Origin of the sequence: Microbacterium sp. 2RAF4 (genome assembly GCF_052115285.1) — a bacterium.
Taxonomy (GTDB): Bacteria; Actinomycetota; Actinomycetes; order Actinomycetales; family Microbacteriaceae; genus Microbacterium; species Microbacterium oxydans.
Map to the genome: position 1 here is coordinate 168,694 of NZ_JBFRGI010000004.1, position 54,735 is coordinate 223,428.

58 protein-coding genes and 1 pseudogene (2 of these 59 cut by a window edge) are annotated in these 54,735 nt (G+C 68.5%); 32 read left to right on the plus strand and 27 right to left on the minus strand.

Features of this window, described 5'->3' with window-relative positions; all coding sequences use genetic code 11:
* The 6 genes in view from AB4070_RS16390 to AB4070_RS16415 are tightly spaced (at most 42 nt apart) and all read left to right on the plus strand, a layout consistent with a single transcriptional unit that may run on beyond the window.
* Positions 1-1,023 carry the 3' portion of a purine-cytosine permease family protein gene (locus AB4070_RS16390; protein WP_441981037.1) on the plus strand. Its footprint begins 315 nt before the window's first position, so the window shows 1,023 of its 1,338 coding nt (coding positions 316-1,338); the start codon falls outside the window, past its left edge; it ends in the stop codon at positions 1,021-1,023.
* Between the two features lie 42 nt (positions 1,024-1,065).
* Positions 1,066-2,613, plus strand: coding sequence for a hydantoinase/oxoprolinase N-terminal domain-containing protein (locus tag AB4070_RS16395; protein ID WP_441981038.1), 1,548 nt, complete (start codon positions 1,066-1,068; stop codon positions 2,611-2,613).
* Between the two features lies 1 nt (position 2,614).
* Positions 2,615-3,715, plus strand: a complete 1,101-nt coding sequence (locus tag AB4070_RS16400) for a DUF917 domain-containing protein (RefSeq protein WP_441981039.1) — start codon at positions 2,615-2,617, stop codon at positions 3,713-3,715.
* Positions 3,712-4,830: a DUF917 domain-containing protein gene (locus AB4070_RS16405; protein WP_441981040.1), complete on the plus strand. Its 1,119-nt coding sequence runs from the start codon at positions 3,712-3,714 to the stop codon at positions 4,828-4,830. The genes AB4070_RS16400 and AB4070_RS16405 overlap by 4 nt, the downstream gene beginning before the upstream one ends.
* Positions 4,831-4,840: 10 nt before the next feature.
* On the plus strand, positions 4,841-5,869 hold the full coding sequence (locus AB4070_RS16410) for an S-methyl thiohydantoin desulfurase domain-containing protein (RefSeq protein WP_441981041.1): 1,029 nt from the start codon (positions 4,841-4,843) through the stop codon (positions 5,867-5,869).
* Entirely contained in the window at positions 5,866-7,380 is a 1,515-nt protein-coding gene (locus AB4070_RS16415) for a PucR family transcriptional regulator (protein WP_441981042.1), read from the plus strand. Before AB4070_RS16410 ends, AB4070_RS16415 begins: the two co-directional genes overlap by 4 nt.
* 12 nt (positions 7,381-7,392) lie before the next feature.
* On the opposite strand, the gene AB4070_RS16420 is transcribed toward AB4070_RS16415, so the two are convergent.
* The 3 genes from AB4070_RS16420 to AB4070_RS16430 form a co-directional block, all read right to left on the minus strand.
* A complete protein-coding gene (locus AB4070_RS16420) occupies positions 7,393-7,806 on the minus strand; it encodes a VOC family protein (protein WP_441981043.1) in 414 nt (137 codons plus the stop codon).
* 85 nt (positions 7,807-7,891) lie between these two features.
* Entirely contained in the window at positions 7,892-8,158 is a 267-nt protein-coding gene (locus AB4070_RS16425) for a thioredoxin family protein (protein WP_441981044.1), read from the minus strand.
* An 86-nt stretch (positions 8,159-8,244) separates the two neighbouring features.
* Positions 8,245-8,985, minus strand: a complete 741-nt coding sequence (locus AB4070_RS16430) for an SDR family oxidoreductase (RefSeq protein WP_441981045.1) — start codon at positions 8,983-8,985, stop codon at positions 8,245-8,247.
* A gap of 103 nt (positions 8,986-9,088) precedes the next feature.
* On the opposite strand from AB4070_RS16430, the gene AB4070_RS16435 reads away from it, so the two are divergent.
* Together AB4070_RS16435 and AB4070_RS16440 are read left to right on the plus strand one after the other, a co-directional pair.
* A complete protein-coding gene (locus AB4070_RS16435; protein ID WP_441981046.1) occupies positions 9,089-10,444 on the plus strand; it encodes a M20/M25/M40 family metallo-hydrolase in 1,356 nt (451 codons plus the stop codon).
* A gap of 55 nt (positions 10,445-10,499) precedes the next feature.
* Positions 10,500-11,960, plus strand: coding sequence for an MFS transporter (locus tag AB4070_RS16440; RefSeq protein WP_441981047.1), 1,461 nt, complete (start codon positions 10,500-10,502; stop codon positions 11,958-11,960).
* 3 nt (positions 11,961-11,963) lie between these two features.
* Here the strand turns inward: AB4070_RS16440 and AB4070_RS16445 are convergent, their stop codons facing one another.
* From AB4070_RS16445 to AB4070_RS16465, 5 genes are all read right to left on the minus strand, one after another.
* Complete coding sequence (locus AB4070_RS16445; protein WP_441981048.1) at positions 11,964-12,788, minus strand: acyl-CoA thioester hydrolase/BAAT C-terminal domain-containing protein; 825 nt, start codon at positions 12,786-12,788, stop codon at positions 11,964-11,966.
* The gene (locus AB4070_RS16450; protein WP_441981049.1) at positions 12,785-13,072 is read right to left on the minus strand and encodes a hypothetical protein; all 288 of its coding nucleotides are present in this window, start codon (positions 13,070-13,072) and stop codon (positions 12,785-12,787) included. Before AB4070_RS16450 ends, AB4070_RS16445 begins: the two co-directional genes overlap by 4 nt.
* Before the next feature lie 141 nt (positions 13,073-13,213).
* On the minus strand, positions 13,214-14,383 hold the full coding sequence (locus AB4070_RS16455; RefSeq protein ID WP_441981050.1) for an RtcB family protein: 1,170 nt from the start codon (positions 14,381-14,383) through the stop codon (positions 13,214-13,216).
* A gap of 275 nt (positions 14,384-14,658) precedes the next feature.
* A complete protein-coding gene (locus AB4070_RS16460) occupies positions 14,659-15,063 on the minus strand; it encodes a VOC family protein (RefSeq protein ID WP_441981051.1) in 405 nt (134 codons plus the stop codon).
* Between the two features lie 33 nt (positions 15,064-15,096).
* Positions 15,097-15,864, minus strand: a complete 768-nt coding sequence (locus tag AB4070_RS16465; RefSeq protein ID WP_441981052.1) for a siderophore-interacting protein — start codon at positions 15,862-15,864, stop codon at positions 15,097-15,099.
* Between the two features lie 99 nt (positions 15,865-15,963).
* Here AB4070_RS16465 and AB4070_RS16470 point away from each other — a divergent pair, with 99 nt between their 5' ends.
* Genes AB4070_RS16470 through AB4070_RS16485 form a run of 4 tightly spaced genes read left to right on the plus strand, consistent with a single transcriptional unit; the run spans position 15,964 to position 19,794 of the window.
* Positions 15,964-16,959 carry a siderophore ABC transporter substrate-binding protein gene (locus AB4070_RS16470; protein ID WP_441981053.1) on the plus strand — a complete coding sequence of 332 codons (996 nt, stop codon included), beginning with the start codon at positions 15,964-15,966 and terminating at the stop codon, positions 16,957-16,959.
* A gap of 48 nt (positions 16,960-17,007) precedes the next feature.
* Positions 17,008-17,994 carry an ABC transporter permease gene (locus tag AB4070_RS16475; RefSeq protein ID WP_441981054.1) on the plus strand — a complete coding sequence of 329 codons (987 nt, stop codon included), beginning with the start codon at positions 17,008-17,010 and terminating at the stop codon, positions 17,992-17,994.
* A gap of 19 nt (positions 17,995-18,013) precedes the next feature.
* Complete coding sequence (locus AB4070_RS16480; protein WP_441981055.1) at positions 18,014-19,042, plus strand: iron chelate uptake ABC transporter family permease subunit; 1,029 nt, start codon at positions 18,014-18,016, stop codon at positions 19,040-19,042.
* Positions 19,039-19,794, plus strand: a complete 756-nt coding sequence (locus AB4070_RS16485) for an iron ABC transporter ATP-binding protein (protein WP_441981056.1) — start codon at positions 19,039-19,041, stop codon at positions 19,792-19,794. The genes AB4070_RS16480 and AB4070_RS16485 overlap by 4 nt, the downstream gene beginning before the upstream one ends.
* Positions 19,795-19,887: 93 nt before the next feature.
* Here the strand turns inward: AB4070_RS16485 and AB4070_RS16490 are convergent, their stop codons facing one another.
* The 3 genes from AB4070_RS16490 to AB4070_RS16500 are packed head-to-tail and all read right to left on the minus strand — an operon-like array spanning position 19,888 to position 21,812.
* On the minus strand, positions 19,888-20,085 hold the full coding sequence (locus AB4070_RS16490) for a hypothetical protein (protein WP_021198082.1): 198 nt from the start codon (positions 20,083-20,085) through the stop codon (positions 19,888-19,890).
* 22 nt (positions 20,086-20,107) lie between these two features.
* Positions 20,108-21,067, minus strand: coding sequence for a DNA-3-methyladenine glycosylase family protein (locus AB4070_RS16495; protein ID WP_441981057.1), 960 nt, complete (start codon positions 21,065-21,067; stop codon positions 20,108-20,110).
* A gap of 43 nt (positions 21,068-21,110) precedes the next feature.
* On the minus strand, positions 21,111-21,812 hold the full coding sequence (locus AB4070_RS16500; RefSeq protein WP_441981058.1) for a winged helix-turn-helix domain-containing protein: 702 nt from the start codon (positions 21,810-21,812) through the stop codon (positions 21,111-21,113).
* A 333-nt stretch (positions 21,813-22,145) separates the two neighbouring features.
* Between AB4070_RS16500 and AB4070_RS16505 the strand changes: the two genes are divergently transcribed.
* The 4 genes from AB4070_RS16505 to AB4070_RS16520 all read left to right on the plus strand — a co-directional run bounded on the left by AB4070_RS16505 (position 22,146) and on the right by AB4070_RS16520 (position 27,399).
* Entirely contained in the window at positions 22,146-22,454 is a 309-nt protein-coding gene (locus tag AB4070_RS16505; protein WP_058630449.1) for a GNAT family N-acetyltransferase, read from the plus strand.
* 52 nt (positions 22,455-22,506) lie between these two features.
* Positions 22,507-22,989, plus strand: coding sequence for a DIP1984 family protein (locus AB4070_RS16510; protein WP_378875695.1), 483 nt, complete (start codon positions 22,507-22,509; stop codon positions 22,987-22,989).
* A gap of 255 nt (positions 22,990-23,244) precedes the next feature.
* Complete coding sequence (locus AB4070_RS16515) at positions 23,245-24,414, plus strand: exonuclease SbcCD subunit D (protein ID WP_441981059.1); 1,170 nt, start codon at positions 23,245-23,247, stop codon at positions 24,412-24,414.
* Entirely contained in the window at positions 24,415-27,399 is a 2,985-nt protein-coding gene (locus AB4070_RS16520; protein ID WP_441981060.1) for an AAA family ATPase, read from the plus strand.
* A gap of 30 nt (positions 27,400-27,429) precedes the next feature.
* Here AB4070_RS16520 and AB4070_RS16525 read toward each other — a convergent pair whose 3' ends face one another.
* Positions 27,430-27,987, minus strand: a complete 558-nt coding sequence (locus AB4070_RS16525; protein WP_441981061.1) for a phosphorylase family protein — start codon at positions 27,985-27,987, stop codon at positions 27,430-27,432.
* Between the two features lie 107 nt (positions 27,988-28,094).
* Between AB4070_RS16525 and nadE the strand changes: the two genes are divergently transcribed.
* The 3 genes from nadE (at position 28,095) to AB4070_RS16540 (ending at position 33,237) form a co-directional block, all read left to right on the plus strand.
* Positions 28,095-28,913, plus strand: coding sequence for an ammonia-dependent NAD(+) synthetase (gene nadE / locus AB4070_RS16530; protein ID WP_441981062.1), 819 nt, complete (start codon positions 28,095-28,097; stop codon positions 28,911-28,913).
* An 83-nt stretch (positions 28,914-28,996) separates the two neighbouring features.
* Entirely contained in the window at positions 28,997-32,467 is a 3,471-nt protein-coding gene (locus AB4070_RS16535; protein ID WP_441981063.1) for a TM0106 family RecB-like putative nuclease, read from the plus strand.
* A complete protein-coding gene (locus AB4070_RS16540; RefSeq protein WP_441981064.1) occupies positions 32,464-33,237 on the plus strand; it encodes a GNAT family N-acetyltransferase in 774 nt (257 codons plus the stop codon). The genes AB4070_RS16535 and AB4070_RS16540 overlap by 4 nt, the downstream gene beginning before the upstream one ends.
* A 39-nt stretch (positions 33,238-33,276) precedes the next feature.
* On the opposite strand, the gene upp is transcribed toward AB4070_RS16540, so the two are convergent.
* Positions 33,277-33,909 carry a uracil phosphoribosyltransferase gene (gene upp, locus AB4070_RS16545; protein ID WP_441981065.1) on the minus strand — a complete coding sequence of 211 codons (633 nt, stop codon included), beginning with the start codon at positions 33,907-33,909 and terminating at the stop codon, positions 33,277-33,279.
* A gap of 80 nt (positions 33,910-33,989) precedes the next feature.
* On the opposite strand from upp, the gene tadA reads away from it, so the two are divergent.
* Entirely contained in the window at positions 33,990-34,445 is a 456-nt protein-coding gene (gene tadA / locus AB4070_RS16550; protein WP_441981066.1) for a tRNA adenosine(34) deaminase TadA, read from the plus strand.
* A gap of 13 nt (positions 34,446-34,458) precedes the next feature.
* Here tadA and AB4070_RS16555 read toward each other — a convergent pair whose 3' ends face one another.
* Positions 34,459-35,430, minus strand: coding sequence for a cation diffusion facilitator family transporter (locus AB4070_RS16555; protein WP_441981067.1), 972 nt, complete (start codon positions 35,428-35,430; stop codon positions 34,459-34,461).
* A 59-nt stretch (positions 35,431-35,489) separates the two neighbouring features.
* Here AB4070_RS16555 and proC point away from each other — a divergent pair, with 59 nt between their 5' ends.
* Both proC and AB4070_RS16565 read left to right on the plus strand, forming a co-directional pair.
* The gene (gene proC, locus AB4070_RS16560) at positions 35,490-36,329 is read left to right on the plus strand and encodes a pyrroline-5-carboxylate reductase (RefSeq protein ID WP_441981068.1); all 840 of its coding nucleotides are present in this window, start codon (positions 35,490-35,492) and stop codon (positions 36,327-36,329) included.
* 3 nt (positions 36,330-36,332) lie between these two features.
* Positions 36,333-36,620: a DUF1905 domain-containing protein gene (locus tag AB4070_RS16565; protein ID WP_441981069.1), complete on the plus strand. Its 288-nt coding sequence runs from the start codon at positions 36,333-36,335 to the stop codon at positions 36,618-36,620.
* Positions 36,621-36,689: 69 nt separating this feature from the next.
* On the opposite strand, the gene AB4070_RS16570 is transcribed toward AB4070_RS16565, so the two are convergent.
* The 4 genes from AB4070_RS16570 to AB4070_RS16585 form a co-directional block, all read right to left on the minus strand.
* Positions 36,690-38,282, minus strand: a complete 1,593-nt coding sequence (locus tag AB4070_RS16570) for a hypothetical protein (protein ID WP_441981070.1) — start codon at positions 38,280-38,282, stop codon at positions 36,690-36,692.
* On the minus strand, positions 38,264-39,040 hold the full coding sequence (locus tag AB4070_RS16575) for an ABC transporter ATP-binding protein (protein ID WP_441981071.1): 777 nt from the start codon (positions 39,038-39,040) through the stop codon (positions 38,264-38,266). The genes AB4070_RS16570 and AB4070_RS16575 overlap by 19 nt, the downstream gene beginning before the upstream one ends.
* 76 nt (positions 39,041-39,116) lie before the next feature.
* Positions 39,117-39,788, minus strand: coding sequence for a potassium channel family protein (locus AB4070_RS16580; protein WP_021198064.1), 672 nt, complete (start codon positions 39,786-39,788; stop codon positions 39,117-39,119).
* Positions 39,781-41,211 carry a TrkH family potassium uptake protein gene (locus AB4070_RS16585; protein WP_058630461.1) on the minus strand — a complete coding sequence of 477 codons (1,431 nt, stop codon included), beginning with the start codon at positions 41,209-41,211 and terminating at the stop codon, positions 39,781-39,783. The genes AB4070_RS16580 and AB4070_RS16585 overlap by 8 nt, the downstream gene beginning before the upstream one ends.
* 107 nt (positions 41,212-41,318) lie before the next feature.
* On the opposite strand from AB4070_RS16585, the gene AB4070_RS16590 reads away from it, so the two are divergent.
* The gene (locus AB4070_RS16590; protein WP_441981072.1) at positions 41,319-41,735 is read left to right on the plus strand and encodes an ArsR/SmtB family transcription factor; all 417 of its coding nucleotides are present in this window, start codon (positions 41,319-41,321) and stop codon (positions 41,733-41,735) included.
* Between the two features lie 198 nt (positions 41,736-41,933).
* On the opposite strand, the gene AB4070_RS16595 is transcribed toward AB4070_RS16590, so the two are convergent.
* Entirely contained in the window at positions 41,934-42,761 is an 828-nt protein-coding gene (locus tag AB4070_RS16595) for an ABC transporter permease (RefSeq protein ID WP_441981073.1), read from the minus strand.
* The gene (locus AB4070_RS16600) at positions 42,758-43,666 is read right to left on the minus strand and encodes an ATP-binding cassette domain-containing protein (RefSeq protein ID WP_441981074.1); all 909 of its coding nucleotides are present in this window, start codon (positions 43,664-43,666) and stop codon (positions 42,758-42,760) included. Before AB4070_RS16600 ends, AB4070_RS16595 begins: the two co-directional genes overlap by 4 nt.
* Before the next feature lie 162 nt (positions 43,667-43,828).
* Here AB4070_RS16600 and AB4070_RS16605 point away from each other — a divergent pair, with 162 nt between their 5' ends.
* From AB4070_RS16605 to AB4070_RS16645, 9 genes are all read left to right on the plus strand, one after another.
* Positions 43,829-44,761 (plus strand): TetR/AcrR family transcriptional regulator, encoded by a 933-nt coding sequence (locus AB4070_RS16605; protein ID WP_441981075.1) that lies wholly within the window; start codon positions 43,829-43,831, stop codon positions 44,759-44,761.
* Between the two features lie 105 nt (positions 44,762-44,866).
* Positions 44,867-45,058 carry a helix-turn-helix domain-containing protein gene (locus tag AB4070_RS16610; protein ID WP_017204627.1) on the plus strand — a complete coding sequence of 64 codons (192 nt, stop codon included), beginning with the start codon at positions 44,867-44,869 and terminating at the stop codon, positions 45,056-45,058.
* Between the two features lie 156 nt (positions 45,059-45,214).
* Positions 45,215-45,313 carry a 30S ribosomal protein bS22 gene (locus tag AB4070_RS16615; protein ID WP_003792170.1) on the plus strand — a complete coding sequence of 33 codons (99 nt, stop codon included), beginning with the start codon at positions 45,215-45,217 and terminating at the stop codon, positions 45,311-45,313.
* A gap of 78 nt (positions 45,314-45,391) precedes the next feature.
* Positions 45,392-45,694, plus strand: a complete 303-nt coding sequence (locus AB4070_RS16620) for a rhodanese-like domain-containing protein (RefSeq protein WP_441981076.1) — start codon at positions 45,392-45,394, stop codon at positions 45,692-45,694.
* On the plus strand, positions 45,691-45,990 hold the full coding sequence (locus tag AB4070_RS16625) for a glutaredoxin family protein (protein WP_046747303.1): 300 nt from the start codon (positions 45,691-45,693) through the stop codon (positions 45,988-45,990). The genes AB4070_RS16620 and AB4070_RS16625 overlap by 4 nt, the downstream gene beginning before the upstream one ends.
* The gene (locus tag AB4070_RS16630) at positions 45,987-46,289 is read left to right on the plus strand and encodes a Dabb family protein (RefSeq protein ID WP_441981077.1); all 303 of its coding nucleotides are present in this window, start codon (positions 45,987-45,989) and stop codon (positions 46,287-46,289) included. Before AB4070_RS16625 ends, AB4070_RS16630 begins: the two co-directional genes overlap by 4 nt.
* Positions 46,290-46,461: 172 nt before the next feature.
* Positions 46,462-47,280: a basic amino acid ABC transporter substrate-binding protein gene (locus AB4070_RS16635; protein WP_441981078.1), complete on the plus strand. Its 819-nt coding sequence runs from the start codon at positions 46,462-46,464 to the stop codon at positions 47,278-47,280.
* Between the two features lie 34 nt (positions 47,281-47,314).
* Positions 47,315-48,112, plus strand: coding sequence for an amino acid ABC transporter permease (locus AB4070_RS16640; RefSeq protein ID WP_046747306.1), 798 nt, complete (start codon positions 47,315-47,317; stop codon positions 48,110-48,112).
* Positions 48,109-48,864 (plus strand): amino acid ABC transporter ATP-binding protein, encoded by a 756-nt coding sequence (locus AB4070_RS16645; RefSeq protein ID WP_046747307.1) that lies wholly within the window; start codon positions 48,109-48,111, stop codon positions 48,862-48,864. Before AB4070_RS16640 ends, AB4070_RS16645 begins: the two co-directional genes overlap by 4 nt.
* A gap of 98 nt (positions 48,865-48,962) precedes the next feature.
* On the opposite strand, the gene AB4070_RS16650 is transcribed toward AB4070_RS16645, so the two are convergent.
* The 7 genes and pseudogenes from AB4070_RS16650 to AB4070_RS16680 all read right to left on the minus strand — a co-directional run.
* Positions 48,963-49,142: a YegP family protein gene (locus AB4070_RS16650; protein WP_021198051.1), complete on the minus strand. Its 180-nt coding sequence runs from the start codon at positions 49,140-49,142 to the stop codon at positions 48,963-48,965.
* 88 nt (positions 49,143-49,230) lie between these two features.
* A complete protein-coding gene (locus AB4070_RS16655) occupies positions 49,231-50,322 on the minus strand; it encodes an ABC transporter ATP-binding protein (protein ID WP_441981079.1) in 1,092 nt (363 codons plus the stop codon).
* Positions 50,319-51,113, minus strand: coding sequence for an ABC transporter permease (locus AB4070_RS16660; protein ID WP_046747309.1), 795 nt, complete (start codon positions 51,111-51,113; stop codon positions 50,319-50,321). The genes AB4070_RS16655 and AB4070_RS16660 overlap by 4 nt, the downstream gene beginning before the upstream one ends.
* Positions 51,110-52,048, minus strand: coding sequence for an ABC transporter permease (locus AB4070_RS16665; RefSeq protein WP_441981080.1), 939 nt, complete (start codon positions 52,046-52,048; stop codon positions 51,110-51,112). The genes AB4070_RS16660 and AB4070_RS16665 overlap by 4 nt, the downstream gene beginning before the upstream one ends.
* Entirely contained in the window at positions 52,045-53,184 is a 1,140-nt protein-coding gene (locus AB4070_RS16670) for an ABC transporter substrate-binding protein (RefSeq protein WP_378875714.1), read from the minus strand. The genes AB4070_RS16665 and AB4070_RS16670 overlap by 4 nt, the downstream gene beginning before the upstream one ends.
* Positions 53,185-53,340: 156 nt before the next feature.
* Positions 53,341-53,532: pseudogene (locus tag AB4070_RS16675) on the minus strand (GNAT family N-acetyltransferase); the annotation flags it as partial.
* A 985-nt stretch (positions 53,533-54,517) separates the two neighbouring features.
* A protein-coding gene (locus AB4070_RS16680; RefSeq protein ID WP_441981081.1) for a GNAT family N-acetyltransferase crosses the window boundary here: on the minus strand, positions 54,518-54,735 show its 3' end. Its footprint extends 298 nt past the window's final position; the window shows 218 of its 516 coding nt (coding positions 299-516); its start codon lies beyond the right edge, outside the window — the gene reads right to left on this strand; its stop codon occupies positions 54,518-54,520.

Consider the following 54,735-nt stretch of genomic DNA (forward strand, 5'->3'; position numbering starts at 1 on the left):
GGCATCAGCCTGATCGGCTGGTTCGGCATCCAGTCGGCCATCTCGGCCCAGTCCCTCGACGCCCTGATGCCCGGCGCCCTGCCGGTATGGGCCTGGAGCCTCATCTTCGGTCTCGCCGTCACGGCGATCGTGGCCTTCGGGTTCGTCGGGATGCAGTGGCTCGCGAACATCACCGTGCCCCTGTTCCTCATCCTGGTCGGCTGGTCGGTCATCTCCGAGCTCACCCGCCACGACATCGGCGAGCTGCTCACCGGTCCTGCCCCCGGCCCGACCATGAGCGTCTGGGCCGGGACCGGCATCGTCGCCGGTGGTCTCATCGTCGGCGCGATCATCACGGGTGATATGACCCGCTTCAACCGGTCGCGCGCCGACGTCATCAAGCAGACCGTGGTCGGCGTCTCGCTCGGCGAGTTCGTGATCGGCCTCGCCGGCGTGCTGCTCGCCCACGCGGCCGCCAGCGGCGACATCGTCGCGATCGTGACCTCGTCGGTCGGATTCATCGGTCTGTTCATCGTGCTCACCGGCACCCTGAAGATCAACGACTGGAACCTGTACTCCTCCACGCTGGGACTGGTGAACTTCATCTCCACCGCATTCGGCAAGAACCTCCACCGCGTCACGACGACCATCGTGCTGGGCGTCGTCGGATCGATCCTCGCCGCGGTCGGCATCCTCGGCCAGTTCACCGAGTTCCTGATCGTGCTCAGCGTCGCATTCCCGCCGATCGCCGGGATCATGGTCGCCGAGTACTACATCGTGCGTCGCTGGCGCCCCGAGCTCGACGCCACCCGAGAAGCCGGCACACTGCCGGCGACGGCACCGCGCATCGTTCCCGCGACCATCGTCGTCTGGCTCGTCTCCGCGTTGGTCGGATACTTCGTCACGTGGGGCATCCCGTCCCTGCTCAGTCTCTTCCTCTCGATGGTGCTGTACATCGTGGCGGGCAAGCTCGGCTGGGTGCGCGGGGTCGGAGTCGCCACGACGCGACAGGCGGCCCCGATCGAAGAAGCAGCAGCGGCCTGACCGGCCCCGAGACACACATCCCCTCACCGGAAAGCGAGAATCATGCACATCGGCATCGACGTCGGCGGCACCAACACCGATGCCGTCCTCATGGACGGCACCCGCACCCTGGCCGGGGTGAAGCACTCGACAACACCCGATGTGACGAGCGGCATCATCCAGGCGATCGAGGACCTGCGGGCCGGACACGCCTTCGCCGGCGCGGACATCGACGCCGTGATGATCGGCACGACGCACTTCATCAACGCCCTGGTGCAGGCCAGCCGTCTCGCGCCCGTCGCCGCCCTGCGCCTCGGGCTGCCGGCGACGCGTGCACTGCCGCCGCTGGTCGACTGGCCGGAGGTGCTGGTCGAGGCGACCCAGGCCCGCAGCTACCTCGCGCACGGTGGCTACGAGTTCGACGGCAGGCCGATCTCGCCGCTCGACCCCGAGGAGATCCGCGCCCACGCCGAGGACATGAAGGCTCACGGCATCCGGTCGGTCGCCATCTCCTCGGTCTTCAGCCCGGTCAACCACGACCTCGAAGTGCGGGCCGCCGAGATCGTCGCGTCGGTGCTGGGGGATGACGCCGCCATCTCGCTGTCGCACGAGATCGGACGCATCGGACTGCTGGAGCGCGAGAACGCGACGATCATCAACGCGGCGTTGCGCGAACTCGCCTCCGAGATCGTCGATGGACTCACTTCTGCCGTGCGCGCCCAGGGAATCGAGGCGCCGATCTTCCTCAGCCAGAACGACGGCACGCTCATGGACGAGGAGTATGTGCGCCGCTACCCGGTCGCCACCTTCGCCTCCGGACCGACGAACTCGATGCGTGGAGCAGCGGCCACCAGCGGTCTCGACGACTGTGCCGTGATCGATGTCGGGGGCACGACCGCCGACATCGGCTTGCTGATCAACGGCTTCCCTCGGGAGACGGCGAACGAGGTGAAGGTCGCCGGCATCCGCACCAACTTCCGGATGCCGGACGTGCTCTCCCTCGGCATCGGCGGTGGCAGCATCGTCGATGAGGAGACCGCGGAGGTCGGACCGGCATCGGTGGGGTACAGGCTGACCACCGAGGCCCTGGTCTTCGGCGGGTCCACACTCACAGCCACGGACATCGCGGTGGCGGCGGGTCGCGCCCAGGTGGGCGATGCGAGCAAGGTCGCACACCTCGACCCCGCGTTCGTGCAGCGAGTGCTCGCCCGCATCGCCGAGCGCGTGTCCGAAGCAGTCGACCGCATGCGCACCTCGCCGGAGCCCATCGCCGTGGTGGCCGTCGGCGGCGGATCCATCCTGCTCCCCGACGAGCTGCCCTTGTTCGGCACCGTGCACCGACCGGAGAACTACGCGGTCGCGAACGCCATCGGCGCATCGATCGCCCAGGTCGGCGGCGAGATCGACAAGGTCTATGCGATCGAGCCCGGTCGTCGCGATGAGACGATCGCCGAGGTCCGCGCCGAGGCCGTCGACAAGGCGATCGCGGCGGGTGCGAAGCCCTCGACCGTGTCGATCATCGACTTCGACGAGGTGCCGATCCCGTACCTTCCCGGCAACGCCACGCGCATCCGCGTGAAGGCCGTCGGCGACCTCGACATGGGGGCATGACATGAGCTGGACCATCACGTCTGCGCACATCGACGGACTCGCCCGCGGTGCTGCCGTCCTCGGCACGGGTGGGGGAGGAGACCCCTACATCGGAGCACTCCTCGCCCGTCAGGCGCTGGCCTCCGGCGATGTCACGGTCGTGGGCCTCGACGAGGTACCGGACGACGCCCTCGTGCTGTTCGTCGCGATGATGGGCGCACCGACCGTCATGGTGGAGAAGCTGCCGAGTCTCGCCGAGGTCGTCGAGCCGGTCAAGGCGCTCAGTGTGCACCTCGGCCGCCCGATCACGCACATCGCGTGCGCCGAGGTCGGCGGTGTCAATTCGACCATCCCGATCGCGGCCGCCGCAGCGCTCGGTCTGCCGCTCGTCGACGCCGACGGCATGGGGCGTGCATTCCCCGAACTGCAGATGGTGCTCCCGACGCTCTACGGGGTGACCGCCTCTCCCCTCGCATTCAGCGATGAGAAGGGCAACACCGGCGTGCTGCAGACGGTCGACAACTCCTGGACGGAGCGCATCGCCCGCGTGGCCTGCGTGGAGATGGGCTGCTCGGTCATGATCTCGGGATTCTCGATGTCGGGTTCCGCCGCTCGCGAGTCGTTGGTTGCGGGGTCGCTCTCCCGATGCATCGAGATCGGCGAGCGCATCACGGCGGCGCGGGACGCGAAGACGGATCCGGTCGAGGGCGTCGTCGATCTGCTCGGCGGGCGTGAGCTGTTCGACGGCAAGGTGGTCGACGTGCACCGAGCCACCACGACCGGCTTCGCCCGGGGGCGCGCGCGCATCGACGGCGACGGCGGGGCGACGCTGACCCTGCAGTTCCAGAACGAGCATCTGGTGGCGGAAGCCGACGGCGTCGTGCTCGCGACCACGCCCGACCTGATCATGGTGCTCGACGGCGAGTCGGGTGAGCCGATCACGACCGAGGCGCTGCGGTACGGACAGCGGGTGCGGGTGATCGCGGCTCCGGCCGACGAGCGCTGGCATTCGCAGGCGGCGCTCGCGATGGTCGGCCCCGGGTACTTCGGGTACGACATGGCTGCGCACCGCTTCGACGGCAGCATCTCCGTCGGAACCGTTGCGGCGGGAGCCCCCGTATGAGCTGGCAGCTCACCGCCGCCGACCTGCCCGACCTCGCCAGGGGCGCGACGCTGCTCGGTACCGGCGGGGGAGGCGATCCGTACATCGGCAAGATGCTCGTCGAGCGCGTTCTCGGCGAGGGCAGCATCACGATCCTCGATCCGGATGAGCTCCCCGACGATCTGTTCGTGATCCCGACCGCGCAGATGGGGGCGCCGACCGTGATGATCGAGAAGATCCCCGCGGGCACGGAGCCCACACTCGCGCTGCGCACGCTCGAAGAGCATCTGGGGCGCACGGCCGATGCGACGATGCCGATCGAATGCGGTGGCATCAACTCCATGATCCCGCTCATCGTCGCCGCGGAGACCGGGCTTCCCGTGGTCGACGCCGACGGCATGGGACGAGCGTTCCCCGAGCTGTCGATGGAGACCTTCGCCGTGTACGGCGTGCACGGATCGCCCCTCGCCCTGGCCGGGGAACGGGGGGAGAAGGTCGTGATCGACACGGGCGACGACGACCGGCAGATGGAGTGGCTCGCCCGCGGGATCACGATCCGTCTCGGCGGCGTCGGACACATCGCCGAGTATGCGATGACGGGAGCCGACGTCCGTCGAACGGCCGTGCCACGCACGATCTCGATGGCGCTCGCGCTCGGTCGCGCCATCCGCCTCGCCCGCGAGGAGCACCGCTCACCGTTCGAGGCGATCGCCCGCACGCTCTCGACCACCCTGTACCCGCACCTGCGCGAACTCTGCGTCGGCAAGGTCGTCGACGTCGAACGCCGCACGACCGAGGGATTCGCGAAGGGGCGAGCCGTCATCGCGCCGCTGGGCGCGGACGAGGGCGACACGTTCGAGATCTCGTTCCAGAACGAGAACCTCATCGCGCACCGCGGCGAGACGCTCGTCGCGATCGTCCCCGACCTGATCTGCGTGGTCGATCACGAGACGGCCGAGCCCATCACGACGGAAGGGCTCCGGTACGGTCAGCGCGTCCGAGTACTGGGTATCTCCACCCCGGAGATGATGCGCACGTCCGATGCGCTCGCCGCCTTCGGACCTTCGGCGTTCGGCCTCGCGGCGGAGTTCGCTCCGATCGAAGCGCTGGCCGCGGGTGAGGGCGTTTCTCCCTAGGCTGGAGCGCATGATGCTGCAGCGCGACGACCTCACGGCGCTCGCCCGCGGCTACGCGCTCCTCGGCTCCGGCGGCGGTGGCTCGACGACCATGCTCGAGCTGATGCTCGCCGGAGCCGAGGGATGGCCGATCGAGGTCTCACCGGCCGCGGCGCTGGACCCGGCGACGCCGTGCCTGGGCGTCGCCTTCGTCGGCTCCACGATGCTGCTCGGTGAGCGGCTCCCGGGGGCGGACCCCTTCGGCCGGCTGCTGGGCGCGGTCGAACGCTGGATCGGCCATCCGGTGCCGGCCGTCTGCTCCCTCGAGGGCGGCGGCATGAACGGCCTCGCTCCGCTGACGCTCGCAGGTTCACACGTGATCGTCGACGCGGACTGCACCGGTCGCGCGGTGCCCGGCCTCGACCAGATGTCGCTGTTCGTGGATCGGGTCCCCGGTCTCGTGTTCGCGTGCGACACGGGGTCCGGCGGCGTCGCGCTCGTCGAGGCGCACCGCGCGATCGATGCCGAGAGGGTGGTGCGGTCGGCGATTGTCCAGGCGGGCGGGGTCGGATGTGCCGTGCTCGGCGGGTTCACGGTCGGCGACCTGAGGGAGCACGCGATCGGTGGGCATCTCGCCTACGCGCTCGAGCTGGGCCGGGCCTACCTCGCAGCCTCGGCAGCACCCCTCCCTCTTCTCGCGGACGTCCTCGGGGCAGAACTGCTCGCCGAGGGCCGCATCATCTCGGTATCGCCCTGGGCACACGATCCGCACGTGAACGCGGTGGAGATCAGCGGACTCGCCGGTGCCGTCCATCGGGTGGTCAGCCGCTCCGAGACCCTCGCGGTGCTCACGGACGGCCGTCTCGTGGCGTCGGCGCCGGAGATCATCGTGGTCGTCGACGCGATATCGCGCGAGATCCTCGAGGTGACCGAGCTCCGGCTCGCGCGCACGGTGGCGGTGCTCGCCATCCCTGCGCCTCCGTGGTGGAACGCCAGAGCGGACCGACGCGCGAAGGTGCTGCCCTCGGCGTACGGCCTCGAGGGTCTGGACGCCGCGTGAACGAGAGACTGCAGCTGAGTGCCCTGCTCGCCCACTCCGAGAACGGCGCCCTCAGACGTGTCGCAGGACCCGAGGATGCGCTGTGGGACGCCGTCGCGGTAGGGGCGGATGAGGTCGAACTGGTCGAAGCCGGCTCCGGCCGACTCGCGATCATCACGGCGGCAGCGCCGACATCGACCTGGCAGCAGGATGCGCTGCTGCGCCGGCTGCGTGATCGCGGATACACGGGGCTCGCCCTCCCCGGAGCCGCCTCGTTCGACGCGGGCGCGTTCCGCCTCGCAGACCGCATCGGCCTGTGCCTGCTCGACGTCGAGCGACCGATCCAGCTCGCGAGGGCCTGCTGGATGCTGATCGAGGCGCGGGATGCGTTGACGCTCAGCCAGGTGCGCAAGGTCGCCCAGTCCTTCGAGTACGCCGCCGATGACCTGGCCGACCTGCTCGGCCACATCGCCGCGAATCTCGGCGTCGGGGCGGCGCTGATCGACTCGTCCGGCGTGCTCCAGGAGGCGGGTGCTCATCTGGACGAGCGGCTGCACGCGGCGATCGGCTTCGAATCCTGGCTGGATCGGACGAGCATCGGGGATGCTGCGGCTGCATCGGTACGCGTGGACAGCCCGGGGCGCAGCGGTCTGCGGCTCGTGCTTTTCGGTCGGGGGCTCGGCGAGGCGCAGGTGCAGTCGCTGTCCGTCGCGGCCGAGGTCGCGATGCCCGCCGTCGCCGCACGCATCCTGATCGACGAGGTGGCGGCCGTGAACGACGTCGCGGTGTCGTCCGGACTGCTGCGGGACTTCGTCGACCTGCATGGTGCGGCGGACGCCGATGTCGAACGGCGGATGATCGAGCGCGGGTGGCGCACCAGCGGACATCACCTCGGCTTCCGGATGGTGGCACGGGGCCGGCTCGACTCCTTCTCCCTGCTGCGTACGGTCAGTGCCGGCCTCAGCGCCATCGACGGCGAGGCGCACGCGACGACGGCCGGTCGTGGACTGAGCGGGTGGCTGACCTTCGCCGAGTCGCCGGATCCGGATCAGGTGGAGCGGGCCGTCGCAGCTCTGCGGGAACTCCATCTCGGGGTGCTGCGCGATTTCGCGGTCGCCACCGGGGTCGGTTCGCTCCAGGGCGGTTCGGAAGGCCTCGCCACGACGCTCGACGAGGCGGGCGACGCGGCGCGTATCGCGGCATCGCGGTCAGCGACGGGATGGTTCGTGAGGGTGGACAGTCTCGGACTGGAACAGCTCCTTCTCGCGTGGACCGGCAACGACACGTTCGTTCCCGCCGCCGAATCGCTGTTGGCCCCGCTGCGGGAGGGAGGGGGCGAACTGCTCGTCACGCTCTCGGCCTATCTCGACCACGAATCGGGCATCGCGGCGACCGCGACAGCGCTGGGCCTGCACCGCAACACCGTGACCATGCGGATCAGACGCGTGCAGGAGCTTCTCGGGATCGACCTGACCGACCCGGAGGCGCGGCTCGCCCTGCACCTCGCGTGTCGTGCGGTGCAGCCGCGTTGAGCCGGGGAGTCTTCATTCCTCCGGGTCGCCGTGCAGCATCCACGGGATGCCGAACCTGTCCACGAGCATCCCGAAGAGGCCGCCCCACGGGGGCACGTCGAGCGGCATGGTGATCGTTGCGCCCTCCGAGAGCCTGTCCCACACGGCGCGGGTGGTCTCCTGCGGGTTCCCGCTCAGCGAGACCGAGAACCCCTGCGGCTTCTCGTAGGGCATGCCGTCGGGGGTGTCCGAGGCCATCAGCACCAGACCGTCCGGCGTGTCCAGCTGCGCATGCATGATGAGGTCCCTCTGGCTCGGATCCTGCACCATGTCGGGGAACTCCCCGAACGTGTTCATCACGAGGTCGCCCCCGAGGACGCGCTGATAGAACTCCATCGCCGCGCGGGCCTCGGTGCGGAAGGACAGATACGGGTTCAGAGCAGGCATGAGAACTCCACGAAGGTGACTCGGGCGTCACGGCCGGCGCCGCTGAGGCCCAGTCTGCGCCGCGATCCTCGCGCCCGCAAGGGGTTCAGTCCGGGAGTGCCCTGACCGCGGCGGTGAGCACCTGCGGCACGGTGGGAACGCCGGTGGCGCGGAAGACCTCGAGGCCACGGGCGTCACGGATGATCACCGTCGGTGTGGCCTCGATGTCGAGCCTCTCGGCGGTAGCCGGGTCGCGTGCGACGTCGATCTCCGCGACGGTCGTGTCGGGAAGGAAGCGCGCTGCCTCGGCCAGCACGGTCCTGGTCCGTGCACACGCGCCGCAGAACGACGACGACACCAGGGTCAGTTCCATCCGCACCTCCTCGGACGCTCTCGCGTCATCACGACAGATGCAACCTCCGCCCCGTTCCTCGTGTTCCCCGACTTGCTCCGGGAACGCTATTGCGCGACGAGCCACTCGGCGAAGCTCTGGCGCCCGAGATCGGCGTCAGGGCCGGGAAGCGCATGGCCCGCCCTCATCCCCGCCATCTGCGGCCCCGGCACGTTCACGGCGGGCACCCAGCCGCGGTATCCGCGGCGCCGAGCGAAAGCGCGGACCATGTCGGCCAGCTGCTCCTCACGGGGTCCGGCGAGGTCGCGCACCCGGCCCTGCGGTTCTGCCCCCGCGAGAGCCGCGAGACGTGCGCCCACCTCACGGGCTGCCACAGGCTGGGTCCGGGCGTTCGGAGCGAGGTGGAGCGGTCCGACCTTCGCCCGCTCGAACATCTGCCCGGCGAACTCGTGGAACTGCGTCGCTCGCAGGATCGTCGACGGCACGCGGGATCCCTCGACGATCTTCTCCTGGGTGATCTTGCCGGCGTAGTAGTCGTACGGGATGCGATCGATCCCGACGATCGACAGCAGCACGAGATGTCCGATGCCCGCGTCGGCGGCCGCAGCGGACAGATTCCCGGTCGCCGCGGTGAAGAACTCGATCGCCGTGCTCGCCTTGAGCGTCTCGACGCTCACGACATCGATCACCGCATCCGCACCGGCGAGCGCCTCGTCCAGGCCCTGTCCGGTCACGAGATCCACTCCTCGCGACCGGCTGAGGACGACGGCGTCGTGACCGGCCGATTGCAACGCCTCGACCGTGTGTCGACCGACGGTCCCGGTTCCTCCTGCGACGGCGATCCTCATGTGCGCTCTCCTTCGTCCCGGTCCATCCTCGTCCTTTTCGCCGAGGCGGACGAGCGGGAACGCTGTCGGGGGCTCGCGAGGGGCGGATCCGCTGCTGGGTACGATGGCGACTGTGACCACATCGACCGTGCGCCCCGGCATCGCCGAGAGGCTGTCGCAGATGATCCGGATCCCGACGGTCTCGGCCGAACTCGACGAACGCGGCCCGGCTCCGTTCGAGGAGTTCGTCGCGCTGATCGCCGAGCTCTACCCGCTGACGCACGAGAGGCTGCGTCTGGAACGGCACACCGAGTTCGGACTGCTGTTCCACTGGAAGGGGAAGGGGAGCGCTGCGGCGGCGGAGGGTCCCGTCGTGCTGATGGCGCACTACGACGTCGTCCCGGTCGACGAGAGCGACGCCTGGACGCACCCGCCGTTCGCGGGCGTGATCGCCGACGGATCGGTCTACGGCCGAGGAGCTCTCGACGACAAGGGTCCGCTGATCGTGATCCTCGAGGCGGTCGAGAATCTGCTCGCCGACGGGTTCGTCCCGCCCCGCGACGTGTACCTCTCCTTCGGAGGGAACGAGGAGACGTACGGACGCGCCGCCGAGGAGATCGCGCGCGTGCTGCGCGACCGCGGAATCGTCCCCTGGCTCGTCGTCGACGAGGGCGGCGCCGTCGTCGATGCGCCCCTGCCCTTCGTTCCCGGTCGGGCCGCGATGATCGGCGTGGGCGAGAAGGGCGTGATGACGCTGCGGCTCTCTGCGAGGGGTGACGGCGGCCATGCCTCCGCTCCGCCGACCCTCACCGCGGTCCGCCGCATCGCCAGGGCCGTCGACCGACTCGGCCCGACGACCTTCCGCCCCCGTGCCTCGAAGGCGATCCTCCGGATGCTGTCGCAGCTGGCCGCGCAGACGCCGGGCCCGGCTCGCCACCTGCTCCGGTTCCTCGGCTCTGCGCCGCTGCTGACCGCGCAGATCTTCGCCGCGCTGGGTGGTGAACCGGCGGCTCTCGTGCGCACGACCGTCGCGCCGACCATGCAGTCTGGAGGAACCGCGGCGAACGTGCTGCCGTCGCAGGCGTCGGCGACCGTCAACCTGCGCATCGCGCTCGGGGAGACGACGCAGCAGGCGGTGTTCCGGGTGCGCCGGCGCGTCCGCGATCCGCTCGTCACGGTCGAGGTCGTCGAAGCGAGCGAACCGTCGCCGGAATCACCGACCGAGAACGCTCAATTCGCTCTGCTGGCCGACGCGCTCGAGGTGGCGTTCCCCGGCGTGCCCGCCGTGCCGTACGTGATGATGGCGGCCACCGACTCGCGACACTTCCATCGCTTCTCACTCGCCGTCTATCGCTTCGCGCCGCTGGACATGTCGAATGGGCAGCGCGCGTCGATCCATGGCGTCGACGAGAGCGTGGAGATCGCTGCGCTGGAGCGGGGAGAGCGGTTCCACAGGGCGCTGCTCGAACGGCTAGGGTGATCTCACCCTCCCCTCGGAGCCTGCCGGGGGACCCGAAGCAGAAGCAGGAGACGCGATGACGCGCACCCGTACCTTGGGCACCCTCGCCGTCGTGGTCGGTTTTCTCGCTTTCGTGGAGTTCACGAGCGGCGTGCTGCAGGGGTACTACACCCCGATGCTCACGGACATCGCCCGCCATCTGGGCATCCACGACGCCGACGTGAACTGGCTCGAGGGCACCCAGCTGATGCTGTCAGCACTCGTCGTCCCGGCCTTCGCCAAGCTGGGCGACATGGTCGGGCACAAGCGCATGCTGCTGATCTCCACCGCGGTCACGGCGGCCGCGGCGCTGGTGCTGCCGTTCACCGATTCGTTCCCGGTGTTCCTCGCCGCGTGGGCGCTGATGGGCTTCTACGTCGTCTGGCTTCCGCTCGAGATCGCCCTGATCTGGTCGCGTTCGCGTCGCATGGAGGGTCCCTCGTCGATCACGGCGAAGGCTGCGGGGCTGCTCGTCGCCGCACTCGAGGGCGGCGCGATCATCGGGGCCCTGGTCGGTGGTGCGCTCATCGACGTGCTGCCCCTCACCGCCGTGCTGCTGGTGCCGGCCGTGCTCATCGTCGTGTGCTTCTTCGTGATCCTCTTCGGGGTCAAGGAATCGCCGGAGCCCACGGGCGGTGTCTTCGACACGGTCGGCCTCGTGCTCATCTCCCTCGCCCTCGTCTGCTTCACCGGCGGGCTCAGCCTGCTCCGCCTGGAGGGCGGTCTGACCAACCCGTGGTCCTGGGCGGTGGTGATCCTCGGCGTGCTGCTCGTGGTCCCGTTCGTGCTCTGGGAGCTGCGCTGCGCAGACCCGCTCATCGACGTGCGCATGTTCCGCTCTCCCGCGCTCGGACCGGTGTTCCTCACCGCCGGGCTCTTCGGCGTCAGCGTGCTCGGCGCGCAGGCCCCGCTGTCGACGTTCGCGCGCACCGACCCGTCGGTGTACGGCTACGGTCTGGGCACGACCGGCTTCGCCACCTCGTTGATCATCGGCGTCTACCTCGTCGCCATGATCACGGGGGCGCTGCTGTTCCCGACGGTGGCGCGGCGTGCGACACCGCGGGTGACTCTGATGGGAGCGTCGATGCTGGTCGGCATCGGCTTCCTCCTCTTCCTGCCTTTCCACGACTCCTACGCGCAGGTCATCACGAACATGGTGGTCGTGGGGCTCGGGTCCGGGGCACTGGTCGCGGCGCTCCCCGCGGCGGCAGCGTCCGCGGCTCCGGCCACGCAGACCGGCGTCGCGACGGGCCTGACGAATTCGGTGAAGACCGTGGGCGGGGCGATCGCGTCGTGCGTCTTCGGCATCGCGCTCCTGCATGGCGTCGCGAGCACCGCCGGCGCGACGGATGCCACCGCCGGCTCGCTCGCCGGGTACTTCACGGTGTGGATCGTCTGCGGTGTGACGGCGCTCGTCGCCGCCGTGATCCTCGTGTTCGTCCCGAAGACCGCGTTCACCGATCGTGCCCCGGAGGTCGAGGTCGCACCGGCGCTCTGAGCATCAGGCCCGCAGGTGGAGCGCCGTCACGATGTGCGGCCATGCGAGTGCGCCGAGCTCGGCGTCAGCGGCGGGGGAGCCTCCCCGTGCCATCGTCGCTCCTGCGGTCACGGCCGATTCGCCGGGGAGCAGCAGTCGGTGGCCGGCGCCCGGGTGAGTGATCGTCGTCGTCTCCAGACCCTTCGCCGTGCGGCGTTCGACGAGCTCGCGGGCGAATCGGGTGCTGGGCCAGACCCGGTCGTCGCCGCCGGCGACGAGCACGAAGATGCCGTCGATGTCCTCCGATCGGATTGCGGCTGCGGCTGAAGGGTCGCGATCGATGCTCGACTCGTACAGGGTGCGATACGCGGGCGGATCGGTCGAGGGCACCCACGACGGGGTGAAGGACACGAACGGCATCGGAGTGCCCCGATGGGTCCAGTGCGACGACCAGGTCCCCTCTGAGCTGCCCGCCCAGACGACGGAGGACGGGGCGACGGCGACCGTCGCATCGATCGGGTGCAGGGACGCGGTCACCAGTGCCGCCTCCGCTCCGAACGATGTCCCGAAGATCGCCACGCGATCGGCGTCACGACGCAGCAGCTCCACCTCATCGATGAAGGTCTCGATCGGCACCTCGTGCGGGGCGGGGCGCTGGCCGATGCCGCCGAACCAGCGGATGGCCCTCACCCGGGCGCCCTGCCGTGCCAGCATCTCCGCCCGCCCGGCCTCCACGCGCCCACTGGAGCCGGCGAGGAGCAGGACGGCCGTGCCGCACGGGGTCTCCGGAAAGGCATCGTGGCGGTCGGCCGGATCTACCCCGATGCTGCGTCGAGGCGTCGTCGTCACTCTCGATCGAGACCGAACGTGCGTTTGACGAGCGCCTGCACGTCGCGATCGAGACCGTCGATGCGGGTGTTCACGGAATCGAAGCGGGTGTTCACGGAATCGAAGCGGGCGTTCATCTCGGTGCGCAGCCCATCGATCTGGCCGTTCATCTCCGTACGCAGTCCACCGATCTCGCTGCGCAGGATCCGGACGAACAGGGTCGAGACGACCGTGAGCGTGCTGAACATGAGCACGGTGAACGACCCGATCATCGTCCAGATCTGCGCGTCGTTGATGAATCCCACTCCCTCATCGTCGCATCGATCCGGCAAGCCTGCCAGAGCGCAGGAGTCGAAGATATCGGTTGCGCACGACCCGTGGACGACAGGATCTTCGACGCGCCGGTGCAGGAATGGACTGGGCGGGGAGGCCCCGCCCAGTCCTGTTCAATCGCCCTTCACGTTGACGATCTGCCGCAGCGTGTGCCGGATCGACACGAGGCTCGCGGCATCCGCCATCACTCGATCGATCGGCTTGTACGCCTGGGGGATCTCGTCGATGAACGCGTCGGTGTCACGGAACTCGATGCCGGTCATCGCCGCGCGGAGCTGCTCGTGGGTGAAAGTCCGTCGCGCCGCGGACCGGGAGTACTCCCGACCAGCGCCGTGTGGCGAGGAGTTCAGCGACTGGGGGTCGCCGAGCCCTTCCACCACGTACGAGGCGGTTCCCATCGATCCGGGGATGAGTCCCGGACGACCGGCGTCCGCCTGGATGGCGCCCTTCCGGGACACCCACACCTGCATGCCGTAGTGCTTCTCCGACTCGGTGAAGTTGTGGTGGCAGTTGATGCGCTCCTGCTCCGCGACCGCGGTGCCGAGGAACTCCGACACCTGGCGGATGACCCGATCCATCATCTCCTCCCGGTTCAGCAGGGCGAAGTGCTGGGCCCACCGCAGCTCGCGGATGTACCGGGTGAACTCCGGGGTGCCCTCGACGAGATAGGCCAGGTCGGGGTCGGGGAGGTCGATCCACCACTGCTTCGCCAGCCGCTGGGCGACCGCGAGGTGGTGAGTCGCGATCTTGTTGCCGACGCCTCGCGAACCCGAATGCAGGAACAGCCACACCCGGTCGAGCTCATCCACCGACACCTCGATGAAGTGGTTGCCGGATCCGAGCGTGCCCAGCTGCAGGCGCCAGTTCCCGGCGTACTGCGCGGGGTCGAAGCCGTTCTTCTCTGCCAGCTGCTCGAGCTCGGCGATGCGCGGCTCGGCCGTGGCCACGACCTTGCGGTTGTACCGGCCGGCCGACAGCGGGATGGCGCGCTCGATCTGCTCCCGGAGCTCGGCGAGCTCGCGGCCGTCGAGGTCGTTCGTCGTGAACTGCGTGCGGACGGCGATCATGCCGCAGCCGATGTCGACGCCGACGGCGGCGGGGATGATCGCGCCGAGCGTGGGGATGACCGAGCCGACCGTCGCCCCCTTGCCGAGGTGCGCATCCGGCATCAGCGCCAGGTGCGGGTGGATGAACGGCATGCGGGCCGTGGTGTGCGCCTGAGCGAGTGTCTTCTCGTCGATCAGTGACGCCCACGACAGCAGCCGTGCGGAGAGCCTCTCCATGATTCCTTTCCTTGTGGTGGTGTTCAGCCACAGGTCAGGGGGAGTCTCCAACGGAGAACGCCCCGGACCTGACGGTACGGGGCGTTGCGAGAGCGGATGCTGTCACACGACGCGTGCCGGAGGGTACGACTCGTAGCGGTCATTGCGCTTGTGCTGAAGCTGCAAGACCGCTGCGATGGGGAGGTTCCGCTGCGCGGTCATCCGTCGACTCCTCGGCTGGTGTGCTGCGCCGATCGGCACAGCTTTGCCACACTAGGGCGCGACACGCCCGGGAGTCAACTCGCCTCGCGAGGAGGGTTGTGCATGAACTCGATCCGGATGCCGTCGGGGTCTTCGACGAAGGAGGCGAAGTAGCGCTCCGAATAGCGGGGGTATTCCTTGGGTTCGCGCACGGCCGTCCAGCCGGAATCCTCCGCGATCGCGTGCAGGCGTTCGACGTCTTCGCGCGAGGGCACCGCGAACGCGATGTGCTGCCAGCCCACGCGGCCGTGCCGGTGCGGAGTGGCGTCGTCATCCCAGGTGTAGAGGATGATCTCGGTCTCGTCGCCGTTGTTCCACGAGATCGAATGATCGTTCGCTCCGCCACTGACATACCCGAGGGCGGAGAGCACGGGATGGAACTGCGCCCTGCCGCGTTCGAGGTCGGTCACGGTGATGCCGAGGTGATCCAGAAGCGCCATGTGCCGAGTCTTCCAGCAACCGCCGACGTCGCACTAGTGCGGGGCGTGGTACTCCGCCTCGCCGCGCTTCCAGTACCCCTTCACGACGGCCTTCGCATTGTCGACGCCCCACCGATCGAGCAACGCCCTGCCCGGCTTGACGATCGACTGCTCGGCGGCGATGAAGACGAACGGGTCGATGCCCACGGCGTCGTCGGCCGTCAGCCCCTCGAGGAAGGCGATGAGGGCGGAGCCGGAGGGCTTCTCCCCCCGGTGCAGCCACTCGACCTCGACCGGGGCCTCGACCTCGACCTCACGGTCGGCGTTCACCGTCTCGATCACGATGCGCGCGGGAGTGCCGTCGGGGATCAGCGCGGCGAAGCGGCGGATGGCAGGGATCGCGGTCTCGTCGCCGACCAGCAGCCACGACCCGGGTTCGCCGACCAGCACGGCCGACCCGCGGGGGCCGCCGACGCCGATCGTCGAACCGAGGGGCGCGGTCGCGGCCCACGGAGCTGCGACGCCCTGGTCGCCGTGCACGGCGAACTCGACATCGAGCCAGTCGTCGCCCCAGGCGAGCGGGGTGTACTCGCGGCTCGGGGAGGCCCGCAACTCCTCGACGGAGTCCGTCGGACCCGCGGGGAAGAACAGGCGCATGTGGTCGTCGGAGCCGGGCGAGTCGAAGCCGGCGAGATCCGAGCCGGTCAGCCGCACCCGCACGAAGTCCGGCGCCAGCCATTCACGCGCGCTCAATGTGACGTTGCGGAAGCGCAGCTCGAGGCCGCGACGCTCGATCGAGAAATCCGATTTCGTATCGCTCATAAAGTAAGGCTAACCTAAATCTGATGGTGCGGGTGATCCCCGCCCGTCGCCCCGGCGCCCATCGTGTGCGCACCGATCCCGCAGAACAGGAGTCTCTCCATGTCCGTGCCCAGAACCCTCACCGCCACGAGCGCCGCTCTCGTCGGCCTCCTCGCCCTCGCCGGGTGCACCTCCGGAGGCTCGGCGGAAACGGAGAAGACCGAACCGGCAGCAGCCACCGTCACGATCGAGGACAACACCGGCACGAAGGAGATCGCCACCCCGCCCGCGTCGGTGGTCGCCCTCGACAACCGCACCTTCCAGACGCTCTCCGACTGGGGTGTCGAGCTCTCCGCCGGGGCCGTGGCACTCATGCCGGAGACCGTGTCGTACGTGAAGGACGACGGGATCGTCGACATCGGCCTGCACAGCGAGCCGAACCTCGAAGCCGTCGTCGCCGTCGAGCCCGACCTCATCATCAGCGGCCAGCGGTTCACGCAGCACAACGCGGCGATCGCGGACCTCGTCCCCGACGCCACCATCGTCGACCTCGAGCCGCGTGACGGCGAGCCCTTCGACGAGGAGCTCAAGCGCCAGGTCACGGTGCTCGGCGAGATCTTCGGCAAGCAGGACGAGGCGAAGAAGCTGGTGGACGACTTCGACGCCGCCGTCGAGCGCGCCAAGGCCGCATACGACGACGCCGACACCGTGATGGCCGTCAACACGTCCGGCGGTCAGATCGGATACCTCGCGCCGACCGTCGGTCGTTCGCTGGGACCGATCTACGACATCCTCGGTCTGACGCCGGCGCTCGAGGTCGAAGACGCGAGCGACGACCACCAGGGCGACGAGATCTCCGTCGAGGCCATCGCCGCCTCGAACCCCGACTGGATCCTCGTGCTCGACCGCGACGCGGTGTTCGCCGCCGAGACGCCCGACTACGTGCAGGCGGCCGAGATCCTCGAGAGTTCCGAAGCCCTCGCCGCGGTCACGGCCGTGAAGGAGAAGCAGCTCGTCTACATGCCCACCGACACCTACCTGAACGAGGGCATCCAGACGTACACCACGTTCTTGAACGACTTCGCCGACGCCCTCGAGAAGAGCGCGAAGAACTGAACGGACGCGGCGGCGTCCGGGTGATCCGGATGCCGCCGCCGCACTGCAATGGTCTCCACAGACATCGCTTCGCCGCCCCGCAACGCCGGGCGGCTCTTCGACGTGAAGCTGCTCATCGGCGTGCTCGTCGTCGCCGCCCTGCTCGTGATCTCGCTCTTCACGGGCGTCTACGACGTCGCGGGCGCGGACGACGGCGCGCAGATGTTCCAGATCACGCGCGTCCCCCGCACGATCGCCCTCGTCCTGGCCGGTGCCTCGATGGCCATGGCGGGTCTCGTGATGCAGCTGCTCACCCAGAACCGGTTCGTCGAGCCGACGACGACGGGAACCACGGAGTGGGCCGGGCTCGGCCTCCTCACCGTCATGATCCTCGTGCCGCAGCCCTCCCTCCCGCTGCGGATGGCTGGCGCGGTGCTCGCAGCCTTCGTGGGCACCATGGTGTTCTTCGCGTTCCTGCGGCGGGTGGCGCTCAGATCCTCCCTGATCGTCCCGATCGTCGGCATCATGCTCGGTGCCGTGGTGGGTGCTCTCTCGACCTATCTCGCTCTGGCCACGAACTCGCTGCAGATCATCGGCGTCTGGTTCGCCGGCAGCTTCACCTCGGTGATGCGCGGCCAGTACGAGATGCTCTGGATCGTGGCCATCATCGGTGTGATCGTCTTCATCGTCGCCGATCGGCTCACCATCGCCGGACTCGGCGAAGAGATCGCGACCAACGTCGGCGTGAACTACAACCGGATCATCCTGCTGGGCACCGTCCTGATCGCTGTCACCACCGGCGTGGTCACCGTCGTCGTGGGGAATCTCCCCTTCCTCGGACTGATCGTGCCGAACATCGTCTCGATGGTGCGCGGCGACGATCTGCGCAGCAACCTTCCCTGGGTGTGTCTGCTGGGGATCGGGATCGTCACGGTGTGCGACATCATCGGGCGCACGATCATCATGCCCTTCGAGGTCCCGGTCTCGCTGATCCTCGGGGTCGTCGGCGCCGTGGTCTTCGTCCTCCTCCTGCTCAGGCAGCGTCGACGTGGCTAGCGGCGTGATGCGCGCCGCGATGAGTGACGCGGCGACCGCCGGAGGGCTCCGTTCGGCGGGCTCCTTCACGACCCCGCAGGCACGACGTCGGTACCTCCTCGTTCTCGGCATCCTCATCGTCCTCGCCGCAGGTTCCGGGTTCGGTCTGCTCGCGTGGGCGAATCCGATGCCCGTCGGTTCCGCGGGCTTCTGGCGCATCGCCCAGCACCGAGCGACCGACGTGACCGTCATGGCGCTCGTCGCCGTCGCTCAGGCCGTCGCGACGGTGAGCTTCCAGACCGTGACGAACAACCGCATCATCACGCCCTCGATCATGGGCTTCGAGTCGCTGTACCGGGTGGTGCAGACCTCGACCGTGTACCTGTTCGGCGTGGCGGGCATCGTGGCCATCCAGGGCGTGGGGCAGTTCGCGATCCAGGTCGCGATCATGGTCGGCCTCGCGGTGGCGCTCTACGGCTGGCTGCTCTCTGGGCGCTACGGCAACCTGCAGATCATGCTCCTCGTCGGCATCGTGATCGGAGGCGGTCTCGGCGCGATCGCCACCTTCATGCAGCGCCTGCTCACCCCCAGCGAGTTCGACGTGCTCGCCGCGCGACTCTTCGGCAACGTGTCCAACGCCGATCCCTCGTACCTGCCGCTGGCGATCCCGCTGGTGGTCGCGGCCTCGGGGCTGCTGTGGCTGCGCTCGCGCCGGCTCAACCTGATGGCGCTCGGTCCGGATGTCGCGCGCTCACTCGGCGTCGATCATCGGCGTGAGCTGTTCATCGTGCTGTTCCTGGTCGCGGTGCTCATGGCGACCTCGACCGCGTTGGTGGGGCCGATGACCTTCCTCGGCTTCCTGGTCGCGACGCTCTCGTACCAGTTCGCCGACACCCATGATCACCGGCTGATCTTCCCGGTCGCCGTGCTCACGGCCTTCACCATCCTGGCCGGGGCGTACTTCGTGATGAAGAACATCTTCTACGCGCAGGGCATGGTGTCGATCCTGATCGAGCTCGTCGGCGGCATCGTGTTCCTCATCGTCATCCTCAGAAAGGGCAGGCTGTGATCGCACTCGACGGCGTCCGCCGGGACTACAGCAGCGAGGTCGCGATCGGCCCCGTCGACCTCGAGATCCCCGCAGGCGGCATCACCGCTCTCATCGGTCCCAACGGCGCAGGCAAGTCGACTCTGCTCACGATGATCGGGCGTCTGAGCGGGATGGACGCCGGAGCCATCGAGATCGCCGGACTCGATGTGGCCTCCACGAAGTCGAAGGACCTGGCGAAGGTCGTGTCGATCCTGCGCCAGGAGAACCACTTCGTCACGCGCCTCACCGTGCGTCAACTGGTCGGCTTCGGGCGCTTCCCGCATTCGAAGGGTCGGCTGAACCGCGCGGATGAGGAGATCATCAGCCGCGCGATCGACTTCCTCGATCTCGGTGCGCTGGAGGGCAGGTATCTCGACGAGCTCTCCGGCGGGCAGCGCCAGCGCGCCTACGTCGCGATGGTCCTCGCGCAGGACACCGAGTTCGTGCTGCTGGACGAGCCGCTCAACAACCTCGACATGCGGCATGCGGTGCAGATGATGAAGCACCTGCGGCGCGCGTCGGAGGAGCTCGGACGAACGATTGTCATCGTGCTGCACGACATCAACTTCGCGAGCCACTACGCCGACCACATCTGCGCCATGAAGGACGGAGCTGTCGTGGAGTTCGGGGTGCCGGCTGCGATCATGACGGACGACGTCCTCACGCGGGTCTTCGACACTCCCGTGCGCGTCGTCGACGGTCCGTCGGGACCGCTTGCCGTCTACTACTGAGCCCCGCCGACTGCTGCTCAACCTGCCGATTACTGCTCAACCCTGCCGATTACTGCCCAACCCTGCGACGCGCCTGCCGCGGAGGGGCGGAGCTCAGAGCTCGATGCCGTGGTCCTCGTCGTTGACGCCGGCGTTGTTGCCGCGCCGCGATTCGTACCCGAGGAACCAGCCCAGCCACACGATCGCCGCGAGCAGCACGCCGAGCCAGACGTTCTGGAAGATCAGCCCGATCACGACGCCGACGATCAGAAGGCCGACGGTGACGAGGATGCGCAGCATGGAACGGGACATGGCACCAGCATAGGTGGCGGTGTCAGCGGCGGCGATGGTCCTCCGGTGCGAGACGAGGACCCCGTCGCGGTTCCTGCACCCCGCTGGCGTGGATGAGGCGCACGACGCGTTGCCGATGCCCGGACCAGGGGGAGAGGAGTTCGATCATCCCGTCGTCATCGGTGCGCGTGCCGGTCAGGGCGTAGCCGACCTGGTGGGCGAGGTGGTAGTCGCCCACGCTCACCGCGTCGGGGTCGCCGAGTGAGCGGATGCGGGTCTCCGCCGACGTCCACACCCCCACTCCGGGCAGGCTTGTGAGCACCCGATCGCGATCAGCCCCTGTGGAGGCCGTGCGTACGGCGCGAGCGATGCGGTCTCCGCGTTCAGCCGCACGCACGATGGTGCGAGACTGCGGTGGCTCGACTCCGGCTTTGTGCCAGGCCCAGGAGGGGATGCGGTGCCACTGCTCAGGTGCAGGCGCGGTGAACATCGGGCGCGGTGTCGGGCCCGGCGCGCGCGTTCCGAAGCGGCTGACCAGCCAGCGCCACGCCCCGAAGGCCTGCATGCCGGTCACCTTCTGCTCGATGATCGCGCACGCGAGCGCGTCGAACACCTCATCGGTACGGGTCAGGCGCAGTCCCGGATGCCGCCGAGCGGAATCGGCGATGAGGGGGTGATGCGACGGGTCGAAGTCCCCGGCGTCGTCGTGGGCCCCGCACAGGGCGGGGACGAGCCCGAGGGCCGGACCCGATCCGGGACCCCACGCAGTCGCGCGCACCTCGCCGCCGATCATTCGCAGCGCCAGGGTGGCCGGTCCGAGCGGCGTGCGCATCGCACGCCAGATGACGGGGCCGTCGATGACCATCGTCGGGTCGTTGCCACCGCGTCGGAGCATGCCTACGGTGCTGCGCAGATCGAGCTCATGCGGTGGGCGGTAGACCGTCTCGCGAGGGGCCTCCGAGCGAGCGGCTTGTGCCGCAGCGGATTCCGCCGTCAGGGTCATGCGCCCACCCTACGCTCCGGTCCTGACACCGGAGCCCGGGTGCTCAGAAGCGGTCGGGCGAGGGGGTGCCGTGACCGTAGCGGATCACGACGTCGGCGTGCCGGTCGAAGCGGTAGCCGATTCCGCGCACCGTGCGCACGATGTCCTCGTAGCGACCCAGCTTCGCCCGGAGGCGGCGCACGTGCACGTCGATCGTGCGCTCGCCCGGCGTCTCGTCGTCCTGTGCCTGCCAGAGCGCTGAGACGAGTTCGCTGCGCTCGATCGTGCGTCCCTCGCGCAGCACCAGGTACTGCAGCAGCTCGAACTCCTTGTAGGTGAAGGCAGCGGACTCGCCGTCGATCAGCACACGCTTGCGGGAGATGTCGACCGTGACGCCGCTCTCCTCGTCGGTGGTCTCCTCCTCGGCGGCGGCCTTGGTGCGGGCGATCGCGCCCGGCTCCTGCAGTGCGAGGCGCACGACGTCGAGGTCGCGCCCTCCTGAACCGTGGGGCGCGAGGGCGACGGTGGCGTGGGTCTCGGCTCCCGGCGCGAGCTCGGCGAGGGTGCGACGCAGGGCATCGACGAGCAGGGGCAGGCTGACTCCGGCTTCTGCGGCCTTGATCTCGTCCAGGCCGACGTAGAGGGCGAAGCCACGGGGCGAGCGCACGGCGGGGAGGTCGGCTCCGGCAGGGGAGAGCGGCGCGGCGGTCTCGGGCTGCGTGCGGACTGCGGCGGCGGGACGCTCGAGAAGTGCGGTGTTCGACATGATGATGAAGTCCTCAGGACGTGAGCCCGGACCGAAAGGGGCTCTGATGCGTTGCATGAATGACCGGCGGAGCCGGGAATCGAGCAAAGGGTGGATGCTCGGTGACACTGACCTCGCAGATGGCGAGGGGTTCAGGTCAGGCGGGGTGGCTGTTCGTTCAGCGACACATTCGGCAACACATGCCAACGCGACCGGGCATCATCATCCCGGCAGTCCTGTTCGCCTCCTGGGCGGACGAAGGGCTTGCGTTGGTAGTCATGGGGGGATTATGTCCGATCGTGACGCCTCATGTCAAAACGCCCGGGCGTCCCTGGCGGGCGTAACGTGGTTCCAATGACGATCTCGCACACTGTCGGCGGCTTCATCCTGACCGACGAGAAGGACGCCTCGCGTTACACGCTCATGCGTGACGGCAAGCTCGTGAGCGTGCTCGACTACCGCGACGACGGCCATACGATCGCCCTCACCCGAGCCTTCACGATCCCGACTTTCCGCGGGAACGGCTATGCGGGGAAGGTCGTCGAGGGTGCGGTGGCCGACATCGAGGAGCGCGGCGATCGCAAGGTCGATGCCGTGTGCTGGTACGTCGCCGACTGGTTCGCCGCCCACCCGGAGCGCGCCGGCCTGCTGCGTACTCGCTGACTCTCCGATCGTATGACGAACTGTTACGCCGCGCCCCTGCGAGGATGACGTCATGAAACTCGCCGAGGCCCTCACCGCACGCGCCGACCTGCAGCGCCGGATCGAGCAGCTGCGGGCGCGCATCGTCGCGAACGCCCGCTACCAGGAGGGCGAGGAACCGGCGGAGGATGCCGCCGCCCTGATCGTCGAGGTCGACGCGGCGTTGACGCAGCTGCGTGACCTCATCCGCCGCATCAACGCCACCAACGCGCGACTGGATCTGGGTGCGGACGGCACCATGACCGACGCGCTGGCTTCCCGGGACGTGCTCCGTCTTCGGCACTCCGTGCTGACGGATGCGGCAGCCGCCGCTTCGGGGGCCAACGACCAGTTCCTCCGCCAGATGCGTTCGGAGCTGCGTCAGGTCTCCGCGCTCCCCGTCTCACAGCTGCGCTCGCGCGCCGACGCCGTCGCGCAGGAGTTGCGTGAGCTCGACAACAGGATCCAGCAGGCGAACTGGTCGAACGATCTCGAGGAGGAGAGCGGGAGTCGGTAGTCACGACGAAGCGGGCACAACCCTCAGCCGGCGGGGCAAGCCGGCACCTGTCGGGCGGAGGGCAGCCCTGATCTCGCATCGCGCAGCCCCGCACTCCGCACAGGTGAAGGTGCACAACGCATCTCGCATCACCGCGTGCCGATCGTCGCGGCGAGGGTGGGTCAGGGGACCTTCCGCTCCCTCCTCCGCGCCGGGTGCTGGCCGCTCACGGCACGCCTCGGACGGAATGTCGGAGGGGGTTCGTACCGTGTGAGTATGCGGATCCTGCACACCTCGGACTGGCACATCGGCCGGACGTTCCATGGCAATTCGACCATGGACGCTCTCGCCGAGGTGCTCGAGGCGCTCACCGCGCAGGTTCGCGACAATGCGGTCGACGTGGTCGTCGTCGCGGGAGACGTCTTCGATTCCGCCACCCCGTCCGGCGCGGCTTACACGCTGCTGGGCGATGCGCTGGTGGCGCTGCACGAGACGGGCGCCCGCGTCATCGTCACGAGCGGCAACCACGACTCCGCCGCACGACTCGGGTTCCAGGCGCGCCTTCTCCGCGAGGGCATCCACGTGCTCACAGACCCCCTCGCGGTGGGGGTGCCGGTGACCATCGCCGATGACCACGGACCGGTGCATTTCTACGGCATCCCCTACCTCGAACCGGCCATCGTGCGTCAGCACTGGCCCGAGGGCGATGCGTCCGGGCGTCAGTTGCGCACGCAGGCGCAGACCATGGCGCATGCGATGGACCTGGTCCGCGCCGGCATGGACCAGCACGGAGGCCGAGCGGTGGCGATCGCGCACTGCTTCGCCGCGGGGGTCGACGCGACCGCCGGGCTCGAGCGCGAGGTGCGACAGGGCGGTCTCGACGTCGTGCCGCTGAGCGTGTTCGACGGACCCGACTACGTGGCGCTCGGCCATATCCACGGACGCCAGCAGCTCAGCGACCGCGTGCGCTACGCGGGCGCGCCTCTGCACTACAGCTTCGGAGAACAGCACAAGCCCCGTGGTTCTTGGCTCGTCGACATCGACGCCGAAGGACTCGCCGGCGTGGAGTGGATGGAACTGCCGGTGCCTCGGCGGCTCATCACCCTCACCGGCCCGCTCGACGAGATCCTGTCCACCGAGTTGGTCGCGCAGCACGCGGATGACTGGGTCTGCGCCGTCTACACCGATGCGGTGCCGCAGCGCGAGCCCATGCGGCGTCTTCGCGAGAGCTTCCCGTACTGCGCCATGGTGCAGCACCAGCCGGAGGTGACGGCCGCGGTCGACGAGCGCTCCTATGTGCAGCGGCTGCGCACCGCGGTCACCGATGCCGACCGTATCGATGCCTTCCTCGAGCACGTGCGGGCCGGGCACGGACCCACCGAGGCCGAGAGCGAGCTGATCCGCGCGGTGCTCGACGAGCGGGTGCGTGCCGAGGCGCTCGTCTAGATGCGTCTTCATCGTCTGGAGGTCGAAGGCTTCGGCCCGTTCCGGTCGCGACAGACCGTTGACTTCGACGCCTTCGCCGACGACGGCATCTTCCTGATCGCCGGACGGACCGGGGCGGGCAAGTCGAGCATCCTCGATGCGGTCTGCTTCGGCCTGTACGGCGGGGTGCCGCGATACGAGGGCGGCGAGAAACGCCTCCGAAGCGATCACTGCGAGCCGGACGATCCCTCGGAGGTGCTCGTCGAATTCAGCACGCCGGCCGGTCGATACCGCGTCACGCGCTCGCCCGAGTACATGCGCCCGGCCAAGCGTGGTGGTGGCATGACCAAGCAGGCGGCCGCCGTGTCGCTCGACGAGTGGACGGACAGCGGGTGGATCGGCCGTGCCGCGCGGGCGGTCGACGTCGCCGGCGAGCTCGATGAGATCCTCCAGCTCAGTCGGGAGCAGTTCCTGCAGGTGATCCTGCTCGCACAGAACCGGTTCTCGGAGTTCCTGCTCGCGGGCAGCCGCGATCGCCAGGCGCTGCTGCGGCGGCTGTTCGGAACGCAACGATTCGAAGACGTGCAGGCGCGGTTCGACGATCGTCGCCGTGCGACCGAACAGGCGCTCGGCAGTCGTCTCGCCGCCGTCGAGGCGCGCATCGACGAGGCCGAGAACCTCGTGGCCACCGGCGAGCTGTCGGGAGACGGCGATGAGACCGTGGCGGAGACGTCGCAGGCTCCCGCGTCGATCGACGAGCGTCTGGAGGCCCTCCGGCGGGCGAAGGCTCGCGCCGACTACCGTGCCGAGCGTCGTGCCTCCGATCGCGCCGACGCCGAGCAGCGGTCGACCGCTGCCGACGCCGAACTCGCCATCGCCCGAGAGGAACGACGCGCGCAGCAGGAGCGCGATCGAGCCAGATCCGCCCTCGAACGCCTCGATGCCGAGGCGCCGTCGATCGAGCACGCCCGTGCCGAGCTCGCCGCGTCGCGCGCCGCCGAGTCGCTTCGTCCGATGATCGCCGCCGCTGCGCGAGCGGCTGCAGCGCTCGAGGCCGCAAGCCTGGAGGAGCAGGACGCCCGCGTGACCGGGCAGGCGATGGGGCTTCCCGTCGACGACGACCTCGAGGCCTGGGCGGAGGAGCGCACCAGGGAGATCGGCGCCTGGCAGCGGGCACGTGAACTCGAGGAGAGCGCACCGGCTCTGGACGCCGAGGTGCGCGCCGCCGAGGAGGCAGTCGAGGTCGCCACCGCACGCATCCAGGCCGCCGATGCGAAGCGGGCCGCGCTCCCGGAAGAGGTCACCGCTCTCAACGCATCGCGCGAAGCGGCGCGGAGCCTCGCAGACCGGGTGGAGGACAGACGGGCGGCACAAGAGGCGGCAGACGCACGGCGCGCGGCGGCGCGCGAGGCGGAGAGGCTGCGCACAGCGGAGCTCTCGGTCGACGTCGAGCTCACGCAGGCGACGGCATCGCATGCGGCGGCTCAGTCCACCTTGGCGGAGCTGCGCCGGCGCCGCACGGACGGCATGGCGGGAGAACTGGCGTCGACGCTCCGACACGAACAGCCCTGTCCGGTCTGCGGCGCGCTCGAGCACCCTGCGCCGGCAACACACGCCGATCCCGTCTCGCCGGAGGACATCGCCGTCGCGGAAGAAGCGCGCGACTCCGCGGCGCGGCGGGAAAGCGAGCTGGCATCCAGATCGTCTGCGCTCCGCGCCGAACTCGCCGCCGCCACCGCTCGCGCCGACGGGCGCGACGTCGAACGTGCCGAGACCGAGTACGAGGAGGCCGCTGCGGCCCTCGCGGACAGCCGCGCGGCTGTCGAGACGCTGACCGCGCTCGACACGCAGCTCGCGGACCTCGCGACGCGGCTCGAGCATCTCGACACCGAACGAGAAGACGACGCGAGGGCTTTGGCGGAGGCGCGCGAACAGCATGCCCTCCTGCGTCAACGTCGCACGGAGGCACAGGAGCTGATCGCCGCAGCGCGGGGTGCATTCCACACGGTCGCCGAACGGCTGGCGGAGAACGAGACCAAGGTCGCGGCTGCGCGTGCGCTGAGCCAGGCGATCTCCGAGCGCGTGCGCAGGGCCGAGGCCCTCGTCGGCGCCCAGGTGCAGCGCGACGCCGGTCTCGCAGACTCCGAGTTCGCTGACGAGGCAGCAGCGGAAGAGGCGCTGCGCCCGCTCTCAGTCCAGGAAGCGCTGGACGCGCGGATCACGCAGCACGCGGTGCAACGGGAGAAGGAGCGGGCCGTGCTGTTCGACCTCGAACTGCGCACCCTGCCGGAAGAGCCCATCGACCTGGCACCGGCCGAACGAGCATCAGCGGAAGCTCGCAGCCTCTGGACCACGGCGGTCGACGAGGCAGCCAGGGCCGCCAGCACCGCGGAACGGCTCGGCGGGCTGATCGATTCTGCCGCGATCGAGCAGGCTCGCAGCGCCGACGAGGCCGCGGAGTTCGAGGTGCTGCAGAACCTCGCGGACACGATCGCGGGCAGGGGCGTCAACACCCGCAAGATGACTTTGGAGACGTTCGTCCTCGCGGCAGAGCTCGAGGAGATCGTCGAGGCGGCCAACCGTCGGCTGCACGAGATGTCCACCGGGCGGTATCAGCTGCGGCACTCCGACGCGCTCGCGGCCCGCGGTGCGGCTTCCGGACTCGGCATCGTGGTGTTCGACGCGTTCACCGGCCAGACCCGACCACCGCAGTCGTTGTCGGGAGGTGAGACCTTCCTCACGTCACTCGCGTTGGCGCTGGGATTGGCCGAGGTCGTGACGGCACGCGCGGGCGGCATCCGCTTGGACACGCTTTTCATCGACGAGGGCTTCGGCTCCCTCGACGGTGACACTCTCGACGTGGCCATGCGCACACTCGATGAGTTGCGTCAGGGCGGCAGAACCGTCGGCGTGATCAGCCATGTCGAGGCCATGCAGGAGCAGATCCCCGCTCAGCTCACGGTGCGAGCGTTGCCCAACGGCCCCAGCATCATCGACGCCCGCTGACGCGGGCCAGCGCGATCCGCCTGTCGTGCGTCAGACGCCGTACTCGCTGCGGATGACGTCGCGCAGCTGCACGCTGCAGCGGGCGACGGCGTCGCGCCAGTCCGTCAGCGCGCCGTCTTCCGCCTGGTCGGACACCGCCCGCAACACGCGGATCGGAACACCGAACTGCTCGGCGACCCAGATGAAGGCGTAGGTCTCCATATCGACCAGTGCAGCACCGAAGGGGCGGATCACGGCGGTGACCTCGGCGTCCTCGACGAAGTGGTCACCGGTCGCGATCAACACGCCGTCGCGTCCGGTGGAGACGCGCGCAGGCAGTGAGACGTGCTGCCCGCGAACGCCGTCGAGATCGGTGACGTCGTGCTGGAAAGCGCTGCCGACCTCGTGGACGGTCGCCTCGAGGCCGGGCTCGATGGCTCCGGCTGTTCCGACGACCACGATCTCGTCATAGACCTTGGCATCGAGTGCTCGGGTCAGGCCGTACGTGGCCGGCAGCTTGCCGGCGCCGGTAACGAGACGGTCGAAGCCGTCGAGCTCCTCCGGGAATGCGGACAGTTCGGAATCGAGGGCAGCGACGAGGAGCTTCACCGCTCCATTCTCTCAGGCCTTCGCTGGCAGGAGCATGCGAACGCCGCGGCGTCACCCGGACGTAACACGCAGGGGCGATACTGGTCGAGGACAAGACGGAGGATGACATGTCGTTGCAGAAGCAGATCTCTGAAGACCTCGGCGTCAGGCCCGAGATCGATCCCGAGGCCGAGACCGATCGTCGGATCGGCTTCCTCGCGGACTACCTGCGTGCCACCGGAGCGAAGGGGTTCGTGCTCGGGATCTCGGGCGGGCAGGACTCCACCTTGGCCGGCCGTCTGGCACAGCTCGCGGTGGAGCGTGTGCGCGCCGAGGGCGGCGAGGCGAAGTTCCTCGCGGTGCGTCTGCCCTATCGGGTTCAGCACGATGCCGAAGACGCGGAAGCCGCGCTGGCCTTCATCGCGCCCGACTCCTCCGTCGAGGTCAACATCCAGAACGGTGTCGACGGAGTGGAGGAGGACATCGAGTTCGCGGTCACGAGCGACATCAGCGACTTCAACCGCGGCAACATCAAGGCTCGCGTCCGCATGGTCACGCAGTATGCGCTCGCCGGGCACGACGGTCTGCTGGTGATCGGCACCGACCACGCGGCGGAGGCGGTGACCGGCTTCTACACGAAGTTCGGTGACGGCGCTGCCGACATCCTCCCGTTGTCCGGGCTCAGCAAGCGGCAGGGACGCTCGCTGCTGCAGTTCCTCGACGCTCCGGACCGACTCGCCTTCAAGGTGCCGACGGCCGATCTGCTGGACGGTCAGCCGGGACGCGCGGACGAGGACGAACTCGGCCTCACGTACGAGCAGATCGACGACTTCCTCGAGGGGCGTGAGGTCGATCCGGAGGTCGCCGGTCGCATCGAGGCCAGGTATCTCGCGACGCAGCACAAACGGCACCTCCCGGTGACGCCCGACGACACCTGGTGGCACTGAGCCCACGGGTCGAGGAGCCGCTCGCTTTCGCCCGTGTCGGATGCCGCGGATAGTGTCGAAGCATCCGACAGAACGGGAGCATCGTGCGGATCGACACTCAGGCGCAACGCGTCATCTGGAGCGCGAGCGACCTCAAGGCGGCCGCCGAGTGCGAGTTCGCATGGGCCCGGGCGATCGACGCGAAGCTGGGGCGCGTCCCCGCCGTCGAAGAGCCGGAGGATGCGACTCTGAAGCGCGCGGCCGAGCTCGGCGACGTGCACGAGCAGAACGTGCTCGAGCGGTACATCTCTGACCTCGGTGACGAGAACGTGCACCGCATCGAGAAGGTGTCCTCGGTCGACGCGGAAGCGCTCGCCGCGGCAGTCCACGAGACGGTGGCGGCACTGCGCTCGGACGCGCTCGTCGTGTTCCAGGCGGCTTTCGCGACGGACGAGTTCGTCGGATTCGCCGACTTCCTGCGCAAAGACGACGACGGGCGCTGGCGGGTGCAGGACTCGAAGCTCGCCCGCAAAGCCCGCGTCACCGCGCTCATGCAGCTTGCGGCATATGTCGACCAGCTCGACCGCCTGCGGATCCCCCGTTCCGACGAGGTAGATCTCATCCTCGGGGACGGCACGCTCAGCACGCACGCCGTCGACGATCTGCTCCCGTTGTTCCAGGTGCGCAGGGCAAGACTGCGAGCCCTCATCGCGGATCGACGGATCACCGACGGTTCCGCTGGCGCTCCTCTGGCGTGGGGAGACGACCGCGGTGACCTCCAGGTGGTCGCCTGCGGGCGCTGCGCGACCTGCGAGGAGCAGGTGCTCGCCCACCGGGACCTGCTGATGGTGGCGCGGATGCGTCCGGTGCAGCGCGCTCGGCTCAGAGCTGCAGGTATCGAGACGATCGACGCGCTGGCCGCCGCGAACGAGGCGCCGACGGGGATGAATGCGGATACGTTCGAGACGCTCCGCGCCCAGGCCCGTCTGCAGCTGCGGGCCGACGCCGAGGGTGTGCCGACCTTCGACGTGCACTACGCGCAGGCGATCCACACGCTCCCGCTCCCGAGCCACGGCGACATCTTCTTCGACTTCGAGGGCGACCCGCTGTACACCGAGCCTGCTCCCGACGGCGAGGCGCACTGGGGGATCGACTACCTCTTCGGCTGGGTGGACAATGCGGACCAGTACTCCGCGTTGTGGGCGCACACGTTCGCCGAAGAGAAGCGGGCGCTCGAGACGTTCCTCGACTTCGTGAATGCCCGCAGGGCGGCGCATCCGGGAATGCACATCTACCACTACGCCCCGTACGAGACCTCCCATCTCGTGGCGATGGCCGCGCGGCACGGAGTGCGCGAGGGCGAAATCGATCGGCTGCTCCGCGAAGGGGTGTTCGTCGATCTGTATCCGCTCGTTCTGCGCACGGTCAGGGTGGGCTCCCGCTCGTACTCGATCAAGAAGCTCGAACCGCTCTACATGGGCGACGATGTCCGGACGAGCGACGTGCAGAAGGGCGACGACTCGATCGTGCAGTACGTCGCGGCCCGCGAGCTCGCCGTGGCGGGACAGCAGTCCGAGGCAGACGCGGTGCTCGCCGACCTCGCCGACTACAACCGCTATGACTGCGTCTCGACGCGGCGCCTGCGCAACTGGCTGATCGACATCGCGAGGGAGAAGGGCGTCACGCCTGCACCGCCCGACGACGCGGACGAGGTCATCTACGAGCCGTCCCCACGATCGGTCGCGCTCCTCGCCGATGCGGAGCGCGCCGTGGAGACAGGCGGCGACGGACAGGTGCACCGCATCGCTGCCGCCGCCATCGACTACTTCCCGCGTGAAGCGAAGAGCTTCTGGGTGTCGCACTTCCAGAGGCTGCGCGAACCGGTCACGATGTGGGACGGCACACGCGATGTGGTGCGGGTCGACCGTCCGTCGTCATCGGTGGTCCGGGAGTGGAGCATCGCCGAGGGGCGGAGGGTGATGTCCAGAGACATCGAGATCCGCGGCGAGGTGTCACCCGGCACGACGCTCGGCCCCGGTGCGCAGCCGTTCGCGCTGTACGAGGTGCCTGCCCCGTTCGACACCGAGGTGCCCTCACGCGCCGTCCACGTACCGCACACGGTCACGATCGCGGAGGTGCTCGACGACGGCTACCTCGTCACCGAAGCGGCTGTCCAGGGACAGACCTGGGACGAGTTGCCGGTCGCGCTCACTCCCGCAGCGCCACCTCGGGTGGTGTCGCTGCAGGGCGCGATCGATGAGTGGGCCGACGCCGTGCACCTGGCCTCGCCGGGCTTCCCACAGGACGCGGCCACCGACATCCTGCGCCGGTTGCCTCCGCGCACCTTCTCGGGTGGCGCGCTCCCGGAAGCAGGTGATGACACGATCGATGCGATCGTGCGCGGAGTGCTCGACCTCGATCGCAGCTACCTCGCCGTGCAGGGCCCTCCGGGGACGGGGAAGACCTACACGGGGTCGCGCGTGATCGCGCGTCTGGTCAACGAGCACGGCTTCAAGGTCGGTGTCGTGGCGCAGTCGCACGCCATCATCGAGACGCTTCTCGAGCGGATCGTCGCCGACGGTGTCTCGCCCGCCCAGGTGGCGAAGGCGCCGAAGGATCCCGACGCGGACCCGTCATACACCGTGATCCCGAAGAACGGCATGGCCTCGTTCCTCGCCGAGCACTCCGACGAGGGTGCGGTCGTGGGCGGTACGGCCTGGGACTTCAGCAACACCCAGCGCGTCGAACGGGCGGGGCTCGACCTCCTCGTGATCGACGAGGCGGGGCAGTTCTCGCTCGCCTCGACGATCGCGGTCGCGGCCGGAGCGAAGCGGTTGCTGCTCCTCGGCGACCCGCAGCAGCTCCCGCAGGTGAGTCAGGGCGCCCACCCCGAGCCGGTGGACACGTCCGCTCTCGGCTGGGTGATGGACGGCGATCCGGTCGTGCGGCCCGAGTACGGCTACTTCCTCGCTCGATCGTGGCGGATGCACCCGTTCGTGGCTGCTCCGGTGTCGAAGCTCGCCTATGCCGGGCAACTCGCCTCGGCACCCGGAACCGAACTCCGGTCGCTCGAGGGTGTCGACGCGGGTCTCCATATCGTCCCGCTGCGCCACCGGGGGAACGCGACGCAGTCGCCCCAGGAGGCGGCAGAGGTCGTCCGGCTGGTCGCCGATCTCGTCGGCCGGGTCTTCACCGACAACGACCCCGAGGCGTCGACGCGACCGCTCACGCAGTCCGACATCATCGTGGTCACGCCGTACAACGCGCAGCGTCAGCTGGTGCTCGACGCGCTCGCCGACGCCGGCTTCCCCGATGTCCCGGTCGGCACGGTCGACAACTTCCAGGGCAAGGAGGCGGTGGTCTCCATCACCTCGCTCGCGGCGTCGAGCGGTCGGGATGCGCCGCGCGGTCCGGAGTTCCTGCTGCTCCAGAATCGCCTCAACGTCGCGATCTCCCGGGCACAGGTCGTCGCCTATCTGATCCACTCGCCCGCGCTGCTCGACGATCTGCCGTACACGCCGGAGGGCGTCGCCAGGCTCAGCGCGTTCGCCCGCCTCGTCGGAGCGGCCGAGTGATCGTCCACACCACCAATCAGATTCTGCGCGCCGCGGCAGCGTGGGTGTGGTTCCCCCGCGACAGCGAGCACGAGCGCGAGGATCTGCTCCTCGTAAGGGATCCGGCGCGGTTCGGCGGGGGAGTGCGGGGTTCGCAGGTCGACTCCTCGCTGTCGGCCGTCGACGTGGTGGATGGCGCACTGGCGCGGACCAGGGCTTGGGGTGCCTCGCAGTTCACGTTCTGGACGAATCCTTCCGACCGGCCCGACCTCGAGGACGAGCTACGGCGGCGCGGTGCAGAGCACATCGACACGGTGGCAGTGTTCGCACGACCCGTCGACGAAGTGGAGGTCGAGGTGCCGTCCGACGTGTCCACGGAGATCGTGCGCACCCTCGATCAGGTACGCGACCTCGACGGCGTCAATGTGCCCGTGTGGCACCAGCAGCCTCTCGATGATGAGGGTCTCCGAGCCGAACTCGACGAGGTGTCCGCGGCGCTCGAGGCGCAGAGCGGGTTCCGCGTGCTCGCGCGCATCGACGGACGCGCCGTCAGCACCGGAGGATGCACGATCGACGACGGGTTCGTGCGGCTCTGGGGCGCATCCACACTCGAGGACTACCGCGGTCGCGGCGCCTACCGCGCGGTGCTCGCCGAGAGACTGCGGCGGAGTGCGGAATGGGGAGCGAAGACGGCCCTGGTGAAAGGGCGCGTGTCGACGTCAGCACCCATCCTCGCCCGCGCGGGTTTCACGCACCACGGAGATGAGCGCGCCTACCGCCTCACGTTCTGAGGCGGAAGACGCACCGATGAGGGCGAGCGCCGTCGGGAATCAGACCGTGCCGTAGAGCCGGTCGCCCGCGTCGCCGAGGCCTGGCACGATGTAGCCCTTCTCGTCGAGACGTTCGTCGAGGGCGCCGAGCACGAGGGTCACGTCGCGCTCGCCGGCCATGGCCTCGATCGCGGCGACGCCTTCAGGTGTGCCGAGCAGGCAGATGGCCGTGACATCCTTGGCGCCTCGGTCGAAGAGGAACTGGATCGCCGCGGCGAGCGAACCACCGGTTGCCAGCATGGGGTCGATCGCGAAGCACTGGCGGTCGCTCAGGTCGTCAGGCAGCCGCTCGGCGTAGGTCGTCGGCTCGAAGGTGGTCTCATCGCGCACCATGCCGAGGAAGCCGACCTCAGCCGTCGGGAGCAGCTTCACGAGGCCTTCGAGCATGCCGAGACCGGCGCGCAGGATCGGCACCACGATGGGACGGGGCTCCGAGATCTTCACACCCGTCGTGGTGGTCACCGGAGTCGTGATCTCGATCGGGCTGACCTTCACGTTGCGGGTCGCCTCGTACGCGAGCAGCGTCACGAGCTCCTCCGTGAGCTGCCGGAACACCGGTGAGGGCGTGCGCGCGTCGCGCAGCACCGAGAGCTTGTGGGTGATGAGAGGGTGGTCGGCCACGTGAACACGCATGAATACAGGGTAATGCGCCACGCGGTCAGGCACGACATCGGGACCCCGACCGGGCTCGACGGCTGTCGTAGGCTCGACGCATGACCGCAGCCGACCGACGCGCGATGACTCGTGCTCTCGAGCTCGCCACCGAAGCGGCCACGGCATCCGAGATCCCCGTCGGAGCGGTGGTCCTCGATCCCGAAGGCCGGATCATCGCGGAGGGACGCAACACTCGCGAGGAGACCCACGACCCGACGGGGCACGCCGAGGTCGAGGCGCTCCGGCGCGCGGCGGCGGCGGTCGGGTCCTGGAACCTCGAGCAGCACACACTCGTGGTGACCCTCGAACCCTGCATCATGTGCGCCGGCGCCGCCCTGCAGGCGCGCATCGGTCGTGTGGTGTTCGGAGCGTGGGACGACAAGGCGGGTGCTGCCGGATCCATGTACGACGTGCTGCGCGATCGACGGCTGCCCTATCGTGCCGAGGTGGTCGGTGGCGTCGAGGCTGAGGCCGCGACCGCGCTGCTGCGTTCGTTCTTCGAGCAGCGGCGCTGAACGCGGTCCCCGGTCAGTCCGACGACTTCAGCACGAAGACGTCGGTCGAGGGCTCCGGGTCGATCGCAGGGCGATAGACGTCGGGCTCGATGTAGACGACCCGCGCGACCGGCACAGCCTCCCTGATCCGAGCCTCGATCGCGTCGATGTCGTCAGCGGCCTCCCGCAGCGGCTTATCCGCATTGAGGGCGATCTTCGCCGCCACCATCAGCTCGTCCGGGCCGAGGTAGAGGGTCTTCATGTGGATGATCTTCTCGATCTCGTCGCCCGCGTTGATCGCATCCACGATGCGGTCGTAGTCGGCCTGGGTGGCGCCTTCGCCGACCAGGAGACTCTTCGTCTCGACACCCAGCACGATCGCGATCAGCACCAGCAGCACGCCGATCATGACGGTGCCGAGCGCGTCGAACATCGGATTGCCGGTGAGCAGCGTGAGGCCGACGCCGAGCAGGGCGAACGTGAGGCCGGTCAAGGCGCCCACGTCCTCCAGCAGCACGACGGGGAGCTCGGGTGCCTTGGAGCGGCGAACGAACGACACCCACGACTGCCCCTTCTCCCGCACGAGGTTGCTCTCCCGCACAGCTGTGCGCAAGGAGAACGACTCGAGTCCGATCGCGATGACGAGCACCACGAGCGGGAGCCACCACCACGTCTTGTCGAGCTCATGCGGATTCGTGAGCTTCTCGACGCCCTCGTAGATCGCGAAGAGACCACCGACCGAGAACAGGATGATCGACACGACGAACGCATAGACGTAGCGCTCGCGGCCGTACCCGAACGGGTGTGCACGGTCGGCCTCGCGCCGAGCCTTGCGTCCGCCCAGCATCAGGAGCAGCTGGTTGCCGGAGTCCGCGACGGAGTGGATGGCCTCGGCGAGCATCGAGGCGGAGCCGGAGAGTGCCCAGGCGATGAACTTCGCGAGGGCGATTCCCATGTTCGCCAGGAACGCCGCGACGATGGCCTTGTTGCCTCCGGATGCACTCATGGGACGAGTCTAGAACCGCCCGCCCGAGGATGTCGGAGTGCCCGCCGTAGGATGACGACATGGCTGACTCGCTTCCTTCGCTCGCTTTCCTCGGTGCCGGCTCGATGGGCGGTGCGATCCTCCGCGGAGTGGTCGCCTCGGGCGTCCGCATCGATGGCGGGATCACCGCGACGAACCGCACGGCGGAGAAGGCAGAGGCCTTCGCCGGCCTCGACGGGGTCACCAGCATCGCGCTCGCCGATCGGCCGGAGGGCAACGTCGAGGCGGCTTCCGGTGCGCGGATCGTGCTCGTCGGCGTGAAGCCGGCGATGGTGCCGGACCTGCTCCGCCAGATCGCTCCGCACCTCGCCGCTGATGCGATCGTGGTCAGCGTCGCCGCAGGGGTCACGCTGCAGACCTTCGCCGATGTGCTGGGTTCGGAGGCGAGGGTGATCCGCTCGATGCCGAACACGCCGTCGACGGTGCGCAAGGGAGTCACAGGACTCGCCGCCGGTGCCGCGGTTCCCGCCGAAGACGTCGCCCTCGTCCGTCGTCTGTTCGAGACCGTCGGCGCCGTCGTCGAGGTTCCCGAGTCGCAGATCGACGCGCTGTCCACGATCTCGGGATCGGGACCGGCCTATGTGTACCTGCTGATCGAGGAGCTCACCAAGGCCGCCGTCGGCATGGGCTTCACCGATGCGGATGCCCGGCTCATGGTCGAGCAGACGTTCATCGGGGCGACGGCCCTGCTCGACGCCTCCGGCGAGGCTCCTGCAGAGCTGCGCCGTCGGGTCACGAGTCCGAAGGGCACGACGGAGCGGGCGGTCGCCGTGTTGCAGGAAGCACACCTCGATCACACCTTCGCGGAGGCTGCGGACGCCGCACTCGCGCGTGCCAAGGAGCTCGCCGCCGGAGCCTGAGCCATGCGGCTGCGGATCGAGGGACCCATCTGGTACTGGCGCGGGCCCGCGCCTTTCCACTTCGTCACCGTGCCGCCTGCCGAGAGCGAGATGATCCACGAGATCGCCTCTGTCGTGACCTATGGCTGGGGCATGATCCCGGCCACGGTTTCCGTAGGCGCCACCACGGTGACCACGGCGCTGTGGCCGAAGGACGGCGGCTACATCGTGCCGATCAAGAAGACGCTGCAGGACAGCGAGGGCCTCGGGGTGGACGACGTGATCGAGGTCGTCCTCGACATCGATGCCTGACCTGTCAGGCCCGATCTCGCGGGAGGCCTGACGCCCAGGGTCTGCGTGTCGCGTGCTGCCTGCCCGCGCTCAGCTCTCGCTGGACACGTCGGCAAGCACCTCGGGCCAGCGGCGATCCAGGATCTTCCCGCCCAGCACGGTTCCTCCCCAGAGTGCCAGGCCGCCGAACGCGAGTCCGCATGCGAGGCTGATCCAGCCGAGCGTGGGACTCCAGATCGCCGCGATGGCGAACCCGAATGCGGGTGCTCCGAGGAGGAGCGTGATGGGTCCGATGATGATCATCGCGAGCAGCGACTGCACCCCGCCGGAGGATCCGCGCCCGAAGGGATTGGCCTCCGGGGCGGGCGCACGGCCCGGAAGGAAGCTCCCCACCCAGGCGCCGGCTCCGGCAGCGATCGCCGTGAGACCGAGAGACGCGCCGATGCTGCCGGGGAGCAGGTCGGGCCGTCCGGCGAGGAGGCAGGTCGCAACGCACAGGGCGAGCGTCACCGGCACCGCGATCATCCCGAAGCCGAGCAGGCGCCCGGCACGGTCCGCCGCCCCGGACACACCCGTGAGGATGTGCGCCGCGACGGCATCGTTGTCATAGGCGATCGACATCTGCACGATCGTCCCGGCGAGGAGGGCGTTGATCGCCGGAATCAGTGTGATCGCGGGGGCGAAACCGACGGCCTCCTCTTGCAGGCCGTTCATGAGCGCGATGCCGATGAAGATCGCCGGCAGCAGCAGGAGCATCACGATGTTGACGAGCTGCCGCGGGTCGCGGCGGTAGTAGTGCAGAGATCGTGCGGCGATCGCACCCATCGGGTTGGCCGGCAGCACGCGATCGAGCAGACCGCCGGAGCGGACCCGCCCACCGCCGCTGCTCTGGATGGGGGAGACGAGCCGGGCGGCGAGCAGCCGCTGAGACGCCCACCACAGGACCACGACCGTCGCGAGGGCGATCAGCAATCGCAGCGTCGCGGTGAGGACGTCGCCCTGCGCCGCCGATGCCGACACCCCGAACACGGCGCCGAAGGGCGTCCAGGCGGCGATGTCGGCGGCCGAGGCGAAGGCACCCCCGACGTCCGTCACGGTGGTGAGCGCACCGATCCCGAGGTTGAGGATGAGGCCGGACGACGCGGCGAGCAGCACGCCGAGAGTCAGCACCAGGTCGCGGGTGCTGCGTCGGGCCAGCCATCCGGCGAGTAGTCCGCTCACCACACGGGCACCCAGCACGCAGGTCACGACGGCCACGGGGATCATGATCAGCGCGGTCAGCAATGCGGGAAGACTCACCGACCAGCCGAGGAGCATCAGCAGCAGGGCGACCGTGGTCCCGATGCCGCCGATGGTCGTGGCTCCGGCGACGACGAACCCCGGCAACAGGGAGGGGGCGGTCACCGGCAGCAGGGCGAAGCGCTCGGGGGCGAGGGAATCGTCGGCGCTCACGAGGATGGAGCCGATCCACCATCCGAGGACGAGCACGGACCCGGTGAGCACGATGGCGGTGACAGCGCCCTCCGGTGCGGCGAAGCGCAGAGCGACGAGGCCCGCAGCGAGTCCGGCGAGGAGTCCGAGGGCGATCATCCCCGTGATGATCAGGGTGACGATCATCCAGGGATTCCGCGACAGCTGGTGCCGCAGCTGCCGCCAGCGCAGGCTTACGAGGAGCGCAACCATGCGAGCGTCTCCGTCCCGAGATCGTGCGCCCCGACGAGCGTGAGGAACCGCTGCTGAAGCGAGAGGCCGGCTCGCACCTCGTCGAGCTGACCGTGTGCGAGCAGGCGTCCCTCGGCGACGATGGCCACCCGGTCGCACATCGACTCGACGAGCTCCATCACGTGGCTCGACAGCACCACGGTGCCGCCGCCGTCGACGAACGAGCGCAGGATCTGGCGGATCGTCTCGCCCGAGACCGGATCGACGGCCTCCAGCGGCTCGTCGAGGATGAGCAGTCGGGGGGCGTGGATCAGCGCGCAGGCGAGCCCGATCTTCTTGCGCATGCCGGCGGAGTAGTCCACGACGAGGGTGTCTCGCGCCTCGGCGAGCCCCAGCGCCTCGAGCAGGTCACCCGTCCGCGAGACGACGTCGGCCTCTGCCATGCCGCGCAGCAGTCCGGTGTATCGCAGCAGCTCTGCTCCGCTGAGACGATCGAGCATGCGGATGCCGTCGGGGAGCACACCCATGCGAGCTTTCGCCTCGGCGGGGTTCTGCCACACGTCGGCGCCCAGCACCCACGCCGTGCCGGCATCGGGGCGGAGCAGTCCGGTGGCCATCGCGAGCGTCGTGGTCTTGCCTGCGCCGTTCGGCCCGAGCAGGCCCAGCATGGATCCGGGCGGCACGTCGAGGGACAGATCGTCGACGGCGACCTTCTGCCCGAACTGCTTGCGAAGCCCGCGAAGGGCGAGGACGGGCGGGGCCGCTGTGGGGTCGGTCATGGCCCCATCCCACCATGGCTGCCGGGCGTCGCGCATCCGCCGCGAGGGGGAGCCGCCCGAAAGGGGGAGGGAGACGTCAGCGGTCGAGGCCGGCGAACCGCTCGATGTCGCTGTTCGTGCCGGACACGATGATGAGGTCGTGGTTGGTGACGATGGTGTTCGCCTCGGCGTAGCGGAACGGCTTGCCCGGGCTCTTCACGCCCACGACGGTCACCTTGTACTTCGAGCGCACACCGGACTCGTTCAGGCCGACGCCGCGGATGAACTTCGGCGGGTACATCTTGGCGAGCACGAAGTCGTCGTCGAAGCGGATGAAGTCGAGCATGCGTCCGGAGACGAGGTGCGCGACGCGCTCGCCGGCCTCGCGCTCGGGGTAGATGACGTGGTTGGCGCCGACGCGTGCCAGGATCTTGCCGTGCGACTGCGAGACCGCCTTGGCCCAGATCTGCGGGACCTTGAGGTCGACGAGGTTGGCCGTGATGAGCACCGATGCCTCGATGGAGGAGCCGACGGCCACGACGGCCACCTGGAAGTCCTGCGCACCGATCTGGCGCAGGGCGTCGATGTTCTTCGCATCGGCCTGGACGGTGTGCGTGACGCGGTCGGACCACTTCTGCACGAGCTCGAGGTTGTCGTCGATCGCGAGCACCTCGCGGTCGAGGCGGTCGAGCTCACCGGCGCAGGCGGCACCGAACCGGCCGAGGCCGATGACGAGGACGGGAGCGTCGCCCCGGAGGACTTCAACCAACGATCGGCCTTTCCACGGGCAGTGAGTAGTACTGCGTTCGCGATGTCGCGGCGACCGCCGCGGCGAGAGTCACTGTACCAACGCGGCCCATGAAGATCGTCGCGGCCATGACGTAGGAGGCGGAATCCGGCAGCTCCCCGGTGAGGCCCGTCGAGAGACCGACGGTGCCGAACGCGGAGATCACATCGAAGAGCACGTGACTGATGTCGGCCTTGGTGATCTGCGCGATCACGATGGTCGACAGCGCGACGATCGTCGCTCCCCAGGCGACGACGCTGAGCGCGACGCGCTGCACGTCGCTGGGAATGCGGCGACCGAAGGCTTCGACGGACTGGCGTCCCTTGGCCTCGGACCAGACGGCGATGGCGAGGACGGCGAGGGTGGTCACCTTGATCCCGCCCGCGGTCGAGGCGGAGCCGCCGCCGACGAACATGAGCATGCTCGCCGCGAGCAGGGACGAGCCGTTCAGGTCGTCCATCTCGATCACGTTGAAGCCGCCGGAGCGTGTCATCGCCGAGAGGAAGAAGGCTTGGAACGTGGTGTCGGTGGCATCCATCGAGCCGAAGGTCTTGGGGTTGTTGAACTCGAGGATCACGAAGACGGCCGCACCCAGGATGAAGAGCAGGACGGTGGTGACGATGGTGAGCTTGGAGTGCAGGGACCAGCGCTTCACGTGCCAGACATGCTTGGCGAGGGTGTAGATGACCGGGAAGCCGATGCTGCCGAGGAAGACGCCGACCATCAGGAGCGAGAGCACCAGGTAGTCGTCGGCGAAGACCGCGACGCCCCCGTCGTTCGGGGCGAATCCGGTGTTCGTGAACGCCATCGCCGCGAAGTAGGGCGCCTCCCAGAGCGCCGCGATCGGGTCGACCTTGGCCATCACGAGGGCGGGGTAGAGGAGGATCGCGAGCGAGGCCTCGATGATCAGCGCCGAGACGGCGACTGTGGTGAGCAGCTGGCCGACCTCGCCGAGTCGCACGGTCTGGCTCTCGTTGACGACACCGCCGTGGGCGCGCATCGGGTTCGTGTCTCCTGCCGCCATCAGCTTGGCTCGCAGGCCGAGACGCTTCGAGATCAGCATTCCCATGAGCGATGCGAGGGTCAGCACGCCCAGCGCGCCGATGTTCACGCCGAGGAAGATCAGCACGTGTCCGAACGGCGACCAGTAGTTGGCCATGTCGACGGTGGCGAGTCCCGTCACGCAGATGGTGGAGACGGCGGTGAACAGCGCGTCGCTGAGGGGGGTGACCGTGCCGGACGCGGAGGCGATGGGCAGGGAGAGCAGCACCGTGAAGACCAGGATCAGCAGGGCGAAGATCACGATCGCGAAGCGCGATGGCGACGACGTCACGAGGTGCTTGACCCAGCCGGCCGCGCTCTTCAGGCTCTCGCGCGGGGACGACGCCGAAACGATGCCCGACATCGCTGCCCCCTGTGTGTCATCGCACGCCCTGCCTCGGGCGGCGGCACGGCGCCTGTCGCCGAGCCTTCGTCATGGTACTCCGTGCCGGGGACGACTACCCTGAACTCATGACGGACATCTTCGACGTGATCGCAGACGGTACGAGGCGAGACATCCTCCAGCTCCTGCTGCGGCGCACGACCGAAGGAGAGGCCGGCACCAGCGTCAGCCAGATCGTCGCCGATCTGGGTATCAGCCAGCCCACTGTGTCGAAGCACCTCAAGGTGCTCCGCGATGCCGAACTCGTCACCGTGCGTGAAGACGGACAGCGTCGCTTCTACAGCCTCGCGGTCGAGCCGCTCGAGGCCGTCGACGACTGGCTGGTCCCGTTCCTGATGGACGCCTTCGGCGACGGAGCGCCCGACGTCGAGTACCCGGGTGCCTCGCTTCCGGACAGCGCCGCCCACGCGGCCGAGGTCGTCGGACGCGCGGCGGCGTCCGCGAAGCACGTGGTCGCATCGGCCCTCAAGCGCCTCGGCGCCTGACGGTTCGGGCGATCCCCGCAACGACTCTCCCCTGACGACACGGGGGGCTTGCCGTCAGGGGAGAGGTGCGGGTCCCCACACCCGGGGGCGGACTCGGCGGTGCCGCTCGAGACCTGCGATGACTCTGCCAGTCGCGATTGAGCGAAGCCCGGAGAATGCCTATGCGCCGGCTGGGATGTCAGCGGATGGGCGGGGGAATCAGCGTCGACCGGCTTTCCGGCGGAACAGCCACGCGCCCCAGGCGACCGCGATCACGAGGATGACGAGGCACCAGCCGACCGCCCACCACGCCAGGTTCCCGACGGGTGCGTCGGTGAGCAGCCCGCGGATGGTCTCGACGATCGGGGTGATCGGCTGGTTCGCGGCCACGGGCTGCAGCCACTCCGGCATGCTCGACACGGGGACGAAAGCGCTGGAGAGGTAGGGGAGGAACAGCAGCACGAATCCGTAGCCGTTCGCACCCTCCGGACTTCCCGCGGCGAGCCCGATGGCGGCGAACAGGTAGGTGATCGCCAGGATGTACAGCGCGATCAGGCCGGCGAGCCCGAGCCACTCCCACGCGTTCGCATCCGGTCGGAATCCGACGAGCACTCCGACTCCGATGACGATCGCGGTGGCGACGAGGTTGCGCGTCACGCTCGCGACGACATGGCCGGTCAGCACGGCACCCGCGCGCAGCGGCATCGTGCGGAACCTGTCGATGATGCCTGTGCGCATGTCGTTGGCGACGTACACGGCTGTCGAGGACGCACCGAACCCGGCGCAGGTGAGGATGATGCCCGGAACCACGTAGTCGACATAGGCACCTGAGGGATCGATCGCCCCGCCGAACACCCACGTGAACATCAGCATGAGCATCACGGGGAGCATGATCGCCATGAGCAGCGACTCGCCGTCACGGAGCGAGTGGCGCAGGCTCCGGCCGACGAACACGGCCTCAGCGGTGACTCCTCTCAGGCGTGGACGCGGAGAGGGGGAGGGGACTGTCGATGCCGCGCTCCGGGGTGCGACGGTGGCGATGTTCATGCGTGCTCCTTGATGGTGAGGTCGGCATCGGCGGATGCGAGCTCGGCAGGCGCGGTGACGGCGAGGAACACGTCGTCGAGGGTGGGGCGGCGCAGCGTCACGATGCCGTCCTCGCCGTCTTCGTCGAGCATGTCGAGCGCTCGCCGCAGGTCGGGGACCGTGCCATTCGTGAGGATCCGACGTCGAAGCCGGCCGGCGTCGTCGTGGAGCTCGACCGTGTCGCCTCCCACGCGCGCCTTCAACTCGGCCGGCGTACCGAGGGCCGCGATGCTCCCGTCATGCGGCACGGCGATGCGGTCGGCCAGCTGGTCTGCCTCTTCCAGGTACTGGGTGGTGAGGAACACCGTCGTCCCCGCTCTCGCCAGCATGCGGATGATGTCCCACAATGCGCGGCGGCTGCGGGTGTCGAGGCCGGTGGTGGGCTCGTCCAGGAACAGCACCTCGGGAGTCACCACGAAGCTCAGGGCGAGGTCGAGACGACGTCGCATGCCGCCGGAGAACGTGCGCACCCTGCGCGTGGCGGCATCCGCGAGGTCGAACTGAGCGATGAGGTCCACGGCACGTCGCTTCGCGGCGGCTCGTCCGAGGCCGGCGAGCCGTGCGAACATGACGATGTTCTCGGTCGCGCTCAGCGCATCGTCGACGGCCGCCGACTGGCCGGTGAGGCTGATTCGCCGCTGGACCTCTATCGACTGGGTCCGGACATCCCATCCGGCGACCGTGGCTGAGCCGGAGTCCGCCGTGATGAGGGTGGTGAGGATGTTCATCGTCGTCGTCTTGCCTGCTCCGTTCGGGCCGAGCAGGGCGAAGACCTCGCCTCGGGCGACCGCGAAGTCCAGGCCGTCGACGACGGTTTCTGCCGAGAAGGCCTTGCGCAGCCCTCGCACTTCGATGGCTGTCTGCATGAGTGGGTTCCTCTCTGTGTGATCGAAGCTGTTCTGTGTTGATCGAAGCTGTTCTGTGTTGGTCGAAGCCGTTCTGTGTAGGGCGCAAACTGTGTATGCCCAACGCAACTGTGTATGACCGTAACACACTGTTTATTAAATAAACAGAAGTAGGATGATCCCATGATCGAGACGGAGCCGCCGGAACTGCCTAGGGGCATCGCGCTGGCGTGGGGAGTCGCGGCGAACCCGCAACGTGGCCCCAAGCGCGAGATGAGTGTCGAGAAGATCGTCGACGCCGCGGTCGAGCTTGCCGATGCGGAGGGGATCGGCGCCGTCTCGATGGCCGCGGTCGCCGCACGGCTCGGGTTCACGCCGATGTCGCTCTACCGCTACGTCAGCGCGAAGGACGATCTGCTGCTGCTGATGCAGGAAGAGGCGACGGGGGTCCCGCCGCAGAGCCACCTCGAAGCCGACGGCTGGCGTGGACAGCTGCTCGCCCTGTATGAGGCTCAGGTCCTGCTCTATCTGCGCCACCCCTGGATGTTGTCGCTGCCGATCACCGGATCGCCGATCACCCCGAACAGTTCCGCCTGGCTGGATGCCGGACTCGCCACTCTCGAGGGCACCCCGCTGACGACCGAGGAGCGCATGGCTGTCGCCCTCGCGGTGACCGGGCACGCCCGCTGGTGCGGGATCGTCCAGGCCGGCTACAGCGAACAGGCGCGCGGTACCGGGCTCGCGCCCGACGCTGTCGCCGCACGCGAAGCGGCGCTGTTCGACCGGGTGATCACCGCTGCGGACTTCCCGGCGCTCCGGCGTGCGATCGACGATGAGGTCTTCACCTCGACGGCCGATCCGTTCCGGTTCGCGGTCGAGCGGACGCTCGACGGCGTCGCGGCCTACATCGTGGGCCTGGACCGTGGGCAGAGGCATGCCGAGGTGGCGGAGTGGATCGACATCGATCCGGCGGAGCTGTCAGGAGACCGTCGGCTCAGAGAGGCGCAGAAGAGCGTGCGCGAGGCGGAGAAGGTTCTTCGTGCGGCCCGCAAGACCGAACGCGAGGCGCTTCGGGAAGCGGGCGAGCGATTGGCGAAGGCGAACAAGTCGGGCTGAACCGTGTCGATGTCCGCTGTGCCTCACTGATCACACGGGTCACAGAGGTTTACACGTGTCCCAGCTACCACATAGAGTGTGCACATCGAGAAAGGGGTACGTGGGATGCCCGAGGTTCCTGACGTCCGATTCCTCACGGTTGCTGAGGTCGCCGAGCTGATGCGCGTGTCCAAGATGACCGTGTATCGGCTGGTTCATGCTGGGGAGCTGCCCGCCGTCCGTTTCGGCCGCAGCTATCGTGTTCCGGAGTCCGCTGTGGCCGATGCGCTGCAGCGACCCATCGCCGACGTCGGTTGACGTCGCAGGCTGTCCCATGCTCGGCCGCCCTCGGGCGGAAGGCGCGTGTGACAGCCCACGCCTTCGGGTTTGCTAGACTGACCCGAGGCATTTTCCGTGCCCGTACCCGGGTGTCCGATTTCGGAGACACCCAGCCACTGACTTAGTGAGGTTTCCGTGGGTTCTGTCATCAAGAAGCGCCGCAAGCGCATGGCGAAGAAGAAGCACCGCAAGCTGCTTCGCAAGACTCGCCACCAGCGTCGCAACAAGAAGTAAGCGACCAGACACGAGCGCCTGTCTTCGGACGGGCGCTTTGTGTCTCCGGCCCCATCTCCGTCCTGCCGAGAGGTTGTCATGAAGTCGATCACCATCACCGAGCTCGCCGAGCGCACCGGCACCCCGCTCATCGATGTACGGGAAGTGGACGAGTTCGCCGCGGGACACGTCCCCGGCGCCGTCAACATCCCCATGTCGGAGATCGGCAACCGTCTCGAGGAGCTGCCGAGCGAGGCGTTCGACGTGATCTGCCAGGCCGGCGGTCGATCGGCGCGCGTGGTCGAGGCGCTCGAGTCGCGCGGCTACGACGCCACCAACGTCGAGGGCGGGACCGGCGAGTGGATCGCCCAGGGCCGCGCGGTCGAGGTGCCGTCGGCGTGACCACGCTGACTCTGATCGGCAAGCCCGACTGCCACCTGTGCGACGTCGCCTCCGACGTCATCGACGCCGTGGTCGCCGAACTGCCCGACGCCGCGGCCGAGCAGATCGAGATCGTCGAGGCGTCGATCCAGGACGACCCCGCACTGTACGAGCTGTGGTGGGAGAAGATCCCCGTGGTCCTGATCGACGGCGAGCTGCATGCGCACTGGCGCGTGGCACCCGATCGACTGCGTGAGGCGCTCGAGGGCGCTCTCCGTGACGGGGCGGCGAAGACCGGAGTGAAGGAAGCACTGTGACGATCCGCCATGTCGTGACCTGGAAGCTCGCTTCCGAGGATGCCGCCGAGCGTGCAGCGCAGGCGGCGGAAGTCGCCCGCCGTCTCAACGCCCTCGACGGCGTCGTGCCGCAACTGCTCACCATCTCGGCGGGGGCGAACGTCGCCTACCCGGAGGCGAACTGGGACGTCACACTCGTCGCGGACTTCGCGTCGGTCGAAGCGATCGACGAGTATCAGGTGCATCCCGCGCACGTCGAGGTCGCCACCTACATCCGCTCGGTGGTCGCGTCCCGCGTCGCCGTCGACTTCGAGGTCTGAGACCGCGTCGCGCCAGCTCCGGAACTCGGTTTCCACGTGTGATCGGGGTCTACTCGCAACACAAACGTAATGTGCGCGGACGCGGATGTCATTGGTCACGCGACGAGCCGCGTGTTTAGATGAACTCCTACCCGTCAGCGGGCCTCCGTGCCCTCGACTCACAGGAGCCGACATGCCTCGTCGCAACCTCATCGCCGGTCTCGCCCTCGTGGCGACGGCCACCCTCGCGCTCGCCGGCTGCGCCACCGGATCGTCCGACGCGGGCAGCAGTGACGCTCCCGCCGCCGACGACAAGTACGGCCTCGTCGAGGCCGGAACGCTCACCGTGTGCTCCGACGTCCCCTACCCGCCGTTCGAGGTCGAGGACTCGTCCAGCGAGACCGGATACTCGGGCTTCGACATCGACCTGCTCAGCGCGATCGCCGAGAAGATCGACCTGAAGCTCTCCGTGCAGGACGTGGGCTTCGACGCCCTGCAGTCGGGCACGACTCTCGCTGCGGGCACGTGCGACATCGGCGCTTCGGCGATGACGATCACGGATGAGCGCAAGGCGAACATCGACTTCTCCGACCCGTACGTCGACTCGCTGCAGTCGCTGCTCGTGCGCGCCGACTCTGACATCAAGTCCATCGACGACCTCGACGGGAAGAACGTCGGCGTGCAGCAGGGCACCACCGGCGAGACCTACGCGGGCGAGAACGCGCCGGGCGCGCAGCTCGTGCAGTACCCCTCGGATGGCGAGCTGTGGCCCGCCATGCAGGCGGGGCAGATCGACGCGATCCTGCAGGACCAGCCCGTCAACTACGTGCACGAGCAGGACGACCCCGACTACAAGATCGTCGAGACGTATCCGACCGACGAATCGTACGGCTTCGCCTTCGCCAAGGGTGAGAAGGACGAGCTGCGCGATGCGGTCAACAAGGCGCTCAAGGAGCTCCAGGACGACGGCGGCTACCAGAAGATCTACGACGAGTACCTCGCGGCCAAGTGACCGGCGGGATCGGTAGAGCGGGAGGACCTCGACGATGGCGTTGAGGCGTACCACCAAGAGCAAGCTGTATCGCTACACGGTCTACGTGGTGCTGATCGCGATCGCCGTCTGGGCGATCGTGAGCACCGACTGGGCGAAGATCGGACCGCTGTTCTTCAATCCTGAAGTCGCGGCGAAGATGTTCCCCGGGATCATCACCACGGCCCTGGTCAACACGCTGTGGTTCACGGCCGTCGCCTTCGCCGGTGGCCTGGTCCTCGGTGTCGTGCTGGCATTGATGAAGCTGTCAACCATCGCGCCGTTCCGCTGGATCGCGACGGTCTGGATCGAGCTGTTCCGCGGTCTGCCTGCGATCCTGACGATCTTCGGCATCGCCTTCATCCTGCCGATCGCCCTCGGTGTGCCGGGGACGAAGCTCGGCGGGCCGGTCGTGCTCGGGCTCATCGGTCTCGTCCTGGTCGCCTCGGCGTACATGGCCGAGACGATCCGCGCGGGTATCCAGGCAGTTCCGAAGGGGCAGACCGAGGCGGCCCGCTCGCTCGGCATGTCGCCCATGAAGACGACGTTCTGGATCATCGTGCCGCAGGGGTTCCGGATCATCATCCCGCCCCTGACCAACGAGTTCGTGCTGCTGCTCAAGGACACCTCGCTGCTTTTCGTGGCGGGTTCCTTCATCTGGTCGAAGGAGCTCACGACCTTCGCGCGCGATGCGAGCACGCAGAACGCGAACGGAACGCCGCTGATCATGGCGGCGATCCTGTACCTGATCGTGACGATCCCGCTCACGCGCTTCAGCGCGTGGCTGGAGCGACGGATGTCGAGGCAGCGATGATCACCGACCTGATTGATGTCCACGCCCCGGCGATCGATGTGCAGGGGCTCGTGAAGTCGTTCGGCGACAACGAGGTGCTCAAGGGCATCGACCTCACCGTCACCAAGGGCGAGGTCGTGTGCGTGATCGGACCTTCGGGGTCGGGGAAGTCGACACTGCTGCGCTCGGTGAACCTGCTCGAGGAGCCGACCGGCGGCAAGGTGCTGATCGAGGGCATCGACATCACCGATCCCGACGTCGATATCGACCGCGTGCGCACCCGCATCGGCATGGTGTTCCAGAGCTTCAACCTCTTCCCGCACCTCAGCGTGCTCGGCAATCTCACGATCGCCCAGCAGCGTGTGAAGAAGCGGTCGAAGAAGGAAGCCGAGCTGATCGCCCATGCCATGCTCACGCGGGTCGGTCTGGCCGAGAAGGCCGACGCCTACCCCGGGCACCTTTCGGGAGGACAGCAGCAGCGCGTGGCGATCGCCAGGGCGCTGTGCATGAACCCCGACATGATGTTGTTCGACGAGCCCACCTCGGCACTCGACCCCGAACTGGTCGGCGAGGTGCTGCAGGTCATGCGCTCGCTGGCCGACGAGGGGATGACGATGCTCGTCGTCACGCACGAGATGGGCTTCGCCCGCGAAGTCGGATCCCGTCTCATCTTCATGGACGGCGGCTACATCGTCGAAGAGGGCGACCCCCGTGAGGTGCTCGGCAACCCGCAGCATCAGCGCACGAAGGACTTCCTCTCGCGCGTGCTCTGACACCAGATGCGGGTCACCGACACCCATCGCAATCGCCGAGACCCCCTGTTGCAGACGTCCGCAACAGGGGGTCTCGACGTGGAACGTGGGTCTCGAGCTCAGTCGGCTTCGACGACCTCGGCGTCCGCGGCGTTGCGGCGCACGGAGTCGATCCCGTTCAGCGCGGCGGACTTCGACGAGTAGCCCTCGCTGATGGCGATGACCTCGCCGTTGCCGGCCTTCAGGCGGAACCGGTACTCGCCGGACTTGTCGGTGTACAGCTCGAACTTGCCTGCCATGAGGCGTCCTTTCTCTCTCGGATGGAGGGAGCCCCGCCCCTCGGCCCTCACGCTAGCGCCCGGGGTATGTCAGGGGAAGAGCGATGCTTCAGCCGCGCGGATGCACGGCGACGGGCTCGGGAGCGATCGCGATGCGCACCCGGTCCCCGAACGCAGGGTGGGTCCCCGGCGCATGCTGCACCCGGACCAGCTCACCGGATTCGGTGCGAACGAGTGTGCGACGCATGCTCCCCAGGAACGTGCTCTCCTCGACCAGGGCCTCGGCTGCGGCGTCGGCCTCGGAGGCGAAGTAGACGTTCTCCGGACGCAGGTACACGTCCACCGGGCCGTCGGCGGGAGACTGCAGCGGAAGCCGCTGTCCCCACACCATGACGTGATCGCCCTCGGCGACGCCCGACACGATGCTGGACAGTCCCACGAACGCCGCGACGCCGGCGGTCGAGGGCTTCGTGTAGAGGTGCTCCGGCGAACCGATCTGCTCGATGCGGCCGGCGTTCATCACCGCGATCCGATCCGAGACGGCCAGAGCCTCTTCCTGATCGTGCGTGACGAACACGGTCGTGATGCCGAGCCTCAGCTGGATGCGGCGGATCTCGTCGCGCAGCTGCACGCGCACCTTCGCGTCGAGCGCCGAGAGCGGTTCGTCGAGCAGCAGCACCTTGGGTTCGGTCACCAGCGCTCGTGCGAGTGCCACGCGCTGCTGCTGGCCGCCGGAGAGCTGGTGGGGGAAGCGATCCGCGAGGTCGGCGAGCCCGACCAGGGCGAGGGCGTCGACCGCGCGCCGTGAGGCCTCCGCCTTGCCGAGGCCGCGTCGCCGCAGGCCGAATGCGGTGTTCTCGGCCACCCGCAGGTGCGGGAAGAGCGAGTACGACTGGAAGACCATGCCGATGTCGCGCTTGTTCGTCGGCACCCGAGACACATCGCCGCCGCCCAGCAGCACGGCGCCTTCGTCCGCGCCTTCGAGACCGGCGAGCACACGCAGCAACGTGGTCTTGCCGCACCCGGAAGGGCCGAGGAGCGAGACGAACTCGCCGGGGGCGATGTCGAGGTCGACCCCGTGCAGCACCCGGTTGCCCGCGTAGCTCTTGACGATGCCCTGGAGCTCGACACGGGTGCCTTCGCCCGCCTGGGCGAGCAGCAGATTGTCCTTGGTGCGCGGCAGCGCGTGGTCGACGGTCATGAGCGGGCCTTTCCGGTGCCGCGGGCGACGCGGCCGATGACGAGGAGCAGGAGGAAGACGAACACCAGCGCGAGCAGCGTGAAGATGGCCGGCGCGTAGGGGTCCTGTTTGTTCACCACGACCATGGCCGTCTGGAACACCTGGCGGTTCAGGAGCGAGGCGATCGTGAACTCTCCGAGCACCACGGCGATGGAGATGAGGGACGCGGCAAGCAGCCCCTGTCGGAGGTTCGGGGCGAGCACCTTCAGCACCACGGTCGGCCAGCTCGCCCCGAGGGACCGCGCGGCCTCCGAGAGAGTCCGGAGGTCGGCCGCATCGATCGACGCCTGGATGGAGCGGAACGCGAACGGCAGCACGGTGATCCCGTAGGCGAAGGCGAGCGTCCAGGTGCCCGTGCCGAGGGCCCGCCCGATCTGGAGGTAGATCGGTGCGAGGCCGACCACGAGCACGATGGCGGGGATCGAGATGGGCAGCAGCACCGCGAACTCGAAGGCGGGCTTGAGCTTCGGGAAGCGCAGGTTCACCAGGATCATGGTCGGGGCGAGCAGCAGCAGCACGATGGCGACAGTCACCACGGCGAGCACCAGCGAGTTGCCGAGACCGGTCCAGATCGGCTTGAGGGTGGCTGCGGCCGCCGGGTCGAACAACGCGATCCAGCGGGCGAAGGAGAGTCCGCCGGCGGGGTCGCGCAGCGTGAAGAGGAACGTCGACACCAGGGGCACCGCGAAGAACGCGCCCACGAGGACGCCGATCACCCACCGGGTCGTGCGGGAGGGGCCGAGCCGGTTCACGACTGCCACCTCGCCGCGCGTCGCTGCACGAGGGAGTACAGGGCCATCACGACGCCGACGATCACGATCATGCCGAGCGCGAGCGCGCCGGCGAGGTTCTCCCGACCGAGCACCGTCTCGCTCGTGAGCGCTGTGCGGATCTGCAGCGGCACGATCTGGGCACCCTGGCTGGCGAGAGCGGCGGCGGTGGCGTACGACGAGAACGCGTTCGCGAACAGCAGCAGCAGACTGGCGAGGAACGAGGGCGCGAGCACGGGGATGCCGATGCGCAGCCAGAAGCTCCCGCGGGTACCGCCGAGGGTGAGGTTGGCTTCGGCCCACTGCGGCTTGAGGGCCGCGAGAGCCGGCATGAAGGTGATGACCATGAGGGGGATCTGGAAGTAGAAGTAGGGGAGCACGAGGCCGGGCAGCTCGTAGAGCCAAGTGCCGTTCTCGAAGATGTTCACGCCGAAGCTGTCCTTGAGGAACACGGTGACGACGCCCTGGATGCCGATGGTCGCGATGAAGGCGAAGGCGAGCATGACGCCGCCGAACTGCGCGAGCACACCCGCGGCGGCATCCACAGCCGAGCGGGTGCGGCCTTCGGGGTCCATGCCGAGGAGCGCGTAGCAGACGAGGGCGCCGACGAGCGCCCCGACCACGGCGGTGAGCAACGAGAGGCCGGCCGAGTTGGCGAAGGTGTTGAGCACGACCGGGTCGGCGAGGGCCGACATGTTCGCCCAGGTGAAGGAGCCGTCTTTGGTGAAGAAGCCGGAGCCGATGGCCAGGATCGTCGGCACCGCGAGGAAGAGCACGACATAGGCGGCGAAGGGGACGAGCCCGAGCCAGGCGAGGGACGGAGCGGACCGCCGGGCCCTCGCGTGCTGCGAGGACCCGGCGGGGGTGACGGGGGCGGACGCCGCAGCATCCGCCCCCGTTGCGGTGAGGGTGGTCACTGGACCGCCGCGGCCCACTTCTCGCCGAGCAGCGTGCCGGCGTTCGTCGACTGCTCCTCGGTCGGGACGACGGTCTCCTCCGGAGCCTCGGGGAGCGCGGCGGCGAGGTCGGCGTCGATCGTGCCGGCGTCGGTCATCGCTTCCATGCGCACCGGGCGGGCGCCGCCCTTCAGCCACAGGTTCTGCACCTCGTCGCTGTAGAGGAACTCCTGCCACAGGCGGGCAGCAGCCGGGTGCGGGGCGTCGGCGTTGATGGCCTGGTTGTAGTACCCGGCGTAACCGGTGCCGTCGAACACGACGACCTTCCAGTCCTTGTTGTCGGCCGTGTGCGAGGCGTTCAGGTAGTCCCAGTCGAAGACGACCGGGGTCTCGCCGCTCGCGATCGTCGCGGTGGTCACGTCGACCTTGAGCAGGTTTCCGGCCTTCTGTAGCTCGGAGAAGAAGTCGATGCCCGGCTGGAAGTCGTCCAGCGTGCCGTCGGACTGCACGGTCGCGAGACCGACGGCGGCGAACGCGGCACCGGCCTGGGTCGGGTCGCCGTTGATCGCGACGGCACCCTTGTAGTCGGCGGAGAGCAGGTCGGAGAGCTCGGCGGGAGCGTCGAACTTCGACGAGTCGTAGCCGATGGACATGTACCCGCCGTAGTCGCCCACGAAGAGGCCGGTCGGCTCCTTCAGCTCGTCGGGGATGTCATCCCACGTCTGCACCTTGTACGGCGCGAAGACATCGGTGTTCTGCAGGGCGACCGTGAGGCCGATGTCGAAGACGTCGGGCGCGGTGTCGAGACCCTCGTTCGTCTTGGCGGCCTGGATCTCCTCGGCGCTCGAGACGTCGGGAGACGCCTCGTTGATGGTGATCTCCGGATACTTCTCGGCGAAGAGGTCGAGGATCTCGCCGTAGTTGGCCCAGTCGCGGGGGAGCGCGATGACGTTGAGCGAGCCCTCGGCCTTGGCCGCGGCCTCGAGGTCGGCGAACGTGCCGAAGTCGGCGACCGAGGCCGCTGCGGAGGCGTCGACGTCGGAGCTGCCGCCGCCAGTGGCGTCCGCTGCTCCGGAGCAGGCGGTGAGCGCGAGTGCGGCCGTGGTGGCCAGGGCGATGCCGGCGCCGATGCGCGCGCGGCGGGTGAAGCGAGCCATGAGTGTCCTCTCGGTGTCCGGCGCTGTGAGCCGGTGTCGGGTTGCGAGAGGACACTATGAGGCGGAGGTTGCCGCCCGTCGCGGGTCAGGTGAACGGATGGTGGCGAGAGGGTGGCCGAACAGCGCCGCGGCCGTCAGCCGTGAGCGCCGCAGCCGTCAGTCCGGGGTGACGCTGTACTTGAAGCCGCGGTGCGAGCCGACGTAGCCGAGCCGCTCGTACAAGCGGTGGGCATCGACGCGGGCGGCGTCGGAGGTGAGCTGCACCATCGATGCGTCGACGGCAGGGGCGGCGACCTCTCCGACCCAGCGCATCACGGCGGAACCGATGCCCGACGAGCGCAGGCTGCTCCCGAAGTCTTCGGATAGCACCCCGAAAGCTTTGGAAACAGCTCTCCAGGAACCTCCGTCGAGTTCCGAGCGACTGAGCAATTCAACTTTGGACTATATCTGGACGGACGATTTTAAGCAGACTAGGCTCTACGGTGATACTGGGCATGCTTTCCTTCCCTCGTCGAAGGTTCTTACTCGGTCTGGGCACTCCTTAACGGCATGGGATTTTACGAGGTCTACCAAATGCCGCTTGATCGGGGTTATGTACCGTCACCGTCAAAGATCGGATTATTGCAGAATGAAAATGAAAAACGCTTCGCTTCTTGTCGCAGCCTTTGCTCTCGCGGCATCCTTGGGGTCCCCGACCGTGGCGTTGGCCGCTCCCCCTATCAACATTGTCGTGGATGGGGCATCGAGCAAGGCTTCCTGTGAAAGCGGGCGTTCGGTAATCGTTCGTCAGGGTTACTACAACGTCATTTCTCCATGCCAGTACTCGAGCGGAGGTGGCTCCATCAAGAAGGGATGGTACTTCACCGCTCTCAAGCGCTAGTTCATCAACCGCGCGACATCGCGCAGGTGAGTCTTCGTGCATCCGGCGCTCTTCGCGACCCAGCACGAGCAACAGGGGTGGCGTGGGTCGATACTGCGTCGCCCTCAGGGCTTGATCACAGGGCTCGTCCTAACGAGTAGGGTCAGGAACCGTCTGCGTTTCGTCGTCAGCGTTGCCCAATGTGACGACCAAGTCCTGACAGTGCGGTTCACTTGCTGTCGTGTGACTGTGAACAGATTCTCGGTTGACCTGCCGAATGCAGCCAAGAGGATGCGTCTATAGCCAAAGTTCGAGCGCCTCGCCCTCTTTCATGAGAATCTGATGACGCCGACTCCTTCGACGCCAGTCCGTGGCGGACGCGGATGGGCACTCACCCATAACTGCACATCCGAGTAGGGGGGGCGGCCAGTCCTTCTGCGACCAGAATGCCGGATGTGGGCTGTCCATGGGGCTTCAACCCTGGGGAACCGAGTACTTGAAGCCGCGGTGCGAGCCGACGTAGCCGAGCCGCTCGTAGAAGCGGTGGGCATCGACGCGGGCGGCGTCGGAGGTGAGCTGCACCATCGATGCGTCGACGGCCGGGGCGCCGACCTCTCCGACCCAGCGCATCACGGCGGAACCGATGCCCGACGAGCGCAGGCTGCTCTGCACGCGCACCGCCTCGACCAGCA

Coding starts and splice junctions, on each gene's coding strand:
- AB4070_RS16395 (WP_441981038.1), top strand. CDS start 1,066: ATGCACATCGGCATCGACGTCGGCGGCACCAACACCGATGCCGTCCTC.
- AB4070_RS16400 (WP_441981039.1), top strand. CDS start 2,615: ATGAGCTGGACCATCACGTCTGCGCACATCGACGGACTCGCCCGCGGT.
- AB4070_RS16405 (WP_441981040.1), top strand. CDS start 3,712: ATGAGCTGGCAGCTCACCGCCGCCGACCTGCCCGACCTCGCCAGGGGC.
- AB4070_RS16410 (WP_441981041.1), top strand. CDS start 4,841: ATGATGCTGCAGCGCGACGACCTCACGGCGCTCGCCCGCGGCTACGCG.
- AB4070_RS16420 (WP_441981043.1), bottom strand. CDS start 7,806: ATGCCTGCTCTGAACCCGTATCTGTCCTTCCGCACCGAGGCCCGCGCG.
- AB4070_RS16425 (WP_441981044.1), bottom strand. CDS start 8,158: ATGGAACTGACCCTGGTGTCGTCGTCGTTCTGCGGCGCGTGTGCACGG.
- AB4070_RS16430 (WP_441981045.1), bottom strand. CDS start 8,985: ATGAGGATCGCCGTCGCAGGAGGAACCGGGACCGTCGGTCGACACACG.
- AB4070_RS16435 (WP_441981046.1), top strand. CDS start 9,089: ATGGCGACTGTGACCACATCGACCGTGCGCCCCGGCATCGCCGAGAGG.
- AB4070_RS16440 (WP_441981047.1), top strand. CDS start 10,500: ATGACGCGCACCCGTACCTTGGGCACCCTCGCCGTCGTGGTCGGTTTT.
- AB4070_RS16455 (WP_441981050.1), bottom strand. CDS start 14,383: ATGGAGAGGCTCTCCGCACGGCTGCTGTCGTGGGCGTCACTGATCGAC.
- AB4070_RS16460 (WP_441981051.1), bottom strand. CDS start 15,063: ATGGCGCTTCTGGATCACCTCGGCATCACCGTGACCGACCTCGAACGC.
- AB4070_RS16465 (WP_441981052.1), bottom strand. CDS start 15,864: ATGAGCGATACGAAATCGGATTTCTCGATCGAGCGTCGCGGCCTCGAG.
- AB4070_RS16470 (WP_441981053.1), top strand. CDS start 15,964: ATGTCCGTGCCCAGAACCCTCACCGCCACGAGCGCCGCTCTCGTCGGC.
- AB4070_RS16475 (WP_441981054.1), top strand. CDS start 17,008: ATGGTCTCCACAGACATCGCTTCGCCGCCCCGCAACGCCGGGCGGCTC.
- AB4070_RS16480 (WP_441981055.1), top strand. CDS start 18,014: ATGAGTGACGCGGCGACCGCCGGAGGGCTCCGTTCGGCGGGCTCCTTC.
- AB4070_RS16490 (WP_021198082.1), bottom strand. CDS start 20,085: ATGTCCCGTTCCATGCTGCGCATCCTCGTCACCGTCGGCCTTCTGATC.
- AB4070_RS16495 (WP_441981057.1), bottom strand. CDS start 21,067: ATGACCCTGACGGCGGAATCCGCTGCGGCACAAGCCGCTCGCTCGGAG.
- AB4070_RS16500 (WP_441981058.1), bottom strand. CDS start 21,812: ATGTCGAACACCGCACTTCTCGAGCGTCCCGCCGCCGCAGTCCGCACG.
- AB4070_RS16505 (WP_058630449.1), top strand. CDS start 22,146: ATGACGATCTCGCACACTGTCGGCGGCTTCATCCTGACCGACGAGAAG.
- AB4070_RS16510 (WP_378875695.1), top strand. CDS start 22,507: ATGAAACTCGCCGAGGCCCTCACCGCACGCGCCGACCTGCAGCGCCGG.
- AB4070_RS16515 (WP_441981059.1), top strand. CDS start 23,245: ATGCGGATCCTGCACACCTCGGACTGGCACATCGGCCGGACGTTCCAT.
- AB4070_RS16520 (WP_441981060.1), top strand. CDS start 24,415: ATGCGTCTTCATCGTCTGGAGGTCGAAGGCTTCGGCCCGTTCCGGTCG.
- nadE (WP_441981062.1), top strand. CDS start 28,095: ATGTCGTTGCAGAAGCAGATCTCTGAAGACCTCGGCGTCAGGCCCGAG.
- upp (WP_441981065.1), bottom strand. CDS start 33,909: ATGCGTGTTCACGTGGCCGACCACCCTCTCATCACCCACAAGCTCTCG.
- tadA (WP_441981066.1), top strand. CDS start 33,990: ATGACCGCAGCCGACCGACGCGCGATGACTCGTGCTCTCGAGCTCGCC.
- AB4070_RS16555 (WP_441981067.1), bottom strand. CDS start 35,430: ATGAGTGCATCCGGAGGCAACAAGGCCATCGTCGCGGCGTTCCTGGCG.
- proC (WP_441981068.1), top strand. CDS start 35,490: ATGGCTGACTCGCTTCCTTCGCTCGCTTTCCTCGGTGCCGGCTCGATG.
- AB4070_RS16565 (WP_441981069.1), top strand. CDS start 36,333: ATGCGGCTGCGGATCGAGGGACCCATCTGGTACTGGCGCGGGCCCGCG.
- AB4070_RS16570 (WP_441981070.1), bottom strand. CDS start 38,282: ATGGTTGCGCTCCTCGTAAGCCTGCGCTGGCGGCAGCTGCGGCACCAG.
- AB4070_RS16575 (WP_441981071.1), bottom strand. CDS start 39,040: ATGACCGACCCCACAGCGGCCCCGCCCGTCCTCGCCCTTCGCGGGCTT.
- AB4070_RS16585 (WP_058630461.1), bottom strand. CDS start 41,211: ATGTCGGGCATCGTTTCGGCGTCGTCCCCGCGCGAGAGCCTGAAGAGC.
- AB4070_RS16590 (WP_441981072.1), top strand. CDS start 41,319: ATGACGGACATCTTCGACGTGATCGCAGACGGTACGAGGCGAGACATC.
- AB4070_RS16595 (WP_441981073.1), bottom strand. CDS start 42,761: ATGAACATCGCCACCGTCGCACCCCGGAGCGCGGCATCGACAGTCCCC.
- AB4070_RS16600 (WP_441981074.1), bottom strand. CDS start 43,666: ATGCAGACAGCCATCGAAGTGCGAGGGCTGCGCAAGGCCTTCTCGGCA.
- AB4070_RS16605 (WP_441981075.1), top strand. CDS start 43,829: ATGATCGAGACGGAGCCGCCGGAACTGCCTAGGGGCATCGCGCTGGCG.
- AB4070_RS16610 (WP_017204627.1), top strand. CDS start 44,867: ATGCCCGAGGTTCCTGACGTCCGATTCCTCACGGTTGCTGAGGTCGCC.
- AB4070_RS16620 (WP_441981076.1), top strand. CDS start 45,392: ATGAAGTCGATCACCATCACCGAGCTCGCCGAGCGCACCGGCACCCCG.
- AB4070_RS16635 (WP_441981078.1), top strand. CDS start 46,462: ATGCCTCGTCGCAACCTCATCGCCGGTCTCGCCCTCGTGGCGACGGCC.
- AB4070_RS16640 (WP_046747306.1), top strand. CDS start 47,315: ATGGCGTTGAGGCGTACCACCAAGAGCAAGCTGTATCGCTACACGGTC.
- AB4070_RS16645 (WP_046747307.1), top strand. CDS start 48,109: ATGATCACCGACCTGATTGATGTCCACGCCCCGGCGATCGATGTGCAG.
- AB4070_RS16650 (WP_021198051.1), bottom strand. CDS start 49,142: ATGGCAGGCAAGTTCGAGCTGTACACCGACAAGTCCGGCGAGTACCGG.
- AB4070_RS16655 (WP_441981079.1), bottom strand. CDS start 50,322: ATGACCGTCGACCACGCGCTGCCGCGCACCAAGGACAATCTGCTGCTC.
- AB4070_RS16670 (WP_378875714.1), bottom strand. CDS start 53,184: ATGGCTCGCTTCACCCGCCGCGCGCGCATCGGCGCCGGCATCGCCCTG.